Source organism: Winogradskyella psychrotolerans RS-3, from assembly GCF_000427335.1.
GTDB classification, from domain to species: Bacteria; Bacteroidota; Bacteroidia; order Flavobacteriales; family Flavobacteriaceae; genus Winogradskyella; species Winogradskyella psychrotolerans.
On sequence record NZ_ATMR01000128.1, the window covers coordinates 173,014 to 230,479 of the forward strand.

Sequence of the window (57,466 nt, forward strand, 5' to 3'; positions counted from 1 at the left end):
CCATTCTGCTTTTGGAAATAGCCATTCGGATTTGCCATCAATGTTAACTTGAATTGGCATATCAAAACCCTCAACAATGTCCGTCCAACGATACTTTAGTTCCCTCTTTTTAATTTCATATTCCAACGTCGGAATTTTAGTCGTTCTTAAATATTGATTAAAAAATTCAGTTAAATCAATTCCAGAGTGCTCACTTAAGTAATCTTCAATCTGCTTCGTCGTTACCGTCTGGTGATAAAATTCAGAATTTAAACCGCGAAGAATTTGTCTCCATTTTTCATCATCTTCTATGAGTTGACGGAGCGTATGTAGCATATTTGCACCTTTATAGTACATATCGCTAGAACCTTCATTATTCACATTGTAGGCTCCAATTAATGGTTTGTCGTTTTGAATATTAGCACGTGTGCCAATAACATAATCGGCAGAAGCCTCTTTACCGTAATAGTAATCTAAAAATAGATTTTCCGAGTAGGAGGTAAACCCTTCGTGAATCCACATGTCTGCGATGTCTTTGTTGGTAATATTGTTAGCAAACCATTCGTGACCAGCTTCATGAATGATAATAAAATCAAATTTTAAACCCCAACCTGTACCAGATAAATCTCGTCCTAAATAGCCTTGCTTATATTGGTTTCCGTAGGTTACAGAACTTTGGTGCTCCATGCCTAAATAAGGCACTTCAACAAGTTTAAAACTATCTTCATAAAATGGATAAGGTCCAAACCAATGCTCAAAGGCTTTCATCATTTTTGGAGCATCTTTAAAATGATCTTTGGCGATTTCTAAGTTCTCTTTTAGAACATAATAATTCATATCTAAATCCCCTTTTTCACCTTTAAAGACTTCAGAGAAATTGGTATAGTCGCCAATATTCACATTAACGCCATAATTGTTAATTGGGTTGCTCACAAACCAATGTGAAGTGACGGTATTGTTATTATTTTCAACCAGTTTTCTAAGACGACCGTTAGACACATTCGTCAACCCTTTTGGATTGGTAACGCTAATCAGCATACTATCCACTTCGTCATACATATGGTCTTTGTTTGGCCACCACACACTTGCTCCTAAACCTTGACACGAGGTGGCAATAAAATGTTTGCCGTTTTGATCTTTTTTCCATGAAAATCCACCATCCCAAGGAGCGCGTTTGGCTTCTCTTGGATAACCATTGTAATGAATTTCAATAGATTTGATGTAACCAATGTTTTGCTTTGTAGGAATTAAAATAAAATTAGCATTACCTTCAACTTGTACCTCTAATTCTTTGCCATCTTGAATCGCCTTGGTTATTTCCATGGGCTGTTGCAAATCGATTTGCATAAACTCATTAGGCTCTGAAACTACTTTATAATAAATAGTGTTTTTTCCTGAAATGAACTTGAGCTCTGGTTTTACTTCAATATCTAAATGATAATAGGTTAAATCCCACCATGCGCGCTCTGGAGTGATGCTTCCTCTTAGGGTATCTTGATGTGTAAATTTTTCTTTACCTTGAAGTAATCCTTGACTGTGACCCGTTGAAATCAAAAGTATAGCAGAAAATGCTAATAAAAAATTTTTCATTTTAGAATGGTTGATCGCATGATACTATTAGGAAAGACAACAACACTTTCATGGCCATCAGCACTTACCGCTGCGACTCCAAAAAAGAAATTATCAATTACGATACCATCTAAGGTAAACTCGGTTATATCTTCTACATAGCGGCTGTGATCCCAAGTTGGTGATGTGGTATCTCTCCAATAGATTTTATAACCTTTGGCACCTTCAACATTATTCCATTGTAATTTAGCAGAGGCTTCCACAATGCCACCAATACTAACTTCGGTTGGAGACGGTGGAGCAGAAGCAAGGCTTCCCATAGTAATGGCGTTGACAGCGGTTAGTTTTTTGCAATACGGAAAGTTAACATGTTCAAAAGTATCTCCGTATGCAATGCCGTTTTCTGTACGAATATCTTGATGCTGTTGTGTATAGTTTTCGTGAGCTTCCATAATTCGGATACCAGCAAAACCCGCATCATTAAAAGGTCTATGATGACCACCACGTCCAAAACGATCTAAGCGATAAACCAGCATTGGGTTCATCTCTGGCATGTATGTTTTTGTGGTTTTGTATATGAATCGAGCTAACTGACGCGAAATGCCATCAACTTCACCACCATAAAAACGTCTTGCTCTCGCTTGTTTTGCTAATGTTTCAGGATCTGTTTCCGACGTTGTAATTGGTTCTGAGAAAATTCGGAAAGTGCGATTATCAATCACACCATCCACTCCAGATATATTTCCAATCATGTCATTATTTAAAACTCCAATGATGTCCCAATTATGGTCTTGTGCATATTTCGCCAAGCCTTGACCTCCAAACAAACCTTGTTCTTCACCGGACAGTCCCACATAAATAATACTATTATCAAATTGATATTGAGATAACACTCTAGCAGCTTCAATAGCACCTGCCATTCCTGTGGCATTGTCATTAGCACCTGGTGCATCAGAAGTAAAATCATTTGGGTCAGAGACTCTAGAATCGATATCACCACTCATTATGATATACCGATTTGGATATTTTGTGCCTCGCTGAATGGCGACCACATTAACGACCATCACATCTTTAACGATACGTTGATTCTCTCCTTTTTTTACTAAATCCTTTTGGTAGAACACCTCTAAGCAATCGTTACAATCTTTAGAAATGGTTTCGAATTCAGATTTTATCCAACGACGAGCGGCTCCAATACCACGCGTATTAGAAATGGTGTCGCTTAGTGTATGTCTTGTGCCAAAATCAGCTAAGGTTTTTACGTTATAACGTAAATTTTCTTCTGAGACCGCATCGATAATATCATAGATTTTCTGATCGGTTTGAGCAGCTACACTAATCGTAAGAACTAGTGTGAATAATACTAAAAGTTTGTTCATTTTAAATAATTTTCTTGAGTAATTCCCTAACCTCAATTGGGCCTTTAATTTGATATTTAGCTTTTGTTTTTACGTAACCAACTTTTATGGTAACCGCAGATTCTGGTGCAACTTCAAACATATATTCGTCGGTCCAGTCATCACCCATAATTAAAACGAAATCATAATCGTCTTTCATTAATAGTTGGGTTGTTGCTCTACCTTTATTAACGTTACTACTTTTAATTTCTATAACCTTATTGCCTTGTAAAACCGATAATTCATTGTTGGCGACCATACTTGTTAAAACAGTGTTGAGCTCCAAAGTGCGTATTTGTGCTAATTCAGGATCAGCAGTTCTGTAATGCCAAGCTAAAGAGTATTCTTTCTCTTCAATAAACGTTCCTGGTGTTCTATCTACAAAAGTTTCGAGTATAGGTTTAATGTTAGACATCCATTCTGTTTTAAGAATTTCTAACGGAGTCCATTTTTTTTGTTCTCTCATCCAAACTCCATGATCTGTAATAAGGTCATAGTCTTTCTCTCCATACCATTCTTGAAATGTCGCTTTATCTCTTCCGCTAATTAAACAGAGTTTAGTGTCTTTTTTGTTTTCAAATTTATCTAAAAGCGCGTATAATTCTGTGTCAGGTTTAGCATCTTGAGGATTGTCCTTAAAGCCAACTAAGGTACCATCGTAATCTAAAAGAATAAGTCTGTTTTTGGCATTTTTAAAACGTTCAATGATTAGTTGCTCTTCTTCTTCATTCATTTTTTTTGAAATGCTAATATCTTGGATCTGGTTAGTCGCATCTAAAGTTTTAAAAAATTCTTCCGCCCATTTTTCTACATCATAGCGTTTTAAACGTTTTTGTAAAATTCTCATTCGGCTTTTTTGTTCTTCCAAAGGCATGGTTAATGCTTTATTTAGTGCTGTAGCAAAATCTTCGAAACTGTTAGGGTTAATAAGAATAGCTTCGTTCATTTCTTTTGCAGCACCTGCCATTTCACTTAGAATAAGGACACCATCTTGTTTTGTACGTGTAGCTACATATTCTTTTGCGACTAAATTCATACCATCTCTTACGGGAGTGATTAAAGCCACATCAGATGATGTATATAAATCGATAAGATTTTCAAAAGGCATAGATCTATAGAAATACCAAATTGGTGTCCAACTTACTGTAGAAAATTCGCCATTAATACGACCGACTAATTCGTCTGTTTCACGTTTTAACTTTTTATATTGTGGCACGTTAGAACGCGAAGGAACGGCGAGCATTACTAATCTTACTTTTTCTTTATATTGTGGATAGGTATTTAGAAAATACTCAAAAGCGCGCAATCGATTTGGAATTCCTTTTGTGTAATCTAAACGATCTATTGAAAGGATGAATTTTTGATTATCAGCTACATTTAAATGTGTATCTAAGCGTTTTTGGAGCTCAGATTTTTCAGTATTTGGATTGTCGTGCGCCAGTGCAGCATTGTAAAATTTGTCGTAGTCTATTCCCATAGGAAATGAATCGACTTTTATAATTCTATCGTGATACGTAATTTCATTAAAATTAACATCGAGACGTAAAATACGTTTTACAGAACTTAAGAAATGACGTTCGTAATCATAGGTATGAAAACCAATAAGATCTGCACCAAGCATTCCTGTTAAAAGTTCTTCACGCCACGGAAATGTTCTAAATATCTCATAAGAAGGAAACGGAATATGCAGAAAGAAACCTACGGTCACATCTGGCCGGGCTTCTTTAATAAGTTGAGGTAAAAGCAATAATTGATAATCGTGAACCCAAACGGTATCACCTTCCTCAATGGTTTCTAAAACAACTTGAGCAAATTTTACGTTTACGCGCTTATAAGCTTCCCATTGTGATTTTTCAAACTCAGTATATTCTAAAAAATAATGAAATAAGGGCCAAAGTGTACGATTACTAAAGCCTAAATAAAAATCTTCAACATCAGCTTCAGTAAGACCTACAGCTCTGCATTTTGCGTCTTCAATTTTAGCATTGACTTTAGATTTAAGGTTGTCGTTTAATTCTTCATCTGTAATTCCAGACCAACCAACCCAAACGCCATTTCCATCTGCGTGAACAGACTTCATTCCAGTTGCAAGCCCACCAACACTAGGAGTTACGTTAAGTTTGTCGTCTTCTATCGAGATTTGAAGTGGTAATCGGTTTGAGACAATTATTGTTTTATTCATGCTAATATTTTGGATGGTTTTCAATATTTTCGTTAATTTAAAGAAATTAGAATTTTTATCATCATTTTAAATAGAGAAATTAATGAATAATTTAGATTACGGAATTATAGGAAATTGTAGAAGTGCCGCTTTAGTATCTAAAGAGGCATCCATTGATTGGTGTTGTTTGCCAAAGTTTGATTCCGCATCTGTATTTGCAAAGTTATTAGATGATGACATAGGAGGTAGCTTTGGTTTTATTGTTGACGAAAGTTACACTACAAATCAATTTTATCTTGAAAACACAGCCATATTAATAACACGGTTTAGTAATGGTATTGATGTGTTTGAGGTTATTGATTTTATGCCACGATATCATAAATCTAATGGTGGTTATCATTCGCCACCAGAATTTATTAGATATATAAAATACATTTCGGGAAAACCAGTATTAAAAGTCGCTTATAACCCGAAATTAGAATATGCAAAAGGGGTGACTTCAACTTATGTTAAGGGCGATTTTATTGTGAGTCTTAATAATGAGCAGAGCTATGATACGTTATTTTTATATACTGATTTAGAAAAAAACGCAGTTTTAGAAGGCGAATCTATATCGCTAACGTCAGATCATTTTTTCTTGGTTGGTTATAACGAAAAGTTATTTGTACCAGACTTAAAATATGCAAGTTTAGAGTTTGAGCGTACAAAGGTATATTGGCTCAATTGGATGGAGCGCACACCAACCTACAAAAAATATAACGAACAGATCTCCCGTAGTGCAATGACATTAAAGTTGCTGAGTTATGATAAAACAGGTGCTGTTTTAGCTGCTGCAACAACATCTTTACCAGAAACTATTGGTGAAGTTAGAAACTGGGATTATCGTTTTTGTTGGATTAGAGATGCCTCTATGGTAATAAAAGTAATGTCGCAATTGGGGCATAAAAACATAGCGAGACGTTATCTTGATTTTATTATCAGTTTAATGCCAGATAAGGATGAAAAATTACAGATAATGTATGGTATTAGTGGAGAAAAAATACTTACAGAGGAATCTTTGGATCATCTTTCTGGTTATAAAGGGTCTAGTCCAGTAAGAGTTGGAAACGCAGCGTACATGCAAAAACAGAATGATATCTATGGTATTTTAATGGATGTTATTCATCAGTTATTAGCTAAATTTAGTAATGATATTGAAAATGGTGAAGAACTTTGGACAATGACTAAGGGCATTGTTTGGGTTGTAAGTAAACATTGGCAGGAACCAGATAAAGGTATTTGGGAATTTAGAGAAGGAGATCAACATTTTACTTTTTCTAAAGTACTCTGTTGGACAGCTATTGATAAAGCTTTAAAAGTAGCTAAACTCTTAGGTAAAACATCGAAAATTGCTCGTTGGCAATTGCTAGAAGAAGCCATAAGAAAAGATATTATGGACAATGCTTGGAATGACAAAGTACAAGCATTTACGCAGGCTTATAATTCTGAGGATTTAGATGCTTCTGTTTTATTGATGGAATCTTATGGGTTTATTGATGCTAAGCATCCTAAATTTGTGAGTACAGTAAAAGCTATTGAGCGCGATTTATGCCATGAAGGTTTATTATACAGGTATAAAACTAAGGATGATTTTGGATTGCCATCGTCTTCATTTACCATCTGTACGTTTTGGTTCATTAATAGCTTATATAAAATAGGAGAGGAGCAAAAAGCAGCAGAACAATTTGAAAAATTATTGTCTTACAGTAATCACCTAGGTTTGTTCAGTGAGGATATCGATTTTAAAACCAAACGGTTACTAGGTAATTTTCCGCAAGCGTACTCACATTTAGCTTTAATTGAAACCGCAATCAACCTATCGAATGTTACTCCGGAAGAAAAAGTTAAAGACACGTTAGGTTAATTTGTTTATTCTTTTAATAGAATGGTACCAAAGATGTTGGCATCAATCCAACCACGATTTTTATCTTTACCTTCAACAGGAATTGACCCTATAAAGTTTTCACGTTCTAAACTTTTGTCATTGTCACAGTAGGCAATGGCAAAACCTATTTTTTTATTGGCGCTTAAGTTTACAGGTGTATTTTCTCCATGATCATTGTATGAATCGTCGTAAAGTGACATTTTTACTTCCCAAATGGTTGTGTTGCCTGTGGTTATGTTTTTAGATTCGATATGCGAATTATAAAGTTTACCTGTTTTTTCCGTAGACATGTCAACCACATTGCCATCTAAAGCGATGTGATAGGCGAAGGCATTATGATTAAATTGATGTTCGCCACCACTATTGTCCTCATCTATAAAGATTTCTAAGCAATCGTCATCCCACCATCTCTCTAAAGGATCTTCTATTTTATCGATTAAAGTATCGTCTTTTATTTCGGCTAAAACATAAAGCGCATCATCTGTCCAGCTTAATTTAAAACGTCCAGAATAATCATCTTCAGTTAGTGAGTCGCCTAACCAAACTTGGTTTAAATCATACCATTGGCTTTTTGCCCAAGCAGAATCGTTAGACACGCCATCAATAGTAATGGCGGTTTTGGATTTATAAACTTCTCGTAATTGCTTTTCAATTTTAGTTGATGCTATGTTTTGAGGTGCTTCTTTTAGAGAAGGTTCTTCTGCTTTTTTAGACGTTTCATTTTTACAATTGAAAACTAAAACTAAAAGAAATAGGAGGTAGGTTGCTTTTTTCATGGGTTATTTTTTATAATTGAATTTTACGGTTTCTGCTATGCCATCTTCATTTTTTATATCCACATAGATATTCATTTCATTGGATGAAATTTTCTCGAAAGTCATGCCCTCAAAAATAACTTTATTTTCTGTAATTTCTTTTAAAGGAAAGTCTACGGTTTCGTCCTTTGTTTCCCAGCCTTTAAGATCTGGACCGAAATGTTTTAGTTGAAGGATTAATGAATTTTCGACTTCTCTTATGACTTCTATTTCGTAGAAAACTACTTTTCCGTCGTGAATTAATTTAAACGTTGCCATCATGGAACCACCTGATGGTTCGCTCCAGATTTCTTCAGTAATACCACCAAAAGCTTCACCATGCCATGTGCCAGCAATCCATTTGATGTTTTCTAGTTTGGGCTCTAATGGTTTTGTTAGCTGTGCATGAGATGTTGTAAATATTAATAAGAAGATGATTACATATTTCATAGAATGATTGGTTTGAGATAGAGCAATTAATACTGTTTTTGTAATGAGTCTAAAGATATATTTTTTAAGCTGAATTTGGATAATTAAATTTTATTACTACATTTGTAGTATTAAAACTATAATTGTGGATATAAAACAACTAAATAAATCTGAGCTTCAAATTATGAAGTACTTATGGATGCTTGAAAAAGGATTTATGAAAGATATTGTAGAGAAATTTCCAGAGCCAAGACCAGCTTATACGACGATTTCAACTTTATTGAAACGTATGACAGATAAGGATTATATAGGTTTTGAACGTTTGGGTAGAGATAAACAATATTTTCCAATTCTTAAAAAGAATGATTATTTTACAAAACAGGTTAACGGAATGATTCAGCATTTCTTCAACGATTCTAAAGCACAATTTGCATCATTTTTTGCTAAAAATGCCGATTTATCGATGCAAGAGTTAGAAGAGCTTCAAGCGTTGTTAAAGCAAAAAATGGATCAAAAGAAAGCCAATGATTAGTTATTTCGTTTATACCATTATTAGTTTAGGCTGTTCGTACGCGGTTTATGTTTTGTTACTCAGAAAGCAAAAGACATTTCAGTTTAATCGCTTTTTCTTAATAGGTTCTCTTCTTTTGTGTCTAGTTGCGCCATTTATGGAGATTGAACTCTTTAAGGCTGTGCCGAGTATTACTGAAATACCTTTAGAGAAATTTACTGCTTCGGTAGTGGAAACTCAGCCTATTGAAGACGTAACTTTTGGTGAGGCTCAGCAGGTCGACCACTCTCAAAAAAGTCCTTTTTTCTATGTCTACTTTATTATAACATTGTTTTTAGTGTTCCGATTCTTAAAGAATTTATCTAAGATTTATGGATTGACAAGAAACGAATATGAATATGATGGAAAACTTAAAGTGATAAAGAGTACGGACTCTGATATGGTGTCTAGTTTTTTTAATTATATGTTTATTCCTAAACAGAACACGCTTTCTAGAGCGGATTACAAAAGCATTATTGCTCATGAAACCGTCCATAGTGAAGAATTACATTCTGTAGATATTATCCTTTTAGAATTGCTCAGTTGCATCTTTTGGTTTAATCCATTTATTTGGTTGTACAAAAAATCCACTTTGCAGAATCACGAATTTAGAGCAGATGAAAAGTCTGTCTCATCAGGGATTGATATTGAGAATTACTCAAATACTATTATCAACTTAGGACAAAAGGAATACCGCGTTCCTCTAACTAGCGGATTTAATTTCATTCAAATCAAAAATCGAATTATTATGTTACATCAATCAAAATCATCAGTATTCAAACGAACTTTAAACATTATATCTGTCAGCTTACTTCTTGCAGGCATCTTTGTATTAAGTTCTTACAAAGATTTAAAAGAACCGCTCGTAGTTGTTATAGATGCTGGACATGGAGGACATGATTCTGGTAATTTAGATGAGAAAAATATTGTTTTAAATATTTCTCATCAGTTATCTCTTTTGAGTAGTGATAATATCAGAATTATTACCACAAGAACTGAGGATACATTTTTTACATTACAAGAACGTGTTGAATTTATTAGTACGCAAAATGCAGATCTAGTTGTAAGTTTGCATGCCAATGCACATTCAAATCCATTGACAAATGGAGTAGAGGCTTACTACAACGACAAAGACGAGTTTAAGGATAAATCTTATGCATTTGGCAAGATTTTATTAGAAAACCAGATGGAATTATTTTCAACCAATCGCGGACTTAAAACAGTGCCTATGTATATTTTTAGACATATCAATAGTCCTGGTGTATTATTAGAACTCGGATTTATTACGAATGAAGAGGATCATAAGGTTTTGATGAATGTGGATCGTCAAAAGCAAATAGCAGCTTCAATTTTTGAAGGATTAGAAGAAATTAGAAAGAGTAACTAAATTAAAAAAGCCAACACAACCGAAAATCATGAATCGGAAGTGTTGGCTTTTAACCATTCAACTTAACCTAAATTTTTAAAAGCAGTACTTGTTTTCTGCTTTTACTTTTTCTGCGATCTCAATACGTAAATCTACGATATCTGGATAGTTTGCATATTTTGTAAAACGCTTAAGTCCCATTAATAACATACGTTGTTCGTCTCCTTCAGCAAAAGAAATAATACTTTCTTTCCCTTTTTCTTCAACGATATCTACAGCGTGATATAAATATAATTTCGCCATTGCGATTTGTGCAGATTGTTCTGCTTCGCTAGTACGCTTCACATTTTTCTCTGTTCTTAAAATTGCAGATTCTGCCATATAGATTTCAATTAAGATATCTGCAGCAGCAATTAACAATTGTTGGTGTTCTTCTAGTTGCGGTCCAAATTTTTGAACAGCTCCACCAGCAACCATTAAGAATGTTTTCTTAAGTTTTGCAATCATTTGCTTTTCTTCTGAAAATAATTCAGAATAATCTGGAGTTTCAAAAGAAGGAATACCCATTAATTCTTCTTGTACTTTAGAAGCAGGACCCAATAAATCAACATGACCTTTCATCGCCTTTTTAACTAACATACCAACAGCTAACATTCTGTTTATTTCATTAGTGCCTTCGTAAATACGAGCAATACGAGCATCTCTCCAAGCAGACTCCATTGGAGTTTCTTCAGAGAATCCCATACCACCAAAAATTTGGATACCTTCATCTGCAGCATTTTGTACATCTTCTGATACCGCTACTTTTAAGATAGAACATTCAATAGCATATTCTTCAACCCCTTTAAGTTCTGCTTCTTGATGCGAATTACCTGCAGCTTCTCGCATAGCAATTCTATCTTCAATATTTTTAGCAGCTCTATAGGTTGCAGATTCACCAGCATAAGCACTAGCCGCCATTTCAGCTAACTTTACTTTAATAGCTCCAAAGTCTGCAATAGGAGTTTTAAATTGTTTACGTTCTTGAGCGTAATTTACAGCAGTCGTTAAAATACGACGCTGAGAATCTAAACAAGCCGCAGCCAATTTAATACGACCAACATTAAGAGCGTTCATGGCGATTTTAAAGCCTTCACCACGACCTGCTAACATATTTTCAACAGGCACTACAGTATCATTAAAAAATACTTGACGAGTAGAAGAGGCACGAATTCCTAATTTGTGTTCTTCTTCACCTAAAACAATACCATTTGGATTTTCACCATTATATTCTACGATGAAACCTGTAATGTTTTTATCACCTTCAATACGAGCAAAAACAATCATCAAACTACAGAAACCTGCATTTGAGATCCACATTTTTTGTCCGTTAATTTTATAAGACTTACCGTCTTCTGAAAGTGTAGCTGTTGTTTTACCAGAATTGGCATCAGATCCTGCACCAGGTTCTGTTAAACAATACGCTCCAAACCACTCACCAGAGGCTAATTTAGGAACGTATTTTTGTTTTTGTTCTTCAGTACCATATAAGGTAATTGGCATAGTACCAATTCCTGTATGTGCACCAAAAGCAGTACTAAAAGAACCAGTTCCACTTGAGATATAATCACAAGTTAATACTGTAGATACAAAACCCATTCCCATTCCGCCATAAGCTTCAGGAACAGCAACACTTAAAAATCCCATGTCACCAGCTTTACGCATCACCTCTTCAGTTAATGCATAATCTTTAGCTTCAAAACGTGCTTTATGAGGAATGATTTCACGATCATTAAATTCCTTTACGGATTCCTTCATCATGGTTTGTTCTTCTGAAAAATCTTCAGGAGTAAACACATCGTCACAATTTGTTTCTTTTACTAAGAACTGACCTCCACGTAGGATGTCTTTTTCTGTATCTGCCATTTTTTTTGTTATTAGATTTTAAGATTTCTAGAACCAAGAATCAAGACAGCTTAAGTCCGGATTTGAAACTTGAAATCATTTTTTGTATTTGTTTTATTTTGTCTTCTAGTTCTTTAAATTTTTCTTCTGAAATGTAGTCTTCATTAAAAGCAACATTCAGTTGTGTTTCCCATTCAAAAGCAGAACCTAAGCTATACTCTAAATATTGAGCAAAATGTTTGTTTGAACTTTTACTTGTTCCTTCTGATATATTTGAAGGAATAGAAACAGCACATCTATTCATTTGATTTATTATGCCATAAGTTTCAAACTTTGGAAAACTTCGCGTGATTTTATAAGATTCTGAAACTAATGCCATGCTTTCATTCCAAATTTTTAATTTCTTGAAATTATGCATAGTATCTGTTTTTTTGTCTTGGTTCTTGACTCTTTTAGTCTTGATTCTTAATTAAGAAACTCAAATACCCCACAAGCACCTTGACCTGTACCAACACACATCGTAACAGCACCATATTTGCCTTGCATGTTTTGCTTACGCATTTCGTCAAAAAGTTGTACCGATAGTTTTGCTCCAGTACATCCTAATGGGTGACCCAATGCAATGGCACCACCGTTGACGTTTATAATATCTGGGTTAAGACCTAATTCTCTAATTACCGCTAAAGATTGCGAAGCAAAAGCTTCATTTAACTCAATTAAAGCTAAATCGTCTTGTTTTAAACCTGCTTGTTTTAAGGCTTTTGGAATCGCTTTTACTGGTCCGATACCCATAATACGAGGCTCAACACCTGCTGCAGCATAGTTTACCATTCTTGCAATTGGTTCTAAACCTAGTTCCTTTACCATGTCTTCACTCATTACCATTACAAAAGCAGCACCATCACTCATTTGTGACGAATTACCAGCTGTAACACTTCCACCAGCAGCAAATACCGCTCTAAGTTTTGCTAAGGCTTCTTTACTTGTTCCAGCACGAGGGCCTTCATCTTTAGTAACTGTGTAAGATTTTGTAGCTTTCTTTCCGTTAGCATCAATGTACGTTTGTTCTACTTCAATAGGAACAATTTGATCCTGAAAACGGTTTTCAGCTTGCGCTCTTAAAGCTTTCATGTGTGAATTGTAGGCGAATTCATCTTGGTCTTCACGAGATACGTTGAATTGTTTTGCAACAGCTTCAGCCGTATTTCCCATGCCCCAATAATAGTCTTCATGACCTGCTTTTACAATAGCGTCGTAATTCAATTCTGGCTTAAAACCTGTCATTGGCACCGCACTCATGCTTTCTGCTCCACCAGCAATAATACAATCTGCCATCCCGGCTTGTATTTTTGCAGTTGCCATACCAATAGTTTCTACTCCAGAAGAGCAAAAACGGTTGACAGTTACTCCTGGAACATCAACAATCTCTAATCCCATTAAAGAGATTAACCGTGCCATATTTAATCCTTGAGAACCTTCTGGCATTGCGTTACCAACAATAACATCGTCAATACGCTTTGGGTCTAAACCTGGCAATTCCTTCATCATATACTTGATGGTTTCTGCTGCCAATTCATCTGTTCTTTTAAAACGGAACACGCCTTTTGGTGCTTTACCAACTGCGGTTCTATATGCTTTTACTATATATGCTGTTTTCATATTTTGTGCTTTTGGCTATTAGCTTTTGGCTATTAGCGTCTAAAAATTATACATTATCACTGCCAATAGCTATATGCTAAAGGCTAATCGCTTAGTAATTTTTAATTACGTAACGGTTTTCCTTTGGTTAACATATGTTGAATACGCTCTAAAGTTTTACGTTCTGTACATAAACTTAAGAATGCTTCACGTTCAATATCTAGTAGATATTGTTCTGTTACTAAAGTTGGTTCAGATAAATCACCACCAGCCATAACGTATGCTAGTTTGTTTGCGATTTTCATATCGTGTTCAGAAATGTAATTAGAGTCTTCCATAGAATCTGTTCCTACCATAAACATACCTAAGGCTTGTTTACCAAGAACTAAAACATCATTTCGTTTTACAGGTTGCGTATAACCAGCGTCTGCCATTAATTTAGCATGCTGTTTTGCGACTGCAATTTGACGGTCTTTATTAACCACTACAACATCTTTACCTTTTTGAAGTAATCCTAAATCGAAAGCTTCGTAAGCAGAAGTTGATACTTTTGCCATACCAATAGTTAAGAAATACTCTTGTAAAACATTTAACTGTACATCTCCTTTATGGAAAATATCCGATGCTCTTAAAGCCATTTCTTTAGAACCACCACCACCAGGAATTACACCAACACCAAACTCTACAAGTCCCATGTAAGTTTCTGCTGCTGCGACTACTTTATCTGCGTGTAATGACAATTCACATCCACCGCCTAAAGCCATACCGTGAGGAGCAGAAATTGTTGGTATTGATGAATAACGCATACGCATCATGGTATCTTGGAAATATTTGATAGCCATGTTAAGCTCGTCATATTCTTGTTCTGCAGCCATCATAAAAATCATTCCGATGTTGGCTCCAACAGAGAAGTTTGCGGCTTGATTACCAACTACTAAACCAGCGAAATCTTTTTCGGCTAAGTCGATGGCTTTATTTAATCCTGCGAGAACATCTCCACCAATGGTGTTCATTTTAGATTGGAATTCACAGTTAAGAATACCATCACCTAGATCTTCGATGACAACACCAGAGTTTTTAAACACTTCGTTTGTTTTTCTGATGTTATCTAAGATGATAAATGCATCTTGACCAGGAATTTTTTCTTGTGATTTTTTAGGAATGTCATAAGCATAAGTCGCTCCCTCTTTTACGGTATAAAACGATGTGCTTCCCGATGCTAACATGTCGTTTACCCAAGCATTAGGCTCTAAACCTTCTGCTTTCATAATTTCGATTCCTTTTTCAACTCCGATAGCATCCCAAATTTGGAAAGGACCATGTTCCCATCCAAAACCTGCTTTCATAGCATCATCAATTTTATATAAATCGTCTGTGATTTCAGGAATTCTATTAGATACATAAGCAAATAAGGCTGCGAAACTCTTTCTGTAGAATTCACCAGCTTTGTCTTTACCTTTAACTAGTATTTTGAAACGGTCCACAACTTTATCAACAGTTTTGGTCAATTCTAATGTGGCAAATTTTGCACGTTTAGAAGCACGATACTCTAAGGTGTTTAGATCTAATGATAAAATTTCAGAAGAACCGTCTTCTTTTTTGACCTTCTTATAGAAACCTTGTCCTGTTTTACTTCCCAACCATTTATTTTCCATCATTTTATTGATGAAATCTGGTAATTCAAATAACTCTAAACGTTCATCTTTAGGACAGTTTTCTCTTATGCCATTAGCGACATGAACTAAAGTATCTAAACCAACCACATCAACCGTACGGAAGGTTGCTGATTTTGGACGACCAATTACAGGGCCTGATAATTTATCTACTTCCTCAATGGTTAAATCTAAATCTTTAACCGTGTGAAATAAACTTTGAATGCTGAAAATTCCGATTCGGTTTCCAATAAATGCAGGAGTATCTTTTGCGATCACAGAGGTTTTTCCTAAGAATTTTTCTCCATACTCATTTAAGAAATCTAATACCGCTTGGTCTGTTTTTGGACCAGGAATGATTTCGAACAATTTTAAATATCGTGCCGGATTAAAGAAGTGTGTGCCACAGAAATGCTTCTGAAAATCTTCACTACGACCTTCACTCATAAACTTAATAGGAATACCAGACGTGTTTGATGTAATTAGCGTTCCTGGTTTACGGTGTTTTTCAAGTTTTTCAAAAACTTGTTGTTTAATATCTAGTCTTTCAACTACAACTTCCATAATCCAATCGACATCAGCTACTTTAGCGATATCGTCTTCTAAGTTTCCTGTAGTAATTCGACTTGCAAAAGATTGACTATAAATAGGAGAGGGCTTCGATTTTAGTGATGCAGCTAAGGCATCATTAACTATTCTGTTTCGTACAACTTTATCTTCTAAAGTTAAACCTTTAGCTTTCTCTTTGTCGTTAAGTTCTCTTGGTACGATGTCTAATAATAAAACATCGACACCAATATTGGCGAAATGACAAGCGATACCGCTTCCCATAATTCCAGATCCAATAATTGCTATTTTTTTAATTCTTCGTTTACTCATCTTATTTTAAAATGTGTTCTTTTTTATTGTATATCTGTTTGTTAGAAATCATATTATTAATGATTTCCGCAACCTTGTAAAAATTTGTTAGTTCTTCTGAAGAGACGTTAGTTTTGATAGCCTCATTAAAGGTTAAAACCTTCTCTTTTGATAAAGCTCTTTTTTGTCTACCAAAATCAGTTAGAAATATAAGGACTCCACGACCGTCTTCAGGATTTGGTTTTCGTTCTATTAAACCTTTAGACTCCATTGTCTTTAAGGTTCTAGAAAGGCTTGTCGCCTCCATTCCCATTTTTGGTCCCAACGAAGTTGAAGGGGTTCCTTTTTCTGGATCAATACTTAGTAATGTAAAACCTGTAGCCATAGTGGTGCCAAATTCAGAGGCTTCTTCGTTGTACATTTTATTAACTGCTAACCATGTCGTTCTTAAGACGTAATCAATGGTTTTATCTTTCATGGTCTTAGTTTGAGTACCAAAGATAATAAAAAATACTATGCACGCATAATAAATCTTTAAAATAATATTTACATAATGTTAAAATTATGTTATTAAAATGAAGGAAACCCTTTTTTAGGTTCTATAAATTATGAATACTTCAATTATCAAATAAGTTTAGATAATTGCTTAGTGGTTAAGAATTATAGTTATTTAACCTACTCTAGGTGCTTTGAAAGCTTGATTAAATGTTAGATGTATTGAAGACTAGTGTAATTCAAATTTAGATAGATTGAAAAAAGGACTAGCTACACTAATTAGTGTAGCTAGTCCTTTTTAATAAGTGTATAAAAAAGTTTTAAAGAATTAAACCCTATAAATCTTATCGTATAAATCTTGATAAATACCAACAATAATAGCACGCTTCATTTTCATAGTAGGAGTGAGGTGTCCACCTTCTATAGACCAAACATCTGGCGTAAGTTCAAAACGCTTAATTTGTTCCCATTTACCGAAATGCTTATTGTACTTATCTATTTCTTCTTGAATTCTATTAATCACAATTTCTGAGTTGGCAATTTCTGTATCTGTTTTTCCAACACCATTTTGTTTAAAGTCAATCCAATCGCGTATGAAATCGAAATTAGGTTGAATTAAAGCTGCAGGCATTTTTTCACCTTCACCAACAACCATAATTTGTTCGATGAAAAGTGATTGTTTCATGTCGTTCTCTAAAAGTGGTGGAATAACATATTTTCCGCCAGAGGTTTTAAACATTTCCTTTTTTCGACCTGTAATTTTTAAGAAACCATCGGCATCAATTTCACCTTTATCTCCTGTGTGAAAGAAGTCACCTGTCATGACTTCAGCTGTTTTTACAGGATCTTTATAATAACCCATCATAACATTAGGGCCTTTAATTAAGAGTTCTCCATCGTCAGCAATTTTAACCTCTACATTATCAATTGGCTTACCCACAGTGCCTACTTTATAATAATTATCTTTGTACATTCCAACAGCAACAACTGGCGAGGTTTCTGTTAAACCATAACCTTCCATAATTTGCATTCCTGCTGCTCCAAAGATTCGTGCTAATCTTGGTTGTAATGCAGCACTACCAGAAACCATTGTGCTTAAGTTTCCTCCAAGAGCATCTCTCCACTTACTAAAAATTAGTTTGTTCGCTATTTTTAACTGAAACTCATACCATCCACCATTAGCTCCATAAGGCTCCCAACGCTCAGCTAACCTTACAGCCCAAAAGAATAATCCTTTTTTTATTCCAGATAATTCTTCCCCTTTATGCATTATTTTATCGAAAACTTTTTCAAGTAGACGTGGCACAACACTCATTAAATTCGGTTTTATCTCTTTAGCGTTATCACCAATTTTATCAATGCCTTCCGCATAGTAAATGGACATTCCAGCATATTGATAAACATAAATTAAAACCCGTTCAAAAACGTGACATATAGGTAAGAAGCTTAATATACGGTTTTCACCTTCTACGTGTGGTACTCTTGGAGAGCTGTCTAAGGCATTACTAGTAATGTTCCAATGGGAAAGCATAACACCTTTTGGTTTACCTGTAGTGCCAGAGGTGTAAATTATAGTGGCTAAATCAGATGATTTTACGGCATCTTTTCTTAGTTCTACTTCAGGTTGATTGCTTTCATCCTTCCCAAGTTCTAGTAATTCTGAATAGTGCTTGCAACCTTCAATATGATCAAAAGAATAAACCTCTTTAATTTTGTATTAGCTTGAACTTTTCTTACTTTTTCTAAGACTTCCACATCAGATACAAAACAGTAGATTGATTCACTGTGATTTAATACATACTCATAATCTTCTGCGCTAATGGTTGGATATATGGGGATGTTTTGCGCACCTAATTGGAGAATTCCAATATCCATGATGTTCCATTCTGTTCTATTCGCCGTAGAAATAACTGCAATTTTATCATCTTTTTGCACACCCAAACGTAATAGAGCCCTGCTCATTGCATTAGAATTATCTACATATTCTTGTGTAGATGTCGGTTGCCATTTCCCATCGTATTTGGTAACCAATGCTTTAGGATTTGGTTTATGTTGTAATTGAAAATATGGAAAATCAAAAAGACGTGTTACTTCTGTCATATTAATTGGCGCTTATTTAGTATAGAGATATTACGAAAATATAAAAATTAAAGTTATAAAATATAAAATTAGTATTGCAGGTATAAATAAATTGATAATATAGAAATTACTTATCGTTATCGTATAAATTTTGCATTGTTTTAGTGAAATCTACAATAATAATTCAGTTTTTTTATTAAAACTATAATTATTTATTTATATTTGGTTAACCAGTTTGGTTGACCAGTTTCTCTAACAACAATTAATCTATTTTATTATGAAAACATTTTACCTTTTTAAGAATTCATTATTCAACACCATTTGTGCATTATTGCTATCAAGCTACAGTGTGTTTTCTCAAGAAACATATAGTATTAATGATCTTGATGATCTTGAAGATTTAGTTGAAACACTCGCTGCAGGAGACACTGTTATCTTGGAAGATGGAATTTATCCTGATAGTGATAGAATTAAATTTTCGCCTACTACAGGTACAGCAGCAATGCCTATTACATTTAGAGCAGAAACGCCAGGAGGTGTTAAATTTACTGGAGGCATGCAAATGAGTATTGGTGGTGATCACGTTATTATTGATGGTTTTTATTGGCAAGGTGGCTATGGATCTAGTGTCGTTATAGAATTCAGAGATGGTACAGATTATGCTAATTATAGTACAATTCAAAATTGTGCAATGGATGGTCTAGCAGTTGAAAGTCCATCTGCAGGAACAAGTACAAAACATAATTGGATGATGTTATACGGAACTTATAACACCGTAATTAACTGTTCATTTATGAATAAAGCAAGTTCTGGAAATATGATTTTAGTAGAACTGTCATACAATGCATATCCTCCGGTAGAAGATAATGAACCAGAAATAAATACGAGTTGTGATATTGTTGGTCATACCATTAGTAATAATTATTTCTACAAGTATGAAAAAATAGATTCTAATTTAACTAACGCTGGCGATAGTGAAACAATCCGAATTGGTACTAGCTCATATCAAAATGTTGATAGTAGTGTAATGGTGAGTAATAACTATTTTGTAGAGGCTGATGGTGAAAATGAAATTATTACCAATAAAAGTAAAAACAACTCCTATATCAATAATACGTTTAGAAGAAGTAGAGGGTCTTTAGTACTTAGACATGGATCTAATGCTACGGTTGATGGCAATTACTTTTTAGGTGAAAATATTGATGGCACAGGTGGTATTAGAATTGTTGATAGTGAACATACGATTGCTAATAATTATATTCAAGATTGTATTACGGTTATTGATCAGGCAAAATGGAACAATGGTATCACTTTTTTAGGTGGAAGCGCTAATAACGCTGTGCCTTGTACTTCTGATAATAATTCTAGTGATTATCAAAAAGTTGAAAATATTGATGTCTCTAATAACACTATTATAAACACAAATGCTCCTTTATATTATAATACAGACAAAGGTTCAACGGATCCAACTGGAACATTTTCGAATAACCTAATTTATTATACGGCTAATAATCCTAATATTACAAACGTTATTAGTGGGGATACTGAAAATTCTTATGCTAATCTTGGAACAACTTTAAGTTACAGTGGAAACGTTTATACGGGAGCAGCATTAGGAGAAGCAAATGCTGGTTTTTCTGAAGAAACAGGAATTTTAGCAACTGCGGTTGGTGAGATTTTTACATTTTCTGGGATTGGATCTGCCGGTAAAGGTGCTGATATGGGTGTTTACGAACCAACAACGGATGCTATGGTTGGCCAAGGAATCGGAGCTTGCTTTTTAAATAGTTTAGGGGCTAGTATTACTGATGGTGATTGTACTATTGAAGTACCAGAATCTTTAACTGTTAGTGGTTTGCCAACACTAGACCCAGATGCAGCTAGCTATGATGTTTCTGTGAATGCAAATGTAAGTTGGGCAGCTATTTCTAATGATTCTTGGATATCTATTGATCTAAATATTGGTACAGGTGATGCTACAGTTGTCGTTTCGGTTACTGATAATGAAGATACAAGTAGTAGAACGGGGTCTATAACTTTTACTCAAACTTCAGGAGAAAATGTAATTGTTAGACAATTAAATGTAACACAGAATGGAGCCGATTTAACGGATTTATTCAACCTTATTAATACAGGTGTTGAAGGAGAGGATCCTGTGACGGTTCATTCATTTTCGCAACAAGAAGTAGATCTTAATGCGAATCCTCCAAAAACAAATTATGCATACAATACGTTAGATAAAGATACTGGGACGCAGTGGACGGCATCAGATGGTTCCATTTTGGCTGGTGATTATAAAGGTGACGGTGAATTTATTATCTACAATTTAGATGATGAGTATCAACTCGATTTAATACAAATTGCAACAGATGATAAGTCAGATCCTTATGGCATACAATTTTGGGTTTCGACTACAGGAACAGATCTTTCAGACTTTACAATGATTTTACCAACAACAGGTGATTTATTAATTACCACAACAACAGGTACGAGAGATGCTTTTGATCAGTATGAAGTTTCTGTCAACGCACATTATATAAAATTAATGAGTTATGGTAGATTTAATGTTGAAGGAGATGATAGAGCAAGTGCTTGGTCTAATATTACTGAAATAGAGTTTTATGGTTCTCAAAGTTTATCTGTAGGCGAAAATGATTTAGAAAACAATATTTCAATTTATCCTAATCCAACTCAAAGTAACTTAAACATTAAAGTTTATAACAATACTAATATTGAATCTTTCAAATTATACAGTATTGATGGAAGATTAATTATGAAAGGTAAAACAGAAACTATTAATTCTGTAATTAATATAGATATATCAAAAATAGTTAGTGGTAATTATGTTTTAAAATTATCAAGTCAGGATGGCAGAAATATTTCAAAAGGAATAATTGTGTCTGAATAGACAAAATAATTAGATGTAAAAAAAAAAGGGTTTCTCAATTTGAGAAGCCCTTTTTTGTATGATAATATCACAGGTCTATCTAAAAAATCTTATTTATTTTAATAAAAAAAAACAGGTTAAGCGCAAAATGTCCTAACCTGATCCCCCTTGATTAATAGCAAATATATAATATTGAAAACTTTTTTATTTTTACTGGTGTATTCTAACCCAAATAATTTTAAATAAATTCAATTGATCTAGCTTGTTATTTGATACGACCAAATTATAGCTTTTATTAAAGTGTTGCAATGCGTAGGTCTACGTAGTGTTTAATAAAATGTTCTGATATTGACTAAAAGACATTCCTAACGTTGATTTAAAAAGACGATCAATATTATTAGGTGTGCATTGATAATGTTTTTGGATTTGAGTTAAAGACAAGTTTTTACTTTTAAAAAGCAAATGAATTAAAATGTTGTCTAATATGGTTGGACTTATTGCTTTAAATTCAGCAGAAGATAAATCAGTCAAAAAATCATGTGGTTTAAGAACGGCCATTTTAATTTGTTCATTCTTTAAATAGCCAACATATGTGGGTCTGCATTTAGCGATATAATAAATGGTATTATTTTCGGATTTTAGTAACAATGGAATAGCGAATGGTTTATAGTAGGATATAGTACTTGTCTTTCCTAATTTATAAATAATATAACTGTATCCGTCTGGTTGCAATGTATGGCTTTCTCTATTTTGTAATTCAATAGAAAAAACGTGTATTACCCAATAATTATTAGGAGTGTAATAAGTGTGTATATCAATGATAATACATTATAGTTTGGTGAGGTTAAAGCTATAATTTATTAGATTGCATTACTGTACGTAGGTCTACGTATTAAATATCTTTGGATGATTTTTTAACCAAACAAAGAGTGCATTTTGGTTGGTTGTATCTATGTCTAATTTTTTAATAATGTTACTACGGTGTTTTTCAACGGTACGTTTAGATATAAATAACTCCTCAGCGATTTGAGTACTGTTAAGGTTTTTGTCTAAATACTTTAAAATTTTGATTTCGGTAGGGCTGAGTTCTTTAACATTAGAACCTGTGTCACCACTGAAATGGATGCTATTTTTAATTTTTGACCAACATAATTGATATTATTGTTTACACTTTCTAGGCAAGCCTCCAATTCTTGTAAAGCACTATCTTTAGTGACATACCCATGTATAGATAGACCAACCTCCTTTAAGATAGATCCTTGTTTATGCAAGGTCAAAATAATAACTTTTGTACGTATTTTTTTGCGTTTAATTTGTTGCGCAACTTCTAAGCCGTTCAGTTTTGGCATATCAAAATCGAGAATAGCAATATCGGGTTGTAACTCTACAATTTTATTATAAGCGGTATTGCCATCAGTGGCGGTATCAATAACGTTATACCATTTTTTTTCTAAAAATTCTTTAGTGCCATTTAATAGTAAAGGATGATCGTCCGCCAAAATAATAGTTGTAGACATGGTTTATTTTTTTGGTACTTTAATTTGAATGGTTGTGCCTTTTCCTTTAACAGAATTAATACTCAACTGCGCACCAATAAGTTGTGCACGCTCTTTTATGGTTTTCATGCCTAAGCTATTCAGTAATTCAGTGTTTTCAGTGACATCAAAACCAGTACCATTATCTTTCACTTGAAAAAGAACGGCATCTTTTAAATTTTCAATACTAACAGCACAGGCTTTTGCTTCAGAATGCTTCTCAACATTATTTAAACATTCTTGTAGCATTCTATAAATAAATATTTCCTTGTCCTTAGAAATATTTAAACCTTCCATTTCTATATCTTCTGAGTAGAAAATATTGGAATTTTTCTGAAAATTTTCTATCGTATTCTTTATCGAATTTATTAAACCTAATTTTTCAAATTGAAAGGGGTGTAATTGCTGAGATATTGTTCTTACTTCATCAATGGCACCATCAACTAAAGAGGTATCTGTTTTATTTTTGCTTTCTAAAAAGATTTTATTTTTAATGAGTAACAGACTTTGTCCAACACTATCATGAAGCTCGCTAGATATGCGTTTACGTTCATTTTCTACACTATATATAAGATCTTGAGCAAATGTTTTTTGAAGTTGAACATTTTTTTGCGAATACTTTCGTGATCGCCAGAGATAGATGATTGTAAAAAGCGCTATTAAAAGTATAATACTTCCCCAAAGTAATTGAGCCTTTCTATGGTTTTGTTCGTCTAGTAGTTTTATTTCACTGTTTTGATCCTTTATTTTTTGATCGCGTTTATTGGTTTCATAAAGCGTTTGATAATAACTTAAAGCATTGTTTTTTTGAACAGATTTTAAGGAATCTTCAATTTTTTTTGCAGCCTTTAAATGAAAGTAAGCATAATTATATTCTTTTAGTTCCTCGTAAACCTTGGCTAAAAAAGATTCACCAACTTCTATGTTCTCCATATGATTAGAGGCTCTAACGAGGTCAAGATATTTTAATCCCCATATTAAGGCGGTGTTATAATCTTTTTCAGCAAAAGCTAAATATCCACAAGCTTTATAGTATTTACTCTCATAAATACCTTCCATGTTTTTTGTGTCTTGTCTTAGTGTTTTTAAATAAGACTTGGCTTTAGCTATACTGTCGTTTTCAGCATAAGCAATGATTAAGGATTGTAAATGAATAGGGCGGAAATACTCTGCATTATTCGATTTTTCACTTACTGCAATAGCTTTGTGTAAATTTTTTAAGCGTTCTTTTTGTAGTCCTTGCTTGTTATTGTCCGCAGCAGCATTGGAGTAAAGTGAGGTGAGTAAACCATAATTCTTAAATAGTTTTGCTAAGGCAATTGTTTCATCGCGTTCTTTCTTCGCTTGGTTTATAAATCCATTGGTACTGTATAATATGGACAACATATTCTTAGACGCAATTATGTTAAAGGTGTCCTTAACTGCAACGAAAATTTTGGAAGCTTCCTGTATATGTTGAGATGCTTTAACAAACTCTCCTTCATCGGTGTAAGCGTAGCCTTGGTATAAAATAGCGAAGGCCTTAACGCGCTCGTTGCCTGCTTTTTCTGCATATATTTTAGCCTTCTTGTAATAAGACATGGCGGTGTCTACTTCTTTATCGAAATAAAAGCTGTCACCAGCATCTATATATATACCCGCTAAATTTCTATCGGTGAGATGATTTTTTAAGGTGTTAAAATAGGTGTTGAATATTATAATGCCTTCTTTAGGTTGCCCTAAAACATTATTGTAATAATTAATAAGGTTTTGAGTTGTACGAGAAGCGAGATTAAAGGAATCTAATTGAATCGCGTAATCTATAGTAGCTCTAGAGATCGAGTCGAATCCAAAAGCAGTTTTATGATAAGTAATGGTTGTTAAACTATCTAGTAATTTTAGTTTCTCACCGTTATTCTTCTCCGATTTTATTTGCGCTTTTAACGCATCAACCTCAGATTGATGCGTTGTGTTTTGCGCAAACGTGAAAGTGTAAGTAAATAATAAAAAGTATATAAATACTAATCTCATTGAGTTATTTTTCACGAAACAAATTCGTGTAGTTTAGGCTTTATGGCCTTCAATCCACAATCTAGCATTCACAAAAGCTTCTAACCATGGGGATACTTCGTCTTTTCTATCTTGTGGGTAATTAGCCCAATTCCATTGAAAGATTGAGCGTTCAATATGAGGCATCGTGGCTAAATGTCGTCCTGTTGTATCACAAAGCATTGCCGTGTTAAAGTCTGATCCGTTAGGATTTGCAGGATACTCAGCATAACCATATTTAGCAACAATATTATATTTGTCTTCAGAATATGGTAATTTAAATTTTCCTTCTCCATGAGAAATCCAAACCCCTAATGTAGCACCTTCTAGAGAAGAAAGCATCACAGAATTGTTTTTTTGAATTTCAACAGATGTAAAGCCACTTTCGTGTTTTTTTGAATTGTTATAGGTAAGTTTTCCATGAGTCTCGTGCTCAGGATTTACTAAATCTAATTCCATCCAAAGTTGTGCGCCATTACAAATACCAACAGACAATGTATCTTCTCTTTTAAAGAAATCCTTAATGACTTTGTTGGCATTGTCGTTATATTTAATAGCTCCTGCCCATCCTTTGGCAGAACCTAGAACATCAGAATTACTAAAACCACCAACAGCTCCTAAAAATTGAATATCCTCAAGCGTCTCTCTACCCGAAATTAAATCCGTCATATGAACATCTTTCACATCAAAACCAGCTAAATACATTGCATTTGCCATTTCGCGTTCAGAATTTGAACCTTTTTCTCTAAGAATTGCGGCTTTTGGTCGTGAACTGTTCTTGCCAAGCGCATCTTTTAATTTCCCTGTAAAATGACTTGGGAACGTAAAATCTAAAGCCTGATGTTTATAATTATCAAATCGATCTTGAGCTAAATTATTAGCGGTTTGTTTTTGATCTAATAAGAAAGATGTTTTAAACCAAACATCTCTTATTTCAGCAACATTAAAAGCGAAGTTATCTTCACTATTTTTAATGGTTACAGTTCCAGAATTGTTTGCTGTACCTATATTGAAAAATTCAATATTATTTTCTGATAAAGTTGTTTCTACAGAAGCATCTGCTTGAAAAACAATTCCTGAATTTTCTGAGAATAAAACTTTTATAGAATCTTCTTCATTTAAAGAAGTTATGTTAAAATCGGCTCCTAAATTAACATCCCCAAAACACATTTCTAATAAAGTAGTAATTAAACCTCCTGAAGCAACATCGTGTCCAGCTTTAATTTTATCTGCTTTAATTAATTCTTGAATGGTGTTAAATGTGTTTTTTACAAATGCAGTATTTGTAACATCAGGAGTTTCATTTCCAATAGCATTTAATACTTGGTTGAATGAACTTCCGCCTAATTTAAAATCGTCTTGAGAAATATTAATATAATAGATGTTTCCTCCATCAACTTTAAAAAGGGGCTCAACAACTTTGCTAATTTCATTACAGTTTCCTGCAGCAGAAATAATCACAGTTCCTGGAGAAATAACATCTCCATCTGGATATTTCTGTTTCATAGATAAAGAATCTTTTCCAGTAGGGATATTGATTCCTAAACCAATAGAAAATTCAGAAACTGCTTTTACAGCTTTATATAAACGAGCATCTTCACCCTCATTCTTACAAGGCCACATCCAATTTGCAGATAAAGAAATTGAATCTAAATTATCTTTTAAAGGTGCCCATATGATGTTGGTTAAAGATTCTGTAATTGCATTTCTGCTTCCTGCTTCCGGATTAATTAATGCAGAAATAGGAGCATGCCCAATAGACGTAGCAACTCCTTCTTTTCCATTGTAATCTAAAGCCATTACACCAACGTTATTTAACGGAATTTGTAATGGACCAACACATTGTTGTTTGGCAACTTTACCACCAACACAACGGTCTACCTTATTTGTTAACCAATCTTTACAAGCTACAGCTTCTAACTGTAAAACTTGTTTCAAATAGATTTCTAAGTTCTTCGTTTTGTAACGTGGGTTTTTATATTTTCTGATGACCGTTTTATCTGTCATTATTGTTTTTGGAGACGAACCAAACATATCTTCTAAGGCTAAATCCATAGGTTTTTCTCCTGTTGATTTAGATTCAAAAGTAAAACGATCATTTGCAGTAACTTCACCGACGTCGTAAATTGGAGAACGCTCTCTATCTGCAATTTTATGTAAAGTTTCTAAATGTTTTTTGGCAATCACTAATCCCATACGTTCTTGAGATTCGTTACCAATAATTTCTTTTGCTGAAAGGGTAGGGTCACCAACGGGTAATTTATCTAAATCGATTTTACCACCTGTATCTTCTACTAATTCTGATAAGCAATTTAAATGTCCACCAGCACCATGATCGTGAATAGAAACAATAAAGTTTTCTTCACTTTCTACCATACCACGGACCGCATTTGCAGCACGTTTTTGCATTTCTGGGTTAGAACGTTGTACAGCGTTTAATTCAATTCCTGAAGCTAATGCACCAGTATCGGCAGAAGAAACAGCAGCGCCTCCCATACCAATTCTGTAATTGTCACCACCTAAAATTACAATTTTATCTCCTTTTTTAGGGGTGTCTTTTAAAGCCTGATCTGCTTTGCCATAACCAATACCTCCAGCTTGCATAATTACCTTGTCGTAGCCTAACTTTCTAGCTTCAGATGCGCTAGAGGAAGAATTTTCTTGATGTTCAAAAGTTAATACAGAACCTGTAATTAATGGTTGTCCAAATTTGTTTCCAAAATCAGAGGCTCCATTAGATGCTTTTATTAAAATGTCCATTGGTGTCTGATACAACCAATCTCTAGCTTCAAATTTATTTTCCCAATATCTGTTTTCTTCTAAACGAGAATAAGACGTCATGTAAACGGCTGTTCCTGCTAAAGGTAAAGATCCTTTTCCTCCTGCAAGTCTATCTCTAATTTCACCACCAGAACCTGTTGCAGCACCATTAAAAGGCTCAACGGTTGTTGGGAAGTTATGCGTTTCAGCTTTTAATGAAATTACAGATTCGTAATCTTTAGTCTGATAAAAGTCTGGCTTATCTGCTGTTTTAGGAGCAAATTGTTCCACTTTAGGACCTTTTATAAAAGCAACGTTGTCTTTATAAGCCGAAACAATGTCATTTGGAAATTGCTTAGACGTTTCTTTTATCAATTTGAATAAAGACGTTGGCATTTCTTCCCCATCAATAACAAAAGTTCCGTTGAATATTTTATGACGACAGTGTTCAGAATTGACTTGAGAAAATCCAAAGACTTCAGAATCGGTTAATGGTCGTCCTATTTTTTTAGAAGTATTTTCTAAGTACTCCACTTCTTCGTCACTAAGAGATAAACCTTCTTGTTGATTGTAAGCTGAAATGTCTTCTATATTTAAAATTGCTTCAGGTTGACTATCAATTTTAAAAATCTCTTGATTCAGACTTTGATACTTTTCAGAAATCATTGGGTCGTAATCCTTAAAATCATCAGGAATAGAAGTGAATTCTTCAATTCTTATGATGTCAGAAATTCCCATGTTTTGAGTAATCTCAACAGCGTTTGTACTCCACGGAGTAATCATTGCAGCTCTAGGTCCAACAAAAAAAGCATCGAGAGATGCTTGTCCTATTTTAGGTTGGTCGCCAAATAACCAAGTCAGTTTTGAAATGGTTTCTGTTGATAATTCTTTTGTGGCTTGAACAGCAAATACCTTACTGTTTTGGTTTCCGAAGAAATGAATCATTTATGTCGTGTATTTGAGTTGTGTTTAGTAAAATGCAAATTTACTTTTTTTAAACTTGATTTAACTCATAATTGCCTATTCAAAATTGAGAGTTGTTCACGATGTTTTAAACATAAAAAAGCGACTCATGGAGTCGCTTTTTTTTATATGTGTAATTATAATTATTGTTTGATTAATCTTTTCGTTTGAGTTGCGTTTTCAGAATTTAACTTTACGATATAAACACCTTTAGTTAATTCTGAGATGTTTAATTTAGATTGGTTAGACGTGATTTTTTGAACGGTGACCTTTTTACCTAAAATATTATAAACTTCAGCGATAATTGCTTGGTTGGATAAAATGGTTACTTCATTACCATTTGCGGGATTAGGAAACATTGTAATACGATTTTGTTCTACATCTGTTACAGAAAGACTCTCCCATCTGTTTTGAGCTTCAGGCCCACCCCAAATTACAGTCGCTAAATAAGGGTTGTCTATGAAAGGGTTTCTGTTACCTTGTGCAAATTCATTATTTGGATTTCCATGATACGCATTTCTAACATCTTCTAAATCTCCTTCAACGACAGGATCTTCAGCATTCCATTTTAAAAATAAATCTATCATAGCATCAGGAGTAGAAGCACTACTTCCGTTACCAACACCTGTTGGTAAACAACGTTCGCCGTAACGTAAGTACATGTACATAATAATTCTTGCACAGTCACCTTTCCATTCGTCACCAGGATACCAGCCTCCACTAGTGTTACCAGATTCACCATTTGTGAACTGACCAGTACTTTTATCTGCAAACTTTAAGCTTCCGCGTTGACCATTTCTTTGAACATCACTAGGTCTAAGCATTTGAGCATCAGAACCAGGACCAGAAGTCCCTAAATTAGGACTCCCTAAAGATTTTGGATACACATGCTCTCTGTTCCAGTCGCCAACACCACCTCCGTTATCAAACTTTCCTCTAGTTCTGTCAGTGGTTACACTGCCATCAGTATCGTTATATCCATAAAGTAAAAGTACATTATTAGAATTGTTTGGGTCTAAATCTGTAATCCTAGATGCATCCCAAACATCACTGTAACTTAAATAGTTGACGTGCTTATCTTCAGTGACATCAATTAAATCATTTTTCAAAGAAATACCAGTAGAGGTAAAATCAACAGTGCTATAGTAAGATTCTAATTCAGTTGGTGGAGCTAATTGTGCAAATGCAATTGAGGTAGCAAATGCTAATAATAAAGTGTAAAAGTGTTTCATTAATTTTTGATTATTTTAATAATGACATGTCGAATCCGTAGAAATAGAATTCATAGGTTTTGTCTGTAACAAAGGTAAATAAAAATAGAGATTAGACTTTTTTTTAACACCTTTAAGAAAAGCTGTGCTTTAAGTCTTGATAATGTTTGTTTTAAACAAAAAAAAGCAGTTACACTTCAACGACGCTTAGTGAGTAACTGCTTTTATTTTATTAAGAATCCGTGAGTTTATTGTTTAACAAGCTTTTTTGTAACCGTTGAATTACCTTGTGTAATTTTTACAATATAAATTCCAGTTTTTAAAGCCTGAAGACTTAAATCGCTAGTTTTATTGATGTTGGTTTTAAAGACTCGCTTTCCAAGAATATCAAAAATTTCAATATTTGTAGTAAGATCAGATTTTAAATCTACGGTTAAATTATTTTTAACTGGGTTTGGATGAATCTTAACACTAGCAACATTAAAATCGTCAACATTTAAAGCTGAATAACAGGTATAAGATAAATCGTCAAATACAACTCTATTATTAGTACCACTATTACCATCAATTACAATAGAAACACTATTTTCTATGTTAATGTTAGGTAATGTAACGGTTTGCTCAGTAGCACTGTAAGCAATTGTTCCCACAAACGTTCCGTTCACATTAACATTAAATGTGCCGTCAGAACCACTAAAGACACGTTTCGTTGTTACGGTAAGCGCACCAATTCCGCCAGAGGTTGTAGGTAGTGTTAACACGCCATCTCTAACTGTGATAGCAGCAGTTGTAGTCGCATTTATGACTTGATCAGTTCTAGCTTCTGTAGCAGTCCATATGCCTCCTTCGTCACCTGTCCAGCTAACATCTGAATAAGAACCAATAGAGGTATCTAAATTAGCAAAAGTTTCAATTAAACAATCAGATCCTCCAATTGTCCCATTATTAGTAGTGGTTTCACAATCTTCATTACTAAAACCAGACTCATTGCCAGCAGCATCTTTCGCTTTAATTGTAAAGCAATAGTTGGTATCTGCTGTTAAACCATTTGCTGTAGTTGATGTGTTACTCGAATTGAAAGCAAATGTTCCGTCAATATATATGTCATAAGATATAACTCCAATATTGTCAGTAGAAGCCGTCCAACTCAAATCTATAGAATTATCAGTAGGATTAGAAGCTACTAAATTAGTAGGGTCTGTTGGCGCTTCAGTATCTGGAGTAGGATTCCAAATTAGATCTGCATATTCAGGATGGTCCACAAAAGGGTTTGCGTTTCCTTGAAAATTAAAAGCAGCATTATTTCTTTCGCGCTCTCTTTGGTCTACAGGATCTACATTATTATGCCAATCTAATAAAACCTCTATTGCCCAAGGGAAAAATACTTGGTCATTAGTGCCATTGAACATGCCAAAACTTGTGTAACCGTCAATATTATTTTCATAACGTGTCGCAAAATATAGTAGTGATCTTGCAATGTCTCCTTTAAACTCATCGATAGGTTCAAAAACAACACCTGAGTAACCAGCCATTGCACTTGTTCCTCGTTTTGAGCCGTTGTCTGACGTCAAATTTACTGATCCTACATTTCCAAAAGAATAAGACCCTCTATAGTTGTTAACTCTGCAATCCGTTGGGATAACGTGGTGAATATCACTCTGCATTGGGTAATTACTATTGAAAGACGATTGTGGAACAATATGCTCTCTATTATAACAATCACCTTCTGAATTTTGATTACCACCTTCATCAACATTGTGTGTAAAATTGTAAGGATCCGTACCCGTTGGGTTTTCAGAATAAAAATCTAAAACAGTTCCGTCATTTTCATAATTTGTACCACCTGTAACATCGATATCGGAGTGCGTATCTACATAACCATTAGAACCAGAAACTCCAGCTCCATCATAAAGTTGATCGTATGTTCTAGCGGTATGACCATTTGATGTAATACTTTTTAACTGTGTTTTTAAAACAAAACCAGATAAACCATTTGCACTATCGTAGTAATTTGAAGGGATTTGAGCAAACCCAATACTAGATACTAATAAAAATAGAACGTAAATGTGTTTCATATGTCGTATGGTAATAAGTTATTTTGTTATTTCTTTTCTAAAAGCGCCATATAGAATCCATCAAACCCAGATTTATAAGCTAATATCTTTTTGTCCTTTACAAGTGTAAATTCTTGTCCTGTTTCCGTAGTTAAGAATTTTTGAACTTGTTCTTGGTTTTCTGAAGGTAAAACAGAACAGGTCGCATAGACCATCTTTCCGCCAGATTTCACCATTTTAGAGTATTGCTCTAAAACCTCTTGTTGAGTTTTCTTAATGTTTTCAATAAATTCAGGTTGTAATTTCCACTTAGCATCTGGGTTTCGTCTTAAAACTCCAAGTCCAGAACAAGGTGCATCAATTAATAAACGATCTGCTTTACCATGTAATTTCTTAATAGGTTTAGTCGAATCGATGACTTTCATTTCAATATTATGAACACCATTTCTACGTGCTCTAACTTTTAGTTTTCTCAATTTACTTTCATAAATGTCCATCGCTATAAGTTGTCCTTTGTTCTCCATTAAAGATGCTAAATGCAATGTTTTTCCACCTGCACCAGCACAAACATCAACAACTTTCATACCTGGTTTAACATCCAAATAATCAGCAACTAATTGAGAAGAGGCATCTTGAACTTCAAACCAACCATCTTTAAAAGCTTGCGTCACAAAAACGTTAGCACGCTCTTTTAATTTTAAAGCTGAAGGGTGATTTGGTAAAAATTCAGTCTCAATATCTTCAGACTGTAACTTAAGTTGTAAATCGGCTTTATTTGTTTTAAGTGTATTCACTCTAAGTATAACATCAGCCTGCTCGTTTTGCATAGCGATCTCCTTAGTCCATTCGGCTTCACCTAATTCTTTGACACCTAATTCGTCAATCCAATCTGGAATCGATTCTTTGTATTTTCTAATTTTAGACAATTCATCAAAACGTCCTTTGATTTTTCGAGATGGAGTATCTGTAAAGTATTTCCAATCTGGTAATTTTATGCCTTTTAGGGTTGCCCAAACGGCAAAAATTCTCCATAGGTCATCTCTGTGATATGGTGCTTTTACATTTGCTATTTCAGCATAAAGTCTTTGGTATCGTACAATAGTGTAAACGGTTTCTGCTACAAAACCTCTGTCTCTGCTTCCCCAACGTTTATCGCGTTTTAGTAATTGTTGTATCACTTTATCAGCATATTCACCTTCATTAAAAACAAGGTGTAATCCGTCAATTACGGCAAAGCATAAGTTTCTGTGTAATCTCATATTAGGTCTTCTGTTTTGAGTATTCATTTTGCAGTAGTTTAATCGCTGCAAAAAAGAACATACAAAGGTAAGAGAAAAGTTTAAGAGTATAAGGTTTTATTGTAAAGTGTTATCTTTTAAAAAAATTATTAATATGTTCCGCAAGTTTTTTTTAGTAACCGCATCTAAACTAAATTAGCACCTATTAATCAACAGTATTTTTTGAACGAAACCGAATTCATACAAGAATTAAAATTAAAAAGCACATCAGCTTACAGTCAACTGTTGGATAATTTTCAACAGAAGGTGTTTAGTACTTGTATTTCGTTTGTACCTAATAGAGAAGATGCCGAAGATATAGCGCAAGACGTTTTTGTGGAAGTTTTTAAATCGATTGATAAATTTAAAGGCGATTCAAAATTATCGACTTGGATTTATAGAATTACAACGAACAAATGTTTAGAATTTATACGAAAGAAGAATACTAAAAAACGTTTTGCTTTTTTACAATCTATAACAGGAAATGCTATTCCTATAGATAAAACGGATTATTTCACAGAAATGAATCACCCCGGAATTTTATTGGAGAACAAAGAATTGAATGCCACTTTATTTAAAGCAATTAATGGTTTGCCCGAAAGTCAGACTGTGGTATTTACACTTCATAAAATAGATGGTAAAAGTTATCAGGAAATCGCAGAGATTACCAAACGTAGTTTGTCTTCTGTTGAATCTATAATGTTTAGAGCAAAAAAGAATTTACAAAACGCATTGGAAAACTATTATAAAAATGAACATTAACACAAGTTTTTTTAAACTTTTGCATCTAAAGATATAATTATCAATGTTTGTTCAAAATGTCATTAGCCGACGGAATGACTTATAAAGAACAACAAATGTCTGTAAAAAGACAAATAAGTATAAACACACTAAATCGAATGTAGAAATGAATAAAAAGTAAAAGACACCTTTGATTCCATCGCGTCTATTGAAGAGGTTAAAGTGTCTCCGTTTTTTAAGGAAAACGTAATGCATCAAATTCGGAATGTCTCAGAAGACATACAAGACGCAACTTGGTCGTGGTTAACTCCTAAACTACAATTGGCAACATTGGTTTGTGTTGTGGTTTTAAATCTAGTCGCATTCAATAATCTGAAGAAAACAAATTATGATGAGAATGTTAGCAATTTTGCCGAATCTTATGGGTTATCTACAAGTATAGAAACTTCTTTAATAGATTAATTATGAAGAAAAATGTAATATTATATGTGCTACTTGTGTTTCTTATTGTTGTTAATGGTTTTTTCTTATATAATTATATAGGAAATACTAGCGGTGACAACATAAATGAACCACAACGAAACAGAAACTTTATAGTTAAAGAGCTCGGATTTAATAAAGCGCAATTAGAAGAATTTAAAGAAAAGAGTGAAGGTCATCATAAAACTATGATGCGTTTGTCTGATGAGGTTAAGGAATTAAAAGATGTACTCTTCAGTAAATTGTCTGATGATTATATAGATGAATCGGTAATTGATTCTATTTCAGGATTAATTTGTGAAAAGGAAAAGTAAAAGAAAAAGAAGTGTTTTATCATTTTAAAATGATTCAAGAATTATCTAACGATACACAAAAAGAAAGTTTAAAACAATAATAATGGATGCGCTACGCCAAGATGAGCAAGGGCAAAGACCACCTCCACCAAGGGAGGGTGAAGGACATAGACCGCCTCCACGAAATCCATAAGTATATTATACACTATAAAAGACCTTCAGTAATTGAGGGTCTTTTTTTTGTGTTTTTTTTAACAAGGATGCGCACAAGTTTATAAAAATAAGCTCATCTAAAAGTATATAATCTTAAAACATATAATTATGAAAAAGCACGCATTTAAAACAGTAGTCCTAACATTTGGAATCGCAATTTTTATGTCGAATTCTGTTTTTGGTCAAACGGGTAATAAGCAGGATAGAAAAAAGCCACCAACATTTAAAGAATTAATAAAAGAGATGGATGCAAATGAAGATGGGAAATTGTCTAAAACAGAAATAAAAGGCCCTTTAAAAGAACATTTTTCTGAAATAGATACTGATGAGGACGGCTTTATCACCGAAGAAGAATTTGAAAAAGCACCAAAGCCAGAACGAAAGGAAAGAAACTAATTCGTATTAATTCAAACTAACACAATAAAAATTAGATACATATGAAGGAGGTTAATAACAAATTAAGTGTGCTATATATCGCACTACTATGTAGTATTTCTATAGTAACTTTTAATGCCTGTAGCAATGATGATGATGATGATGATGATGATGCAGAAACTGAAGAGGTAGTTGGCGCAGACGTCGATGATACTGATTTTGAAGCTACAGATTGGACTACAGAAACACATAGTAAAGATGCTGATCCAAATTTTGATGAAGTGTTTGACGATGCTAGTGTAAAACGATTAGATCTTGTTATTACAGAAGCACGTTGGCAGACCATGTTAGATGATATGACTGATTTATATGGCACATTTGGAACGAGTTCAGCGGGACCAGGTGGTCCTGGTGCTGGAGGTCCAGAAGGTCCAAACGACTTAGTAGAAGTAGATGAAGATCCTATTTTTGTACCTGCAGAAGTGTTTTACAACGGTAAAGAATGGTATAGAGTTGGTGTGCGTTTTAAAGGGAATTCTAGTTTGCAGTCTAGCTGGTCTAATGGGATATTGAAACTATCTTTTAAATTAGATTTTGACGAATATGAAGATGATTACCCTCAGATTAATAACCAACGTTTTTATGGCTTTAAAAAATTAAGTCTTAAAAATAATTATAACGATAAATCGATGTTACGAGAAAAAGTAGCAGGAGACGTATTTAGAAATGCAGGTTTGGCAGGTTCTCACACCGCTTTTTATACGGTATATGTAGATCATGGAGATGGACCAACATACTTCGGACTTTATACAATGGTTGAAGAAGTTGATGATACCGTTTTAGAGACTCAGTTTTCTGATGATGACGGAGACTTGTATAAGCCAGATGGTGATGGAGCAAGTTTTGTCTATGGTTCGTTTACAGAAGATGTCTTTGTTAAGAAAACAAATGAAGACGATAATGATTGGTCAGATATCCAAAGTTTATTTTCAGCGTTACATGATGATGTAAGAACAACGGATGCTTCAACATGGAGAACTAACTTGGAAACCGTATTTGATACGGATACCTTTTTAAAGTATTTAGCAACAAATACAGTGATTCAGAATTGGGATACCTACGGTAGAATGACACATAATTATTTTCTTTACAACAATCCTGATACGAGTAAATTAACTTGGATTCCTTGGGATAATAATGAAGCATTACAAGAAGGAAATAATTTAGGTGCATTGCCTTTGGATTTTTCAGGATTAAGTAGCGAAGCGTGGCCATTAATAGGTTACATCTATCAAGATGAGGTGTATAAAGCACAATACGATTCTTATCTTCAAGAGGTGGTTAATGGTGCATTTAATGTCAATACTATCCAATCGCAGTATGCAACATATTCAGCTTTAATAGAGCCTTATGCAACGTCAGAACTCACAGGTTATACTTTTTTAAATAGTAGTTCAGATTTTCAAGCGGCCGTTAATGAGTTAAATACACATGTGGTTTCTCGGGCAGATGCGGTAAATAATTATATAAATTAATAGATAGGTTTTTTTGATTGATTTGGTTGTTTATTTAAGGCTTCGTGAGAGATTGCGAAGCTTTTTTTTTCTTCAAAAATAAAAGGATAAGACCTATAATTCAGAATTGGTGATATGAGATTATTTAGAAAAATAAGCAAGAAATTATTGATTTCAGGTAAATTCAAAAGTTATGTTGTTTATGCGCTTGGAGAAATTTTACTTATTGTTATTGGTGTTCTGATAGCTTGGAAAATTAACAATTTAAACGAATTAAGAAAAAATAGAATTGTAGAAGTAAAAATATACGAATCTTTACATGAGGAGCTAAATTCAAACTTAGTGCTTTTAGATTCTTCCATTGCCAGTTATACTAAAAACAGGGAAGCCATAGAAGCGACTTTAGATCTCATTATGACAGAGCAACAGGACGAGTTGGGAACAGATGAAAAAAACACGATTATTAATGTCGATTATAAACCAACACAACTGCATACAGGAGCTATAAATTCAGTGAATACAACTAATAAATTTGAGTTTATAGAAGGTGTGTTGTTGAAAAATTTAATTGCAGCTTATCCGAATGAGTTAGATAATTTTGAAAACCAAGAAGCTAAAATTAAGAACATCATTGTTAATCGGTTACAGCCTGCGATAGAAAAGTATGTATCGTTGATTGATATTCTTACGAAGCGTGAATTTAATATAAACAGGCTACAAACATTTTCTGTTGAATCTAATTATGCTCAGTTACTTAAAAGTAGAGAATATCAGAACTGTTTGGTAGATCGGTTATTGCAAACTGAAATCCAATTAACAAATGCTATAAGTTTAAGAGAAAAAACGCAAATCATGGCGTTTCAGTTACATAAAGAACTCTCAAATTAATTTTTAAAGTGAACCGCAAGTTTTTATTTGTTATGGCATCTAAAAATAAAACCAGAATAATTAAGATGAAAAAGAGACACATAAAGCTAACAATCACAATTTTTTCAATGCTATTAGGTTTAGCCACTTTTGCACAAGGACCTCTAGGTGGTGGCAGAGGTGGAAGCCAAGGAGGTGGACCTCCAAAAGGGGAAAAGCCAGATGCTTCAGAAATATTGAAATTATTGGATACAAACAATGATGATAAAATAGATAAAGAGGAAGCTTCAAAAGATAAGCGAGGAAAAATTTCTGAGGATTTTGATTCCATAGATGCTAATGAAGATGGATTTATAGATTTGGAAGAATTGGAAGCATCCTTAGATAGTTCAAAACCTAAAAAAGTATCTGTAAAGAAACTTTTAAAAGAAGTAGATCAAGATGAAGATGGACAATTAAATGAGTTGGAGGTCGCGGCAAAAGACAAACGCGATTTAATGGATAATTTTTCTGAAATCGATGTCAATGAAGATAGTCAATTAGATGCTGAGGAATTGAAAGCGTTCTACTCAAAAACAGATAAGAAAAAGCGAAAGAATAAAGATTAAGTTTAAATATTTACAATTAGAATATGAAACAGATATATAAATTTTTTGGTGTCATTTTATTAGGTCTTTTGTTGGCTTGTAATGGCCATAAGGGAACTAGTGAACATAGCCATAATGGTGGTGAAACACATTCACATTCGCCTTCAAATATCGCTAGCAATTATTTTGGAGCTTATGATTTAGAAGATGAGAATTTTGGAACTAAAACTAAGGTTACACTTACGGCAGACGAACGTATTATGGTGACCAATGCATTACCAAATCATAAAACAGGTGAATTTCCAAATCAAGGCAATCCAAATACAATTTCCGCTCAGAATAAAACGTATAGTTTTCCTTTACACCCAAAATATACAGGAAAAGCAACATGGTCACGAGAGCCAGGAGTAGCCTTAAACGGTATTAAGTTTGAACCAGGAACAGCAGAAGTTGTGGTTTGTGATACGGGCGAAAACTATCGTGTAGAAGCACTTCAAGATGTTATAGATTTAGGCTTAGATTTTAATCATGCACATGTGCAACCAACAGGTGCTTATCATTATCATGGCACACCAACCTCTGTAATTGACGATTTTGATAATGGAGAAGATATGGTTCATATTGGTTTTGCTCACGACGGTTTTCCAATGTACTACTCTAAAAGTGGAAAATATAAGCCAAGTTATAAACTCTTAGGTGGTGATAGAGAAGGAGAAGATTGTACATATACAACGCATAAAACTATTGATATTTCTGTTGGTGGACATCATGATGGTACTTACGAATCCGATTATGAATATGTTGCTAATTCTGGTGATTTAGATGAGTGTAACGGTATTACCATAAATGATAACTATATGTATTTGGTAACAAATGAATTTCCGTATGTAGGGCGTTGTTTAATGGGAGAAACATCAGATGAGCAACAAGGGCCACCAAATGGAGCGCAAGGACAGAGGCCTAGTGTTACAGATTTAATGAATCAAATGGATGCTAATAAAGATGGTAAGCTATCTAAAGATGAAGTAAAAGGGCCTTTGGCTGAACAATTTTCAGAAATAGATACAAACAAGGATGGTTTTATTTCAAAAACTGAATTAAAAGACGGATCAACTCAAGGTAAAAAAGAACCTCAGGGAAGAAGACTTAGAGGCGGAAGACATTAAAAAAAGGATCTATTATAATAACTACCCCAATCAATTAATGAAAAATAGACTAAAATTAGTACTGGTAATTGTATTAGCCATATGCGCAGCATGTTCAGACAATGGCGACAGCACATGTACAGAATTAACTTGGTATCAGGATTTTGATGAGGATAACTTTGGGAATCCAGATGTAAGCATAGAAGCTTGTGATCAACCCGATGGTTATGTAGCTGATAATTCAGATACTGATGATTCTGGTTGTCTGTCAGACCAAATTTTAGATAGTTCAAGAGGAGATTGTAATCAGACATTAGCATTTGCCGCTTCATATAACCAAACTATTACGGGAACCACTAGAGTCATTACGTCTAATAGCATACCAAATCATCTTGTTGGAACTTTTGGAATAGGCCCTGGGTCATTAAATCCAAATGCTATTTCGGAGCAAAATGAAAGTTATATGCTAACCATGAATCCAACAGAAGCTAATGTTTTGACTCCCTTGTTATCAACAATAGGAGTAGGACCCAATGCAGGACCACAATATTCATTTGGTATTTTATTAAATGGAGTCGAATTAGATCCTGTTGCAGCAGAACCTTTTCCTCATGAAGGAGCGATGAGTCCAAACGTAAATTGGGAGTGGAATTTAGAGGCTTTAAATGTTAACTTAGGTTTAGATTGTAATAGTGCACACGTACAACCAACTGGTAAATACCATTACCATGGTTCGCCTGTGCTCTTTTTAGAATCACTAAATATCCCCACAAATGCGATGACATTAATTGGCTATGCAGCAGATGGTTTTCCTGTTTATTATAAATATGCGTATTCAGAGGTCACAAACACGAACTCTTCTGTTGTAGCAATGACTTCGAGTTACCAACTAAAATCGGGCAATAGAGGAGGAGATGGAGTTATAGCTCCTTGCGGAGATTATGATGGAGTTTATTCTAATGATTACGAATATATTTCAGGTCTAGGCACTTTAGATGAAGCCAATGGTAGAACCGGAGTCACTCCAGAATATCCATCAGGAACATACTACTATGTTATAACTGACGACTATCCTAGTATTCCAAGATTCTTTAAAGGAACACCATCTAATGATTTCAAAATAGGAAACAATTAGATGAAATTTTCTAGTTGTATAGTCTTACTTTTTTTTGCCTTTACGAGTTTAGGATTTGCTCACGACGCCAATAAAGCTTTTTTTAATATTCAACAAAAAGATAATCTGGTTGAGGTCAAATCTGAATTTCCATGGAGTATTAGAAATGCCCTTCTAGAGGCTAATCCTGAATTGGAAAACTCTAAAAATAAAGCCGATTTTGATGCTGCCTTTTTTGATTACGTTAAAACTAATTTTGAATTGAGAAATGGGGATTCAATTTTAAAATTAATCGCTGTTGAAGAGGTCATGCATTATGAACATTCACATGCCAATGCTTTTGTCTTTTTATTTGAAGGAATAGCCTTCGATGCCATAAAAAACACCTTGATGTTTAATGCCTATAAAGATCAGGAAAACTACCATGATGTTCTTATTGAAGATGAGCATTTAAAATTCATAACATCACCAGATTCATCTGTAGTTGTAGTACAATCCGTATCTCGAAGGAGTGGAGGGAATACCATTAAAATAGGCTTAATCCTAATCATTATTTGTGTTTTGGGAGTCTTTCTTTGGATTCAGCGGAAAAAATCATGATTCAGAATAGCCATCGAGAATCTTTTAAGGTGATACTTTATAATTCCATGATAAGAAACAAGAATTATTCGTTTTTGTAAATCGATCATAATCAGTTTGTAGTGTTTTTGTTTGAAGCTTTTTTTGTTAAATAAATATTAAATATAAAAAGCTGCACAAGTTTATTTCTGTTAGGGCATCTAAATATTAAATAACCTTAAAAACACTAATAACATGAAAATTTATTTTAAACCTTTAACCTACATTACCATTTTTGCTTTTGCATTATTTACTTGCAGCAGTGATGATTCGTCTAGCGATGATAGTGTTGATAACGGTGATGATGACGATGTAGCAGTAACAGAATTACATGCAGCTTTTGCCGCGTTTAATTCAGATGCCGTTACCGCTATTTTATCTGATGATGGTACTGAAGTTTATATTGAAACTACAGGATTCCCAGACCATACCTCAATTTATTGGGAAACAGATAATGCCCTTTATATGGATGAGCCAGGTGTTACAAAAACAACTCAAGATACTTACATTGGTGGAGGGCAAGGTGAAGCGGCAAGTTTTACTGTTGATGCAATTCCAAACTTAACAGGCAGTACAGTTACTACACAATTAAATACTATTGGTATAGCAGTTAGTGGAGCATCTATCTTTAATGACCAAGAAGGTGCGGGAGATTTAGATCAAGCTGCTGGAAGCTTAGATTGGGCAGGAGCTCACAAAGGTCCTGGTGTGTATCATTATCATTTAGAGCCTACACCAATCACTAACGATGATGAAAGTTTAGTCGGTATATTACTTGATGGTGTTTTCATTTATGGAAGACAATGTATCTCAACGGGAACATACCCTACAGATTTAGATGCTTCAGGTGGTCACACGTCTACGACACAATATACAGATGGAGCGGAAGAGTATCATTATCATATAATTAATGAAGAGTATCCTGCAGGTAATTATGCATATGACCCAGCGTATGTTCTTTTTGCTGGACCATTTCAAGGCTACTAAATTATAAAGAATATGAAACCAATTTATTTTTTAATTCTTATTGTATTTTCAATAACGAGTTGTAATGAAACGTCAACGCGTAAAAGTGATCCTACTATTGCTATTGAAGAGCAACCTATCATTATAGATTCTGTTGAAGTGTTAAAAAGTGAATTGGTTCTTAACGGAAATAAAGGCAAATGGTATTATAAAGGAGAACCGTATAATGGGTATTCTTTAAAGTTTTACCCTAATGGTGCTTTAGAAGAAAAATGGGGTTTTATTAATGGTAAAAGAGAAGGTGTTGCGAGGCGCTGGACTAAAAATGAAATCCTTCAATTGGAATCTTATTATAAAAATAATAGGTTAGTAGGTGTCTATAAAACATGGTGGGAAAATGGGGTGTTATCAGGTGAAACGTATTATGAGAACGGAGTGAAGCACGGTGAGGAAAGAAAATGGTATTCCGATGGGCAATTGTTTAAATTAAGACATTATGTTGAAGGAAAAGAACATGGTTTTCAAAAAGCTTGGTTAGCCAACGGTAAATTATATGTTAATTATGAAGCCAGAAATGGTCGTATTTTCGGTATGCGAAGAGCAAATTCATGTGTAAGATTAGAGGATGAAGTCATTATTAGAAAAAAATAATTTTATGAAATACTTATGTATTATAGTACTGTTTGTGTTTACAAGCTGTAAGGATGAGGTAAAGAAAGAAACTATTAAAGTTGTTGAAAACAGTAGAGTAGAGTATTTGCCCTATTACAACGATGACTCATTTACTCCACATTGGTTAACGCCAAATACGGAAGAAGAAAGAACGTTTCATAAAATTCCTGATTTTTCATTAACAAATCAATTAGGAGAAGCCGTTACTCAAAATACGTTTGAAGATAAAATATATGTAACCGATTTCTTTTTTACAACCTGTCCTGGTATTTGTCCTAAAATGACTGGTAATATGTCTAAAGTTCAGGAAGAATTTAAAAACGACACGGACGTCTTATTGTTATCACATTCGGTAATGCCGAGTACAGATTCAGTTGCTGTTTTAAAGGCTTATGCTAAAAGTAATGATGTCATTGATTATAAATGGCATTTAGTAACAGGTGATAGAAATGAAATTTATGCGCTTGGGAGAGATCATTATTTTGTTGAAAGTGATTTAGGTGAAGTTAAAACTGATGATGATTTTCTGCATACCGAAAACTTTTTGCTCATTGATAAAAATAAACACATTAGAGGCATCTATAATGGATTAAATAGAGCTTCAATAGCGCAATTAATTGTAGATATTAAAGCATTAAAAAAAGAAAGCTAGAGTGATGATCTAGTTTTATTTGATTGATTGATTATTGTTTTGAAAAGCTTTGCGGTTATATCGCAAAGCTTTTCTATTTTTAGGGAAAATTACGACCTATGAAAAACATGCTATTTATAATAGTAATGATCTCTTTTTATTTTCTTGTAAAAAACAAGAGGAAATACCACAAAGACAATATGCTAAATTTTGGAAGAAGGATATTATTGTAGATTCTACATTAAGCATTAGAGCCTTTGAAGTTATAGATGGTAATGTATACTATGCTTCTGGAGATGGAAAGAATGGAATAATTTTAGAAGATGGATCTAGAGTGCATGGTTTAGTTTATAGTGACTCTATGGATTACGCTTTTAGATCTTCAGCATTTAACGAGAGAAATTTATTCTTTATGAGTATTGAATCCCCTGCTTTAATTTATAAATTAGACTATCACAAAAATAATGAAGTTTATTTGTCTCATAATTTAGTCTACCAAGAAAACCACCCAAAAGCATTCTACGATTCCATGGACTTCTGGAATAATGATGAAGGCATTGCTATTGGTGACCCAACAGACGATTGTATGAGTATCATCATCACAAGAGATGGTGGTGAGACTTGGACAAAATTATCTTGCGACGATTTACCAAAAGCAAAAAAAGGAGAAGCTGCTTTCGCTGCAAGTGATACTAATATTGCAATCATTGGTGATCATACGTGGGTTGCTACCGGAGGAAAAGCAAGTAGAGTACTATATTCTTCAGATAAAGGAAAAACGTGGGAAGTATACGACACACCGATTACTCAAGGCAAAGAAACCACAGGCATATATTCTCTAGATTTTTACGATGATAAAAACGGATTCGCTATTGGAGGAGATTACACCAAACCAAACGATACTTTAAATAACAAAATAAGGACTGGTGATGGTGGTAAAACTTGGCAAGTAGTGGCTAAAGGAAAAGGTCCTGGTTATAGAAGCTGTGTGCAGTATATTCCCAATTCAAATGCTAAAGAATTGGTCGCAGTAGGATTTAAAGGCATTAATTATAGTAACGATGCCGGAAATACATGGTCGCATTTAAGTGATGAAGGCTTTTATACCATCCGATTTATAAACGATTCAGTAGCTTATGCAGCAGGAAAGGGTAGGATTTCTAAACTTACTTTTAGAGAATAAAAAAAGGAAGCTATATCTAGCTTCCTTTTTTTATGGTATTAATTTTTTGAATGCCGTTTTTTATACTCATCAAACATTTTTTGTCTAAAGGAACGCTCCGCCTGATAGAGCTTTATTATTTTTTTTGCTGGAAGAATTTCAAATAAATCGTCAAGCAATTTAGAGTGTAGTTCCATTTTCTCCTTTTCGATATTTTCCATATCTAACAAAAGCAATTTGGCTTCATTTTCAGATAACTCTTCCGGGTTTTTAGATTTACGTCTGCTTGAAGAACGCTCTCTAAGTTTGTTTTCAGCATCTTCATTGGCATTATAAATAGGCCAGAATTTCTGAGCTTCGGTTTTTGTTAAATCTAATTGCTCAGTTATATGCGCGATTTTTAGGGCTGTAATCTTTTCTCTATCTAGTTTTTGCGCAAATAGGCTTGCAGAAACAAATAATGTAAGAATGAATGTGTGTACTATTTTCATAAACTTATTTAATCAAAAATTAGGTCTTCTGGTTCTATGTTTTCGAAATATTGATTTAGTGTTTCATCTGAAACATTAATATCTATAAAATCGATTTCTGAAATATCACTAGTTTTAAACAGAGACGCAAAATCATCATTACTATACTCTTCTTGGTATAAATAATTTTCAATGAGAGCTGTGTCTATATTTTCAAAAGAAATACTATCATTATTAAATACCAAACCAAAGAGTATTGCAAAACTAGCAGCAATACCTGCAACATAATAAAATGTGCTTCTAGGTTTTAAAACGATAACTGGTTTTTTAGAACTATCATTAAGTTTTTCTAAAATGGTGTTTTCAACGGATTCAAAATAATCTTTAGGCACTGTAAAGCCTGACGTTTCTGAAGACTTGAGATATTCTTTCTCATTTAAGCGTTCAAAAAGATCAGTTTCAAACGACTCAAAATAATTATTTGGTGTTTTAAAACCTGATGATTTAACGTTATGTAAATTATTGTTTTTCATGTTTACTTTCCGACATAGCGGAAATCTTTTATACTGTTTTATAATACTAAGACTTCAAATTATTAAAATGGTTTAATTTGAAGTTAAAATCGCTTCTATTTTTTTTGCTGCAATATGGTACGATGCCTTTAAAGCACCTTCACTTGTTTCTAATATATCTGCCATATCTTTATACTTTAAATCATCAAAATAGCGCATATTAAATACTAATTGCTGTTTTTCTGGTAAAGTCGCTATAGCTTTCTGCAATTTAAGCTGAATAGCATCACCTTCAAAATAAACATCTGCTTGTAAATTATTAATCGCTCTTGTTTGATGCTCTTCGTTAGTAATTTGCAAACGTTTTGCATTTTTATTTATTAGCGTAATAGATTCGTTTGTCGCAATGCGATACAACCATGAAAACAATTTACTTTCGCCTTTAAAATTATCGATACTACGATAGACCTTTATAAATGTGTTTTGTAAAGTATCGTCAGCGTCATTATGATTTAGCACAATTTTACGAATATGCCAATACAAACGTTCCTTATAGAGTTGTAATAACTCTCTATAAGCCGCTTCTTTTGTTAAAGGATTTTTTAAACGGGTTATAAATTCCGATTCGTTAATCAATTGATTTCATTTGGTATTAAGACTTCTTAAATTACTAAAAGTTTAATTGACTTTTTTGATTAAATCTATTATTTTGAAATTCTGTTAATAATCAGAGGTTTAGAACAGTTGTTTTCGATGAAGTACAATAATAAACGATAAAATACATTTTTTTCTTGTTTGCTAGTTTTATTTAGTATATGTTTGTTTTAGCTTAACCTATTATGGTTATCAGTCCCCCAAATCTGATAACAAAAAGAAAAGGATGTATATAACTATACATCCTTTTTTTTATTATTATTTATTATCGTTTAGCGTCAATGATTACTTACGATTCAAAACTCTGCATTTCTACTAGTTTTTTATAAACTCCATTTTTAGCAATCAATTCTGCATGAGTTCCTTGCTCTGCTATTTCACCTTTATTCATAACCACAATTTCATCAGCATTTTGAATTGTAGAGAGTCTATGAGCAATAATAATGGAAGTTCTGTTCTTCATCATTTTTTCTAAAGCATCTTGTACTAAACGTTCGCTTTCTGTATCTAAAGCTGAGGTGGCTTCATCTAAAATCATGATTGGAGGATTTTTAAGAACAGCTCTAGCAATACTTAAACGTTGCTTTTGGCCACCAGAAATTTTACCACCAGCATCTCCAATATTATAATTTATTCCACCTTTTAAATCTTTTACAAACTCCCAAGCATTGGCAATTTTTAAAGCTTCAATAATTTCTTCATCTGTAGCATTTTCTTTGCCTAAGAGAATGTTGTTTTTTATAGTCTCATTAAAAAGAATAGAATCTTGCGTTACTAATCCCATTAAGTTTCTAAGAGAGTGTTTTGTTAACTCTTTTATGTTTTCGTTGTCTATGGTAATGCTCCCCTCGTTTACGTCATAGAAACGTGTTACAAGATTAGCAATGGTACTTTTTCCGCTTCCCGACTGCCCCACTAATGCGACGCTTTTTCCTTTTGCGACAGTAATTGAAAAGTTTTTAAGCACTAAATCATCTTCGTATTTAAATGAAATGTTATTTAAACTAATATCAGTATTAAAACTGTCTTTAGTTTTAGCGTCAGGAAGATCTTCCAAACTACTTTCTGTCTCTATAATTTCTAACACACGTTCCGCAGCCGCGTTTCCAGATTTTACTTGGTAACTAGCTTTACTTATCGCTTTTGCGGGTGTTAGTATTTGATAAGATAACGCCATGTATGCAATAAATGAACCTCCAGATAAAGTTTGCTCTACCATTACCATATTACCACCATACCACAACAAAGCAGCGATAGTAGCAATGCCAAGAAATTCACTTGTTGGTGACGCTAAATTTTGACGATTCATTAAGGTGTTTGAAAAGTTATAATATCTATTGGTTGATGCTTGAAACTTAGCATTAAAGAGTTTTTCTGCATTAAACCCCTTGATGACTTTAAGTCCTCCTAACGTTTCTTCGAGAGTAGAAAGAAATAAACCTTGTTCACGTTGCACTTTATCAGATTTTCGTTTTAAACTTTTACCAATTCTAGATATAATAAAACCTGCAATAGGAATAAAAATAAATACGAAAATCGTCAACTTCACAGAGATTAAAAACATTGCAACAATTGCAAATAGGATAGTTAAAGGTTCTTTTACGATAAGTTCTAAAACTGAAAGCATAGAGTTTTTAACTTCATTGACATCTCCAGAAATTCTAGCAATAATATCTCCTTTCTTTTTTTCAGAATAATAGGAAATAGGAAGTGTAATAACCTTACTATAAATTTCGTCTCTTAAGTCTCTAAGTACACCATTTCTTAAAAAGGTAATAAAGAACAGCGCTAAATAATTGAATAAATTTTTAAGAAGGAAAAGCCCAATGATTAATACAATCATATAAAGCAATGCTTGCTGAGGACCTTCGCTTGCTGTTGTTTTGGTAATGACGTAATTGAGATAATTTTCTGTAAAATCTAAAAACTCACCAAATCCAGTAAAAACAGGTTTCTCAGTAATTTTATCACTTTCACCGAATAATACATTAATCATTGGCATTAATGATAGCATGGCTAATGTGCTGAATAATGCATAAAAAATATTACATATAATATTTAGAATAGCATAGCGCTTATACGGTAATATAAACCGAGATAATTTCTTTATATAATCCATTAATTATAACTTCAAATCCTTGAGGATAGCTTTAATTCTATCATCCAACAATTGCTCCGTTGATGCAAAGTCTGCCGAATTGTCAAGGTCAGCATTTACGCTGATGTAGAATTTTATTTTGGTTCTGTACCACTTGGTCTTAGTGCGATTTTACTTCCGTTTTCTGTATAATAAATTAATACGTTAGATTTTGGAATATCTATAGCGGTTTCTTCGTTAGATTGAAGGTTTTTAGAAATGGACAATTGGTAATCTTCAATTAAGACTACTTTTTCACCATTGATTTCTTTTAAAGGATTATTTCGAGCATCAACCATCATTTGCTTAATTTCTTGTGCGCCTTCGATACCTTTTTTAGTTAAAGACACTAAATGTTCTTTAAAGAAACCATGCTCAACGTACAAATCAATTAATTCTTGATATAATGTTTTTCCATTTGCTTTTGCTTGCGCAGCAATTTCGCAAGCTAAAAGGGTAGAGGTTACTGCATCTTTATCGCGTACAAAATCACCAACCATAAATCCAAAGCTTTCTTCGCCACCGCCAATAAAATCAAGCTCTGGGAAGTCTTTGATCATTTTAGCAATCCATTTGAATCCTGTTAATCCAATTTTAGATTCAACATTATATGCATTACCTAAAACGGTCATCATTGGAGTCGATACAATTGTAGATGCTATAAATTGATTACCATTTATTTTACCTTCTTTTTCCCATTGCTTTAAGAGAAAGTTCGTCATTAAAACCATGGCTTGATTCCCATTAAGAATCACCAATTCATTGTCTAAGTTTCTAACGACAACACCTAAACGGTCACAATCAGGATCTGTACCAATAACAATATCACCATCTACTTTTTCTGCCAATTCCATGGCCATTTTTAAAGCAGCAGGCTCTTCCGGGTTTGGAGATACTACTGTTGGAAAATCTCCATTAGGAACACGTTGCTCTTCAACAATATGAACATTAGAATAACCAGCACGCTTAAAAGTTTCAGGAATCGCCGTTATAGACGTACCGTGTAATGAAGTAAATACAATTTTTAAATTTTCCTTTGCCGCTTTAGGCGTATCAAAACTGCCATTACTAACACAGGCATCAATAAAAACATCATCAACATCTTTTCCTATATATTGAATTAAATCTGAATTGGATTCAAACTTAATTTCAGAATAATCTAAACGATTTATTTCAGCAATTACAGCTGAATCTTGAGGCGGTACTAATTGACCTCCATCTTGCCAGTAAACTTTATATCCATTGTATTCTGGTGGATTATGAGACGCTGTTAATACAATACCACAATGACAGTTTAGGTGTTTTAAAGCGAACGATAATTCGGGTGTAGGTCTTAATTCTTCGAATAAAAATACTTTGATACCATTGGCTGAAAATACATCTGCAACAAGTTTTCCGAAGGATTGGCTATTATGTCTACAATCGTAAGCAATTGCAACTTTTATATCTTCATTAGGAAACGATTGTTTTAAATAATTACTTAAGCCTTGTGTGTTTTTTCCTAAAGTGTATTTGTTGATTCGGTTAGTTCCCAATCCCATAATACCTCGCATTCCACCAGTTCCAAATTCGAGATCTTTATAAAAACTCTCTTCTAATTCTTTAGGATTAGAGGCAATCATGTTTTTAATTTCCTTTTGAGAGTCTTCATCAAAAGTTGGTGTTAGCCAAGAATTTACACGTTCTAAAATTTCTGGTTTAATATGTATCATGGATAAAGTGGATTTATTAACAAAAATAAACAATTCAAAATTTTAATAAGTCTTGTAAACAATAAAATTAGCTTATCACGACAGATTCAAATTTTCTTTTATAAAATAGCGTTGTTGTTGACGGTTAGAGCGTAAAATAAGTTCCCCCAAGAAACCTGCGATAAATAATTGCGAACCAATAATCATGGTAGATAGCGCAATGTAGAATTGTGGTCGGTCTGTAATGAGTCGCCCTGTAGGGTTTAAAAATAACTTGTCCATACCTAAATAAAAGGAAAACAAAAACCAATAAAAACATAATAACACCGAGTGCACCAAATAAGTGCATTGGTCTTTTACCAAAGTGAGACAAAAACCAAATGGTGATGAGGTCTAAAAAGCCATTTACAAAGCGATTCATCCCAAATTTAGTATGGCCATATTTACGGGCTTGGTGCTGTACTACTTTTTCTCCTATGTTAGTGAATCCTGCGTTTTTAGCAAGAACAGGAATGTAGCGATGCATTTCACCGTACACATCAATGTGTTTTACAACGGTATTGCTATAGGCTTTTAAGCCGCAGTTAAAATCATTCAAGGTAACACCAGAAGTGCGTCTTGCTGCCCAATTAAATAATTTTGAAGGTAAATTTTTAGAGAAATAAGAATCGTAACGTTTCTTTTTCCAGCCAGAAACCAAATCAAAACCATCAGCTTTAATCATTTTAAAGAGTTCTGGGATTTCTTCAGGATTATCTTGTAAGTCGGCATCCATTGTAATGACGACATCTCCTTCTGCTTTAGAAAAACCAGCATGTAAGGCTTGTGATTTTCCAAAGTTTTTAAGAAACTTAATACCTTTTACTTTGGGATTAATTTCACCTAGTTCAGTAATTATTTGCCACGATTTATCAGTGCTACCGTCGTCTATAAAAAGAATTTCATAAGAAAACTGATTGGATAGCATCACTGAGACTATCCAATCGTGTAATTCTTTTAAAGAGTCGCGTTCGTTAAGTAGTGGAATTACTACTGATATATCCATATAATTTTAGTCTAATTTCTATGCCTCAAAAATAAAGAAATTATTTAAGCTGCGTCAGGATCATTTTTTTTCATGATTAAAGCAACTAATAGTCCAATTATAGAATAAAAAACAAAACCTTGTGCTAAGGATTTTAATTGTGTTGTTATCGCGAAGGTATCTTGTTTTTCCATTTCAATCATTGCTTTTTCTATTTCACTAGCCGGAGCTCCAAAATTTTCCATTAAACTTACTGTTTTTTCTAGCACAATCTCTTTAAGAATAATTGCAGCCTCTTGATCTACATAATTAAATAAGATAAATGTAACAAGAGTACTAATAAGAATTCCTATTGCGATTGTTATAAAATATGATGAAAACGCTTGCTTGAAACTGATAAATCCATTTAACATCGATTTAGCTTTAGCAGAAGATATAATTCCGAAAATAATACAGATTAATGGTAATAGTAACATTACAAGCCAAAAATTGACTAATAATTCTAAGTCTATCGCATAGCCTATTATTGTAAATGAAACTAAAATAAGACTCAAATAAACTCCGTAATTAACGGCAACAGATTTTAAAGATTTTTCCATAATTAGGTTGGTTTTTCTAGTTAGTATTCAAAGTTACATAAATGTTACATACTTTTACTAAATAAAATTTGACAAAAACATTGTGGATTTATAAAAATTGGTTAAATTTGCACCTCGAAAAATCGAATACATTTAAAGCATTTAGTGATGAAAGCAGGAATACATCCAGAAAATTATAGAGTAGTAGCATTTAAAGATATGTCTAACGAAGAGGTATATTTAACTAAGTCTACAGCAGATACAAGTGAGACTATCGATTTAGATGGTACTGAATATCCATTAGTAAAATTGGAAATTTCTAGAACATCTCATCCTTTCTACACAGGTAAATCTAAATTAGTAGATACAGCTGGTCGTATCGACAAGTTCAAAAACAAATATGCAAAGTTTAAAAAATAAACTTCGCTTACCAATACACACAAAAGCCTTTCTGTTATCAGAAAGGCTTTTTTATTTTAAGCAATTAAGTTATTTTTGATGTCATAATTGTGTTGGATTTTAGAACGATAATCTTCTTAGTGCCAACTTTTAACTTTAAATCTTACCATGAACTACATATTATTTGACGGTCCTTATCGTAATAATCTTTTACCATTTACATTTACAAGGCCAGTTGCAGACCTAAGAGTTGGTATTTTAACCATACGCCAAAAATGGGAATCGTATATAGAATATACTACTACAACGGTTACCGAAGATTACTTGTCAGATAAGTATCCTATGGTAGAAATGGAAAATAATATTATGATTAATGCGTCTTTTCTACCTAATATGGAAGTTGCAGAGGTTGTGAAAAACTTAACCGAAAATCAGGCTTTATTTAAAGGTGAAGATGTGATTGCATTTTATATTAAAGAAGGAGAGGAAGTTAGTGATTTTTCAACCTTTGAAGCGATAGAGTTTGAAGGTGATCTTTTAAAAATAGAACATACTTGGGATATTTTTGCACTTAATGGTGAAGCAATTATCGAAGATTTTAGCTTAATTACTAAGGATAGAGAGTCGCAACCAATACCTGCGACAATCAATACCATTAATCCTGAAAATATTTTTATCGAAAAAGGCGCCACTTTAAATTTCGCGACACTTAATGCCAGTTCTGGACCAATCTATATTGGTAGAGATTCGGAAGTGATGGAAGGCTCTATGGTAAGAGGTCCTTTTGCATTGTGTAATAATGCCACATTAAAAATGGCTAGTAAAATTTATGGACCAACGACTGTTGGACCGCATAGTAAGGTCGGTGGTGAAGTCAGTAATTCTGTTATTTTTGGATTTTCGAACAAAGGTCACGATGGCTTTTTAGGAAATTCTGTTATAGGAGAATGGTGTAATCTAGGTGCAGATACGAATACTAGTAATTTAAAAAATAATTACGCAGAAGTTAGACTTTGGGATTATGAAACACGAGGTTTTGCTAAAACAGGACTACAATTCTGTGGATTAATGATGGGGGATCATAGTAAGTGTGGTATTAATACCATGTTTAATACGGGTACTGTTGTTGGCGTTAGTGCTAATATCTTCGGAAGTGGTTTTCCTAGAAACTTTGTGCCAAGTTTTTCTTGGGGAGGAAGCAAAGGTTTTGTGACTTATAAAACAGACAAGGCGTTTGAAGTAGCAGAGGTTGTAATGGGAAGGCGTAAAGAGGAATTTACAGAAATAGACAAAGCAATTTTAAATCATATTTTCGAAGAATCAAAACCATACAGGAAAGACTAATATCGCGTTAAAAGCTTAATTCTCAACATTGTTTATGTTTTATAGGTCTTGAACGTGCTGAATATGTTAAAGCATAAGTTTAGACAATTTTTTTTGAATTATTATTTTTTGGGATTTAAGAGTAAAAATTAAATGGTATCTTTAATTTTATAGCTCACTCTTTTTAACGGATTTCAATTCCAACAAATTAGTCGCATTAATACCCAAACCAGTAACGTTTTTTCTTGTAAACCTAACGACTTCATCATAAAACATAGGCACTATTGGTGCAGAAGCTATAATTAAAGAATCCATTTTAGTATAAAGTTCTATACGTTTATTGTAATCTGTTTCTAAATAGGCTGCTTCATACATTGTGTCAAATTCAGCACTTTTAAAATGTGTATAGTTTGGACCATTTGGCGCAAAATTTTTGCTATAGTATAAGGATAAATAGTTTTCAGCATCAGGATAATCGGCAATCCAACTCGCTCTAAAAAAATCGACCTGACCATTAGCTTTTGCATCTTTAAGACTCGAAGGTGGAATAACATCAATAGTAACCAGTAAGCCTATTTTTTGAAGTTCTCGTTGAATAAATTCACAAAAGCTTAAATAATTACTTGTAGTCGTGAGCGTAATTTCTGGATTTTTAATTCCTGTTTCAGCTTTAAATTCGGAGACCAATTGTTTTGCTAATTCAGGGTCGTAATTAAAACCAATTGTGGCATCATAACCAGGTAAACCTTTAGGAATAAACCCTCCATTTGCAGGAATTCCGATGCCATTTCTCAAATACATCATCATTTTATTGCGATCAAAACCTACATTAATCGCTTTTCGCAGTTTTGAAGATTGAATAGTGCTAACCTCACTTTCCATAAAAAAAGCTAGATATTCTGTATTAAGATAGGGACCGCGAATCATATTCACATCAGCTGTATAATTTGATTTTAATTGCCCAACGGTAGTTAAAATTTCATCTTTATAGGATCCGTCTAAACCAGATACAAAATCAATATTGCCCTGCGCAAACTGTAGAAATTCACTTTGCTTGTCTGGTAAAAAAGTAATAGCAACAGCTTCAAGATAAGGTAACTGTTGGTTTATAGAATCTGTTTCAAAATAGTTGTTGTTTCTTCTGAATACTAATTTTAAATTTTCCTCCCAACGTTTAAATTTAAAAGGACCAGTTCCAATGGGGTGAGATCTAAAATCATTCCCATAATATTCCACGATTTCCTTTGGCACCACAGAACAATATTTCATGGTCAACAAGCCTAAAAACGCAGGAAACGCTTGTTTCAGTTTAATTTGAAATGTAGAATCGTTTATAGCAGAAAAGCCTTCAACCTTATTTAAAACCCAACTTCCTGGTGACGCAATCGCTTTATTTCTTAAACGGTTAAAGCTATATTCAAAATCAGATGCCGTTACAAGCCTTGTAGAATCTTGGTTACTGCTCGAAAGATTAGAGTTAAACAATTCATGATTATGAAAAAACACATCATTTCTAAGTGTAAACGTATAGGTTTTTGCACTATCAGTAATCGCCCAATTCTTAGCAATACAGGGCATTACATTAAGTTGGTCATCCATTTGAACTAAGCCGTTAAATAACTGATGTGTAGCCCAAATGTCTGCTAGATCCTTGGAAAACGCAGGATCTAATGAACCTATATTTTTATGTTCATTGTATCTAAAAACGAGATGGTCTAATGTTGTTTTTCTTTTGAAGTACAAGAAAAGGCTATGAGAACGAAGGCGCCAAAAAGTAATCTATGTAATAAGAATGGTGTGAGTTTTAGCATATAACTTATATGTTGTAAATTTGCCAACTTGGTAAAAGTACAAGAATGAATCCAACAAAAAAAGTCGCATTTTATACATTAGGTTGTAAACTGAATTTTTCAGAAACATCTACAATCGCAAGAGGTTTTACAGATGAAGGTTTTGATCGTGTAGATTTTAAGCAATCTGCAGACATTTATGTGATCAATACCTGTTCGGTGACCGAAAATGCAGACAAGCGTTTTAAAACCATTGTAAAGCAAGCTCAAAAAAGTAATCCAGATGCTTTTGTTGCTGCGATTGGTTGCTATGCGCAATTGAAACCAGAAGAATTAGCGGATGTACATGGGGTAGATTTGGTTTTGGGGGCCACAGAGAAATTTAAGATTACAGATTACTTAAATGACTTAACTAAAAACGATTTTGGTGAAGTCCATTCTTGCGAAATTGAAGAAGCAGATTTTTACGTTGGTAGTTATTCTATAGGTGATAGAACTAGAGCATTTCTAAAAGTACAAGATGGTTGCGATTATAAATGTACCTATTGCACCATTCCTTTAGCAAGAGGAATTTCTCGTAGTGACACCATGACTAATGTTTTGAAGAATGCCCAAGAGATTTCAGAACAAGGTATAAAGGAGATTGTATTAACAGGAGTTAATATAGGAGACTACGGAAAAGGAGAATTTGGTAATAAAAAACATGAACATACTTTTTTAGACTTAGTTAAAGAATTAGATAAAGTTGAAGGTATTGAGCGTTTAAGAATTTCATCTATAGAACCGAATTTGTTGAAAAATGAAACTATAGATTTGGTTTCAAATTCGCGAGCATTTGTACCTCATTTTCATATTCCATTACAAAGTGGAAGTAATGAGATATTAAAAAAGATGAAACGTCGCTACATGAAAGAATTGTATGTAGATAGAGTTTCAAAAATAAACGAAGTTATGCCTCATGCTTGTATTGGTGTGGATGTTATCGTAGGATTTCCGGGTGAAACCGACGAATTGTTTTTAGAAACATATAACTTTTTAAATGCATTAGATATTTCATATTTACACGTGTTTCAATATTCTGAGCGCGACAATACTGAAGCGGCAAAAATGCCTAATGTCGTTTCTAAGGCAAAAAGAGTAAAACGCAGTAAAATGTTGAGAGGTTTATCTGCTAAAAAACGTCGTGCATTTTATGAAAATCAATTAGATACAGATCGCATTGTTTTATTTGAAAGTGAAAACAAAGAGGGGTATATTCATGGGTTTACAGAAAACTATGTAAAAGTAAAAGCGCCTTGGAATCCTGAATTGGTAAATACACTAGAAAAAGTGAGATTGACGAAAATTGATGACGATGGTTTAGTTCGATTTGAATTTCAAGAAGATTTAGCACTAAACTAGTCAAATTTTTATGGTTTTAATAACAGGTATTTTCCTATAAATAAGTTATTTCGTTTTATATTTGGCTTTAATTAAGGATTATACATTGAAAAAAACAGCTTTAGTTTCTCTTCTTATTGTTTTATTGGGTTCTACGATGTCGTGTTCAGATAAAAGTGAACATGATGTTATTGGCATTTGGTTATTAACTACACGAACCAGTGATCTTCCGTTTGATGTAAATCAGGATGGTGTCTTTAATACGAATCTTGTTTCAGAAATAGATTGTAATAAAACAGAAACACTAACATTTGAAACTAATGGAACGGTATCTTCTGGAAATGAATTTTCTAATCCACTAAAGTATTATAAAGAAGAGGCTACAAATGTGTACAGAATTAATTCGGACTGTAATACGGAAGGCATTATAAGTTTCGCTTCAGAGTTTGAAATCACAGAGGAGGATACTATTAAAATTTCAGATAGAGTATATGTTTTAAGTGGAAACACTTTAACAACAGTATATGAAAATTCGGTAAATATTTATAATGAGGATTTTACTGAGGTCATAGAAACTAAAGATTTAAAATTGATTTATACCAAGCAGTAATTATCTCAAAATTTTGGATATAAAAAAAAC

The 57,466-nt window shown here is 33.5% G+C and carries 46 protein-coding genes and 3 pseudogenes (1 of these 49 cut by a window edge); 22 read left to right on the top strand and 27 right to left on the bottom strand.

Annotation, left to right across the window (positions count from 1 at the left end):
• The 3 genes in view from ADIWIN_RS14040 to ADIWIN_RS14050 are tightly spaced (at most 1 nt apart) and all read right to left on the bottom strand, a layout consistent with a single transcriptional unit that may run on beyond the window.
• Positions 1 to 1,569, bottom strand: partial view of a M1 family metallopeptidase gene (locus ADIWIN_RS14040; RefSeq protein ID WP_020896813.1) — the 5' portion only. It extends 72 nt beyond the left edge of the window; 1,569 of the gene's 1,641 nt are visible here — the first part of the coding sequence; the start codon lies at positions 1,567 to 1,569; its stop codon lies beyond the left edge, outside the window.
• Positions 1,566 to 2,927, bottom strand: a complete 1,362-nt coding sequence (locus ADIWIN_RS14045; protein WP_020896814.1) for a M28 family peptidase — start codon at positions 2,925 to 2,927, stop codon at positions 1,566 to 1,568. Before ADIWIN_RS14045 ends, ADIWIN_RS14040 begins: the two co-directional genes overlap by 4 nt.
• Before the next feature lies 1 nt (position 2,928).
• Complete coding sequence (locus ADIWIN_RS14050) at positions 2,929 to 5,127, bottom strand: bifunctional alpha,alpha-trehalose-phosphate synthase (UDP-forming)/trehalose-phosphatase (RefSeq protein WP_040757398.1); 2,199 nt, start codon at positions 5,125 to 5,127, stop codon at positions 2,929 to 2,931.
• Between the two features lie 82 nt (positions 5,128 to 5,209).
• On the opposite strand from ADIWIN_RS14050, the gene ADIWIN_RS14055 reads away from it, so the two are divergent.
• Positions 5,210 to 7,009: a glycoside hydrolase family 15 protein gene (locus ADIWIN_RS14055; protein ID WP_020896816.1), complete on the top strand. Its 1,800-nt coding sequence runs from the start codon at positions 5,210 to 5,212 to the stop codon at positions 7,007 to 7,009.
• A gap of 5 nt (positions 7,010 to 7,014) precedes the next feature.
• Here the strand turns inward: ADIWIN_RS14055 and ADIWIN_RS14060 are convergent, their stop codons facing one another.
• Positions 7,015 to 7,806 carry a sugar-binding protein gene (locus ADIWIN_RS14060; RefSeq protein WP_020896817.1) on the bottom strand — a complete coding sequence of 264 codons (792 nt, stop codon included), beginning with the start codon at positions 7,804 to 7,806 and terminating at the stop codon, positions 7,015 to 7,017.
• 3 nt (positions 7,807 to 7,809) lie between these two features.
• Positions 7,810 to 8,274 carry a DUF6265 family protein gene (locus ADIWIN_RS14065; protein ID WP_020896818.1) on the bottom strand — a complete coding sequence of 155 codons (465 nt, stop codon included), beginning with the start codon at positions 8,272 to 8,274 and terminating at the stop codon, positions 7,810 to 7,812.
• Positions 8,275 to 8,398: 124 nt separating this feature from the next.
• Between ADIWIN_RS14065 and ADIWIN_RS14070 the strand changes: the two genes are divergently transcribed.
• The gene (locus tag ADIWIN_RS14070) at positions 8,399 to 8,785 is read left to right on the top strand and encodes a BlaI/MecI/CopY family transcriptional regulator (protein WP_020896819.1); all 387 of its coding nucleotides are present in this window, start codon (positions 8,399 to 8,401) and stop codon (positions 8,783 to 8,785) included.
• Complete coding sequence (locus tag ADIWIN_RS19690) at positions 8,778 to 10,190, top strand: N-acetylmuramoyl-L-alanine amidase (RefSeq protein WP_020896820.1); 1,413 nt, start codon at positions 8,778 to 8,780, stop codon at positions 10,188 to 10,190. The genes ADIWIN_RS14070 and ADIWIN_RS19690 overlap by 8 nt, the downstream gene beginning before the upstream one ends.
• A 75-nt stretch (positions 10,191 to 10,265) precedes the next feature.
• On the opposite strand, the gene ADIWIN_RS14080 is transcribed toward ADIWIN_RS19690, so the two are convergent.
• The 6 genes and pseudogenes from ADIWIN_RS14080 to ADIWIN_RS14105 all read right to left on the bottom strand — a co-directional run bounded on the left by ADIWIN_RS14080 (position 10,266) and on the right by ADIWIN_RS14105 (position 18,796).
• Complete coding sequence (locus ADIWIN_RS14080) at positions 10,266 to 12,074, bottom strand: acyl-CoA dehydrogenase FadE (RefSeq protein ID WP_020896821.1); 1,809 nt, start codon at positions 12,072 to 12,074, stop codon at positions 10,266 to 10,268.
• Positions 12,075 to 12,114: 40 nt separating this feature from the next.
• Positions 12,115 to 12,471 carry a four helix bundle protein gene (locus ADIWIN_RS14085; RefSeq protein ID WP_020896822.1) on the bottom strand — a complete coding sequence of 119 codons (357 nt, stop codon included), beginning with the start codon at positions 12,469 to 12,471 and terminating at the stop codon, positions 12,115 to 12,117.
• Between the two features lie 47 nt (positions 12,472 to 12,518).
• Positions 12,519 to 13,712, bottom strand: coding sequence for an acetyl-CoA C-acyltransferase (locus ADIWIN_RS14090; RefSeq protein ID WP_020896823.1), 1,194 nt, complete (start codon positions 13,710 to 13,712; stop codon positions 12,519 to 12,521).
• A gap of 101 nt (positions 13,713 to 13,813) precedes the next feature.
• Positions 13,814 to 16,222, bottom strand: a complete 2,409-nt coding sequence (locus ADIWIN_RS14095; RefSeq protein WP_020896824.1) for a 3-hydroxyacyl-CoA dehydrogenase/enoyl-CoA hydratase family protein — start codon at positions 16,220 to 16,222, stop codon at positions 13,814 to 13,816.
• Position 16,223: 1 nt separating this feature from the next.
• Complete coding sequence (locus tag ADIWIN_RS14100; protein ID WP_020896825.1) at positions 16,224 to 16,679, bottom strand: MarR family winged helix-turn-helix transcriptional regulator; 456 nt, start codon at positions 16,677 to 16,679, stop codon at positions 16,224 to 16,226.
• Positions 16,680 to 17,024: 345 nt separating this feature from the next.
• Positions 17,025 to 18,796, bottom strand: a pseudogene (locus tag ADIWIN_RS14105) (AMP-dependent synthetase/ligase).
• Positions 18,797 to 19,052: 256 nt separating this feature from the next.
• Here ADIWIN_RS14105 and ADIWIN_RS14110 point away from each other — a divergent pair.
• Positions 19,053 to 21,683 (top strand): chondroitinase-B domain-containing protein, encoded by a 2,631-nt coding sequence (locus ADIWIN_RS14110; RefSeq protein WP_020896828.1) that lies wholly within the window; start codon positions 19,053 to 19,055, stop codon positions 21,681 to 21,683.
• Positions 21,684 to 21,980: 297 nt separating this feature from the next.
• Here ADIWIN_RS14110 and ADIWIN_RS21455 read toward each other — a convergent pair whose 3' ends face one another.
• The 8 genes from ADIWIN_RS21455 to ADIWIN_RS14145 form a co-directional block, all read right to left on the bottom strand.
• Positions 21,981 to 22,394: a helix-turn-helix transcriptional regulator gene (locus ADIWIN_RS21455; RefSeq protein ID WP_020896829.1), complete on the bottom strand. Its 414-nt coding sequence runs from the start codon at positions 22,392 to 22,394 to the stop codon at positions 21,981 to 21,983.
• Positions 22,395 to 22,547: 153 nt separating this feature from the next.
• Positions 22,548 to 22,799 (bottom strand): response regulator transcription factor, encoded by a 252-nt coding sequence (locus ADIWIN_RS22205; protein ID WP_081669586.1) that lies wholly within the window; start codon positions 22,797 to 22,799, stop codon positions 22,548 to 22,550.
• Entirely contained in the window at positions 22,721 to 23,179 is a 459-nt protein-coding gene (locus ADIWIN_RS14120) for a response regulator (protein ID WP_020896830.1), read from the bottom strand. Before ADIWIN_RS14120 ends, ADIWIN_RS22205 begins: the two co-directional genes overlap by 79 nt.
• A 3-nt stretch (positions 23,180 to 23,182) precedes the next feature.
• Positions 23,183 to 25,207 carry a sensor histidine kinase gene (locus ADIWIN_RS14125; RefSeq protein WP_020896831.1) on the bottom strand — a complete coding sequence of 675 codons (2,025 nt, stop codon included), beginning with the start codon at positions 25,205 to 25,207 and terminating at the stop codon, positions 23,183 to 23,185.
• A 33-nt stretch (positions 25,208 to 25,240) separates the two neighbouring features.
• On the bottom strand, positions 25,241 to 28,930 hold the full coding sequence (purL, locus tag ADIWIN_RS14130) for a phosphoribosylformylglycinamidine synthase (RefSeq protein ID WP_020896832.1): 3,690 nt from the start codon (positions 28,928 to 28,930) through the stop codon (positions 25,241 to 25,243).
• 161 nt (positions 28,931 to 29,091) lie between these two features.
• Complete coding sequence (locus ADIWIN_RS14135; protein WP_020896833.1) at positions 29,092 to 30,180, bottom strand: endonuclease; 1,089 nt, start codon at positions 30,178 to 30,180, stop codon at positions 29,092 to 29,094.
• A gap of 227 nt (positions 30,181 to 30,407) precedes the next feature.
• Entirely contained in the window at positions 30,408 to 32,234 is a 1,827-nt protein-coding gene (locus ADIWIN_RS14140) for an endonuclease (RefSeq protein WP_020896834.1), read from the bottom strand.
• A 26-nt stretch (positions 32,235 to 32,260) separates the two neighbouring features.
• Positions 32,261 to 33,472: an RsmB/NOP family class I SAM-dependent RNA methyltransferase gene (locus ADIWIN_RS14145; RefSeq protein WP_040757432.1), complete on the bottom strand. Its 1,212-nt coding sequence runs from the start codon at positions 33,470 to 33,472 to the stop codon at positions 32,261 to 32,263.
• A 201-nt stretch (positions 33,473 to 33,673) separates the two neighbouring features.
• Here ADIWIN_RS14145 and ADIWIN_RS14150 point away from each other — a divergent pair, with 201 nt between their 5' ends.
• The 14 genes from ADIWIN_RS14150 (at position 33,674) to ADIWIN_RS14215 (ending at position 44,889) form a co-directional block, all read left to right on the top strand.
• Positions 33,674 to 34,252: an RNA polymerase sigma factor gene (locus ADIWIN_RS14150; protein WP_020896836.1), complete on the top strand. Its 579-nt coding sequence runs from the start codon at positions 33,674 to 33,676 to the stop codon at positions 34,250 to 34,252.
• 228 nt (positions 34,253 to 34,480) lie between these two features.
• Entirely contained in the window at positions 34,481 to 34,693 is a 213-nt protein-coding gene (locus ADIWIN_RS14155; protein WP_152487266.1) for a hypothetical protein, read from the top strand.
• 2 nt (positions 34,694 to 34,695) lie between these two features.
• Complete coding sequence (locus ADIWIN_RS14160) at positions 34,696 to 35,025, top strand: hypothetical protein (RefSeq protein WP_020896838.1); 330 nt, start codon at positions 34,696 to 34,698, stop codon at positions 35,023 to 35,025.
• A gap of 300 nt (positions 35,026 to 35,325) precedes the next feature.
• Positions 35,326 to 35,613, top strand: a complete 288-nt coding sequence (locus ADIWIN_RS14165; RefSeq protein WP_020896839.1) for an EF-hand domain-containing protein — start codon at positions 35,326 to 35,328, stop codon at positions 35,611 to 35,613.
• A 41-nt stretch (positions 35,614 to 35,654) separates the two neighbouring features.
• The gene (locus tag ADIWIN_RS14170; RefSeq protein ID WP_020896840.1) at positions 35,655 to 37,127 is read left to right on the top strand and encodes a CotH kinase family protein; all 1,473 of its coding nucleotides are present in this window, start codon (positions 35,655 to 35,657) and stop codon (positions 37,125 to 37,127) included.
• A gap of 114 nt (positions 37,128 to 37,241) precedes the next feature.
• Positions 37,242 to 37,994, top strand: a complete 753-nt coding sequence (locus tag ADIWIN_RS14175) for a hypothetical protein (RefSeq protein ID WP_020896841.1) — start codon at positions 37,242 to 37,244, stop codon at positions 37,992 to 37,994.
• 65 nt (positions 37,995 to 38,059) lie between these two features.
• Positions 38,060 to 38,581: an EF-hand domain-containing protein gene (locus tag ADIWIN_RS19695; RefSeq protein WP_161624677.1), complete on the top strand. Its 522-nt coding sequence runs from the start codon at positions 38,060 to 38,062 to the stop codon at positions 38,579 to 38,581.
• A gap of 23 nt (positions 38,582 to 38,604) precedes the next feature.
• Positions 38,605 to 39,726, top strand: a complete 1,122-nt coding sequence (locus tag ADIWIN_RS14185; protein ID WP_020896843.1) for a YHYH protein — start codon at positions 38,605 to 38,607, stop codon at positions 39,724 to 39,726.
• A gap of 37 nt (positions 39,727 to 39,763) precedes the next feature.
• A complete protein-coding gene (locus ADIWIN_RS14190) occupies positions 39,764 to 40,840 on the top strand; it encodes a YHYH protein (RefSeq protein ID WP_020896844.1) in 1,077 nt (358 codons plus the stop codon).
• Positions 40,841 to 41,419, top strand: a complete 579-nt coding sequence (locus ADIWIN_RS14195) for a hypothetical protein (protein ID WP_020896845.1) — start codon at positions 40,841 to 40,843, stop codon at positions 41,417 to 41,419.
• 213 nt (positions 41,420 to 41,632) lie between these two features.
• Complete coding sequence (locus tag ADIWIN_RS14200; RefSeq protein ID WP_020896846.1) at positions 41,633 to 42,424, top strand: YHYH protein; 792 nt, start codon at positions 41,633 to 41,635, stop codon at positions 42,422 to 42,424.
• A 12-nt stretch (positions 42,425 to 42,436) separates the two neighbouring features.
• Positions 42,437 to 43,054, top strand: a complete 618-nt coding sequence (locus ADIWIN_RS14205; RefSeq protein ID WP_020896847.1) for a toxin-antitoxin system YwqK family antitoxin — start codon at positions 42,437 to 42,439, stop codon at positions 43,052 to 43,054.
• Positions 43,055 to 43,058: 4 nt separating this feature from the next.
• Complete coding sequence (locus ADIWIN_RS14210) at positions 43,059 to 43,727, top strand: SCO family protein (RefSeq protein WP_020896848.1); 669 nt, start codon at positions 43,059 to 43,061, stop codon at positions 43,725 to 43,727.
• A gap of 49 nt (positions 43,728 to 43,776) precedes the next feature.
• Positions 43,777 to 44,889 carry a WD40/YVTN/BNR-like repeat-containing protein gene (locus ADIWIN_RS14215; protein WP_020896849.1) on the top strand — a complete coding sequence of 371 codons (1,113 nt, stop codon included), beginning with the start codon at positions 43,777 to 43,779 and terminating at the stop codon, positions 44,887 to 44,889.
• 38 nt (positions 44,890 to 44,927) lie between these two features.
• On the opposite strand, the gene ADIWIN_RS14220 is transcribed toward ADIWIN_RS14215, so the two are convergent.
• From ADIWIN_RS14220 to ADIWIN_RS14250, 7 genes and pseudogenes are all read right to left on the bottom strand, one after another.
• Positions 44,928 to 45,359: a hypothetical protein gene (locus ADIWIN_RS14220; RefSeq protein WP_020896850.1), complete on the bottom strand. Its 432-nt coding sequence runs from the start codon at positions 45,357 to 45,359 to the stop codon at positions 44,928 to 44,930.
• 8 nt (positions 45,360 to 45,367) lie between these two features.
• Positions 45,368 to 45,871, bottom strand: a complete 504-nt coding sequence (locus ADIWIN_RS14225; protein WP_020896851.1) for a hypothetical protein — start codon at positions 45,869 to 45,871, stop codon at positions 45,368 to 45,370.
• A gap of 72 nt (positions 45,872 to 45,943) precedes the next feature.
• Positions 45,944 to 46,486 (bottom strand): RNA polymerase sigma factor, encoded by a 543-nt coding sequence (locus ADIWIN_RS14230; protein WP_020896852.1) that lies wholly within the window; start codon positions 46,484 to 46,486, stop codon positions 45,944 to 45,946.
• Positions 46,487 to 46,793: 307 nt separating this feature from the next.
• The gene (locus ADIWIN_RS14235; RefSeq protein ID WP_040757401.1) at positions 46,794 to 48,623 is read right to left on the bottom strand and encodes an ABC transporter ATP-binding protein; all 1,830 of its coding nucleotides are present in this window, start codon (positions 48,621 to 48,623) and stop codon (positions 46,794 to 46,796) included.
• Positions 48,624 to 48,626: 3 nt separating this feature from the next.
• Positions 48,627 to 50,353: pseudogene (locus ADIWIN_RS14240) on the bottom strand (phospho-sugar mutase).
• A gap of 75 nt (positions 50,354 to 50,428) precedes the next feature.
• Positions 50,429 to 51,377 (bottom strand): annotated as a pseudogene (locus tag ADIWIN_RS14245) (glycosyltransferase family 2 protein).
• A 44-nt stretch (positions 51,378 to 51,421) separates the two neighbouring features.
• Positions 51,422 to 51,955, bottom strand: coding sequence for a DUF4199 domain-containing protein (locus ADIWIN_RS14250; protein ID WP_020896856.1), 534 nt, complete (start codon positions 51,953 to 51,955; stop codon positions 51,422 to 51,424).
• A 147-nt stretch (positions 51,956 to 52,102) separates the two neighbouring features.
• On the opposite strand from ADIWIN_RS14250, the gene ADIWIN_RS14255 reads away from it, so the two are divergent.
• Both ADIWIN_RS14255 and ADIWIN_RS14260 read left to right on the top strand, forming a co-directional pair.
• Positions 52,103 to 52,354 carry a type B 50S ribosomal protein L31 gene (locus ADIWIN_RS14255; protein WP_020896857.1) on the top strand — a complete coding sequence of 84 codons (252 nt, stop codon included), beginning with the start codon at positions 52,103 to 52,105 and terminating at the stop codon, positions 52,352 to 52,354.
• A gap of 147 nt (positions 52,355 to 52,501) precedes the next feature.
• Positions 52,502 to 53,677 carry a GlmU family protein gene (locus ADIWIN_RS14260; RefSeq protein ID WP_020896858.1) on the top strand — a complete coding sequence of 392 codons (1,176 nt, stop codon included), beginning with the start codon at positions 52,502 to 52,504 and terminating at the stop codon, positions 53,675 to 53,677.
• Between the two features lie 147 nt (positions 53,678 to 53,824).
• Here ADIWIN_RS14260 and ADIWIN_RS14265 read toward each other — a convergent pair whose 3' ends face one another.
• Complete coding sequence (locus tag ADIWIN_RS14265; protein WP_020896859.1) at positions 53,825 to 55,399, bottom strand: ABC transporter substrate-binding protein; 1,575 nt, start codon at positions 55,397 to 55,399, stop codon at positions 53,825 to 53,827.
• Between the two features lie 113 nt (positions 55,400 to 55,512).
• Here ADIWIN_RS14265 and mtaB point away from each other — a divergent pair, with 113 nt between their 5' ends.
• The gene (gene mtaB, locus ADIWIN_RS14270) at positions 55,513 to 56,847 is read left to right on the top strand and encodes a tRNA (N(6)-L-threonylcarbamoyladenosine(37)-C(2))-methylthiotransferase MtaB (RefSeq protein ID WP_020896860.1); all 1,335 of its coding nucleotides are present in this window, start codon (positions 55,513 to 55,515) and stop codon (positions 56,845 to 56,847) included.
• 85 nt (positions 56,848 to 56,932) lie between these two features.
• Entirely contained in the window at positions 56,933 to 57,436 is a 504-nt protein-coding gene (locus tag ADIWIN_RS14275; RefSeq protein ID WP_152487267.1) for a hypothetical protein, read from the top strand.
• The last annotated feature ends 30 nt before the right edge of the window (positions 57,437 to 57,466 follow it).

Excerpts from the sequence above, each read along its gene's own strand:
- mtaB (WP_020896860.1), top strand. The coding sequence starts at position 55,513 with ATGAATCCAACAAAAAAAGTCGCATTTTATACATTAGGTTGTAAACTG.
- ADIWIN_RS14200 (WP_020896846.1), top strand. The coding sequence starts at position 41,633 with ATGAAAATTTATTTTAAACCTTTAACCTACATTACCATTTTTGCTTTT.
- ADIWIN_RS14055 (WP_020896816.1), top strand. The coding sequence starts at position 5,210 with ATGAATAATTTAGATTACGGAATTATAGGAAATTGTAGAAGTGCCGCT.
- ADIWIN_RS14045 (WP_020896814.1), bottom strand. The coding sequence starts at position 2,927 with ATGAACAAACTTTTAGTATTATTCACACTAGTTCTTACGATTAGTGTA.
- ADIWIN_RS14155 (WP_152487266.1), top strand. The coding sequence starts at position 34,481 with ATGCATCAAATTCGGAATGTCTCAGAAGACATACAAGACGCAACTTGG.
- ADIWIN_RS14135 (WP_020896833.1), bottom strand. The coding sequence starts at position 30,180 with ATGAAACACTTTTACACTTTATTATTAGCATTTGCTACCTCAATTGCA.
- ADIWIN_RS14085 (WP_020896822.1), bottom strand. The coding sequence starts at position 12,471 with ATGCATAATTTCAAGAAATTAAAAATTTGGAATGAAAGCATGGCATTA.
- ADIWIN_RS14125 (WP_020896831.1), bottom strand. The coding sequence starts at position 25,207 with ATGAGATTAGTATTTATATACTTTTTATTATTTACTTACACTTTCACG.
- ADIWIN_RS14175 (WP_020896841.1), top strand. The coding sequence starts at position 37,242 with ATGAGATTATTTAGAAAAATAAGCAAGAAATTATTGATTTCAGGTAAA.
- purL (WP_020896832.1), bottom strand. The coding sequence starts at position 28,930 with ATGATTCATTTCTTCGGAAACCAAAACAGTAAGGTATTTGCTGTTCAA.
- ADIWIN_RS14185 (WP_020896843.1), top strand. The coding sequence starts at position 38,605 with ATGAAACAGATATATAAATTTTTTGGTGTCATTTTATTAGGTCTTTTG.
- ADIWIN_RS14210 (WP_020896848.1), top strand. The coding sequence starts at position 43,059 with ATGAAATACTTATGTATTATAGTACTGTTTGTGTTTACAAGCTGTAAG.
- ADIWIN_RS14205 (WP_020896847.1), top strand. The coding sequence starts at position 42,437 with ATGAAACCAATTTATTTTTTAATTCTTATTGTATTTTCAATAACGAGT.
- ADIWIN_RS14225 (WP_020896851.1), bottom strand. The coding sequence starts at position 45,871 with ATGAAAAACAATAATTTACATAACGTTAAATCATCAGGTTTTAAAACA.
- ADIWIN_RS14050 (WP_040757398.1), bottom strand. The coding sequence starts at position 5,127 with ATGAATAAAACAATAATTGTCTCAAACCGATTACCACTTCAAATCTCG.
- ADIWIN_RS14060 (WP_020896817.1), bottom strand. The coding sequence starts at position 7,806 with ATGAAAAAAGCAACCTACCTCCTATTTCTTTTAGTTTTAGTTTTCAAT.
- ADIWIN_RS14235 (WP_040757401.1), bottom strand. The coding sequence starts at position 48,623 with ATGGATTATATAAAGAAATTATCTCGGTTTATATTACCGTATAAGCGC.
- ADIWIN_RS14140 (WP_020896834.1), bottom strand. The coding sequence starts at position 32,234 with ATGAAACACATTTACGTTCTATTTTTATTAGTATCTAGTATTGGGTTT.
- ADIWIN_RS14250 (WP_020896856.1), bottom strand. The coding sequence starts at position 51,955 with ATGGAAAAATCTTTAAAATCTGTTGCCGTTAATTACGGAGTTTATTTG.
- ADIWIN_RS14090 (WP_020896823.1), bottom strand. The coding sequence starts at position 13,712 with ATGAAAACAGCATATATAGTAAAAGCATATAGAACCGCAGTTGGTAAA.
- ADIWIN_RS14065 (WP_020896818.1), bottom strand. The coding sequence starts at position 8,274 with ATGAAATATGTAATCATCTTCTTATTAATATTTACAACATCTCATGCA.
- ADIWIN_RS14170 (WP_020896840.1), top strand. The coding sequence starts at position 35,655 with ATGAAGGAGGTTAATAACAAATTAAGTGTGCTATATATCGCACTACTA.
- ADIWIN_RS14160 (WP_020896838.1), top strand. The coding sequence starts at position 34,696 with ATGAAGAAAAATGTAATATTATATGTGCTACTTGTGTTTCTTATTGTT.
- ADIWIN_RS14100 (WP_020896825.1), bottom strand. The coding sequence starts at position 16,679 with ATGAAAGATAAAACCATTGATTACGTCTTAAGAACGACATGGTTAGCA.
- ADIWIN_RS14255 (WP_020896857.1), top strand. The coding sequence starts at position 52,103 with ATGAAAGCAGGAATACATCCAGAAAATTATAGAGTAGTAGCATTTAAA.
- ADIWIN_RS19690 (WP_020896820.1), top strand. The coding sequence starts at position 8,778 with ATGATTAGTTATTTCGTTTATACCATTATTAGTTTAGGCTGTTCGTAC.
- ADIWIN_RS14095 (WP_020896824.1), bottom strand. The coding sequence starts at position 16,222 with ATGAGTAAACGAAGAATTAAAAAAATAGCAATTATTGGATCTGGAATT.
- ADIWIN_RS14260 (WP_020896858.1), top strand. The coding sequence starts at position 52,502 with ATGAACTACATATTATTTGACGGTCCTTATCGTAATAATCTTTTACCA.
- ADIWIN_RS14165 (WP_020896839.1), top strand. The coding sequence starts at position 35,326 with ATGAAAAAGCACGCATTTAAAACAGTAGTCCTAACATTTGGAATCGCA.
- ADIWIN_RS14220 (WP_020896850.1), bottom strand. The coding sequence starts at position 45,359 with ATGAAAATAGTACACACATTCATTCTTACATTATTTGTTTCTGCAAGC.
- ADIWIN_RS14190 (WP_020896844.1), top strand. The coding sequence starts at position 39,764 with ATGAAAAATAGACTAAAATTAGTACTGGTAATTGTATTAGCCATATGC.
- ADIWIN_RS19695 (WP_161624677.1), top strand. The coding sequence starts at position 38,060 with ATGAAAAAGAGACACATAAAGCTAACAATCACAATTTTTTCAATGCTA.
- ADIWIN_RS14145 (WP_040757432.1), bottom strand. The coding sequence starts at position 33,472 with ATGAGATTACACAGAAACTTATGCTTTGCCGTAATTGACGGATTACAC.
- ADIWIN_RS14195 (WP_020896845.1), top strand. The coding sequence starts at position 40,841 with ATGAAATTTTCTAGTTGTATAGTCTTACTTTTTTTTGCCTTTACGAGT.
- ADIWIN_RS14080 (WP_020896821.1), bottom strand. The coding sequence starts at position 12,074 with ATGGCAGATACAGAAAAAGACATCCTACGTGGAGGTCAGTTCTTAGTA.
- ADIWIN_RS14120 (WP_020896830.1), bottom strand. The coding sequence starts at position 23,179 with ATGTCTACAACTATTATTTTGGCGGACGATCATCCTTTACTATTAAAT.
- ADIWIN_RS14110 (WP_020896828.1), top strand. The coding sequence starts at position 19,053 with ATGAAAACATTTTACCTTTTTAAGAATTCATTATTCAACACCATTTGT.